The organism is Bradyrhizobium sp. CCGB20, from assembly GCF_024199855.1.
Taxonomy (GTDB): Bacteria; Pseudomonadota; Alphaproteobacteria; order Rhizobiales; family Xanthobacteraceae; genus Bradyrhizobium.
The window spans coordinates 7,694,593-7,751,574 of the sequence record NZ_JANADN010000001.1; the positions used below are offsets into that span (position 1 = coordinate 7,694,593).

The 56,982-nt window shown below is 64.9% G+C and carries 53 protein-coding genes and 1 pseudogene (1 of these 54 only partly in view); 24 read left to right on the plus strand and 30 right to left on the minus strand.

Translation table 11 applies throughout. The annotated features are described in order from the left end of the window. The 3 genes in view from NLM15_RS36150 to NLM15_RS36160 are tightly spaced (at most 60 nt apart) and all read left to right on the plus strand, a layout consistent with a single transcriptional unit that may run on beyond the window. Positions 1–1,651, plus strand: the 3' portion of a protein-coding gene (locus tag NLM15_RS36150) for a hypothetical protein (protein ID WP_254122682.1). Its footprint begins 764 nt before the window's first position; 1,651 of the gene's 2,415 nt are visible here — the last part of the coding sequence; its start codon lies beyond the left edge, outside the window; the stop codon is at positions 1,649–1,651. Positions 1,652–1,711: 60 nt separating this feature from the next. Continuing rightward, positions 1,712–3,031, plus strand: coding sequence for a hypothetical protein (locus tag NLM15_RS36155; RefSeq protein ID WP_254122683.1), 1,320 nt, complete (start codon positions 1,712–1,714; stop codon positions 3,029–3,031). A gap of 12 nt (positions 3,032–3,043) precedes the next feature. After that, positions 3,044–3,580 carry a hypothetical protein gene (locus NLM15_RS36160; protein ID WP_254122684.1) on the plus strand — a complete coding sequence of 179 codons (537 nt, stop codon included), beginning with the start codon at positions 3,044–3,046 and terminating at the stop codon, positions 3,578–3,580. A gap of 1 nt (position 3,581) precedes the next feature. Here NLM15_RS36160 and NLM15_RS36165 read toward each other — a convergent pair whose 3' ends face one another. Genes NLM15_RS36165 through dctP form a run of 6 tightly spaced genes read right to left on the minus strand, consistent with a single transcriptional unit; the run spans position 3,582 to position 10,533 of the window. After that, entirely contained in the window at positions 3,582–4,829 is a 1,248-nt protein-coding gene (locus tag NLM15_RS36165; RefSeq protein WP_254122685.1) for an acetyl-CoA hydrolase/transferase family protein, read from the minus strand. 7 nt (positions 4,830–4,836) lie between these two features. Further along, the gene (locus NLM15_RS36170) at positions 4,837–6,390 is read right to left on the minus strand and encodes a class I adenylate-forming enzyme family protein (protein ID WP_254122686.1); all 1,554 of its coding nucleotides are present in this window, start codon (positions 6,388–6,390) and stop codon (positions 4,837–4,839) included. Between the two features lie 24 nt (positions 6,391–6,414). Continuing rightward, positions 6,415–7,581 carry an acyl-CoA dehydrogenase family protein gene (locus NLM15_RS36175; RefSeq protein WP_254122687.1) on the minus strand — a complete coding sequence of 389 codons (1,167 nt, stop codon included), beginning with the start codon at positions 7,579–7,581 and terminating at the stop codon, positions 6,415–6,417. A 29-nt stretch (positions 7,582–7,610) separates the two neighbouring features. Further along, positions 7,611–8,900: a TRAP transporter large permease gene (locus NLM15_RS36180; protein WP_254122688.1), complete on the minus strand. Its 1,290-nt coding sequence runs from the start codon at positions 8,898–8,900 to the stop codon at positions 7,611–7,613. A 12-nt stretch (positions 8,901–8,912) separates the two neighbouring features. Next, positions 8,913–9,467: a TRAP transporter small permease gene (locus NLM15_RS36185; protein ID WP_254122689.1), complete on the minus strand. Its 555-nt coding sequence runs from the start codon at positions 9,465–9,467 to the stop codon at positions 8,913–8,915. A 40-nt stretch (positions 9,468–9,507) separates the two neighbouring features. Then, positions 9,508–10,533, minus strand: coding sequence for a TRAP transporter substrate-binding protein DctP (gene dctP, locus NLM15_RS36190; RefSeq protein ID WP_254122690.1), 1,026 nt, complete (start codon positions 10,531–10,533; stop codon positions 9,508–9,510). Positions 10,534–10,761: 228 nt separating this feature from the next. On the opposite strand from dctP, the gene NLM15_RS36195 reads away from it, so the two are divergent. From NLM15_RS36195 to NLM15_RS36210, 4 genes and pseudogenes are all read left to right on the plus strand, one after another. After that, positions 10,762–11,964, plus strand: a complete 1,203-nt coding sequence (locus tag NLM15_RS36195) for a CaiB/BaiF CoA-transferase family protein (protein ID WP_254122691.1) — start codon at positions 10,762–10,764, stop codon at positions 11,962–11,964. Positions 11,965–11,993: 29 nt separating this feature from the next. Continuing rightward, a pseudogene (locus NLM15_RS36200) lies at positions 11,994–12,461 on the plus strand (MaoC family dehydratase); the annotation flags it as partial. Next, entirely contained in the window at positions 12,461–13,312 is an 852-nt protein-coding gene (locus tag NLM15_RS36205; protein WP_254122692.1) for a CoA ester lyase, read from the plus strand. The pseudogene NLM15_RS36200 and the gene NLM15_RS36205, both read left to right, overlap by 1 nt. Positions 13,313–13,333: 21 nt before the next feature. Next, complete coding sequence (locus NLM15_RS36210; protein WP_254122693.1) at positions 13,334–14,074, plus strand: IclR family transcriptional regulator; 741 nt, start codon at positions 13,334–13,336, stop codon at positions 14,072–14,074. 7 nt (positions 14,075–14,081) lie between these two features. Here the strand turns inward: NLM15_RS36210 and NLM15_RS36215 are convergent, their stop codons facing one another. The 10 genes from NLM15_RS36215 to NLM15_RS36260 form a co-directional block, all read right to left on the minus strand. After that, a complete protein-coding gene (locus tag NLM15_RS36215; protein ID WP_254122694.1) occupies positions 14,082–14,498 on the minus strand; it encodes a hypothetical protein in 417 nt (138 codons plus the stop codon). A 133-nt stretch (positions 14,499–14,631) separates the two neighbouring features. Continuing rightward, entirely contained in the window at positions 14,632–15,423 is a 792-nt protein-coding gene (locus NLM15_RS36220) for a transporter substrate-binding domain-containing protein (protein ID WP_254122695.1), read from the minus strand. A gap of 90 nt (positions 15,424–15,513) precedes the next feature. Further along, the gene (locus NLM15_RS36225; protein WP_254122696.1) at positions 15,514–16,305 is read right to left on the minus strand and encodes a fumarylacetoacetate hydrolase family protein; all 792 of its coding nucleotides are present in this window, start codon (positions 16,303–16,305) and stop codon (positions 15,514–15,516) included. Between the two features lie 88 nt (positions 16,306–16,393). After that, on the minus strand, positions 16,394–17,212 hold the full coding sequence (locus NLM15_RS36230) for an alpha/beta fold hydrolase (protein WP_254122697.1): 819 nt from the start codon (positions 17,210–17,212) through the stop codon (positions 16,394–16,396). Further along, on the minus strand, positions 17,212–18,000 hold the full coding sequence (locus NLM15_RS36235) for an SDR family NAD(P)-dependent oxidoreductase (RefSeq protein ID WP_254122698.1): 789 nt from the start codon (positions 17,998–18,000) through the stop codon (positions 17,212–17,214). The genes NLM15_RS36230 and NLM15_RS36235 overlap by 1 nt, the downstream gene beginning before the upstream one ends. 17 nt (positions 18,001–18,017) lie before the next feature. Then, positions 18,018–18,989, minus strand: coding sequence for a tripartite tricarboxylate transporter substrate binding protein (locus NLM15_RS36240; protein WP_254122699.1), 972 nt, complete (start codon positions 18,987–18,989; stop codon positions 18,018–18,020). Positions 18,990–19,029: 40 nt separating this feature from the next. Beyond that, complete coding sequence (locus tag NLM15_RS36245; RefSeq protein WP_254122700.1) at positions 19,030–20,466, minus strand: MmgE/PrpD family protein; 1,437 nt, start codon at positions 20,464–20,466, stop codon at positions 19,030–19,032. An 18-nt stretch (positions 20,467–20,484) separates the two neighbouring features. Continuing rightward, on the minus strand, positions 20,485–21,939 hold the full coding sequence (locus NLM15_RS36250) for an MmgE/PrpD family protein (RefSeq protein ID WP_254122701.1): 1,455 nt from the start codon (positions 21,937–21,939) through the stop codon (positions 20,485–20,487). After that, entirely contained in the window at positions 21,929–22,963 is a 1,035-nt protein-coding gene (locus NLM15_RS36255) for a PdxA family protein (protein ID WP_254122702.1), read from the minus strand. Before NLM15_RS36255 ends, NLM15_RS36250 begins: the two co-directional genes overlap by 11 nt. A gap of 18 nt (positions 22,964–22,981) precedes the next feature. Beyond that, positions 22,982–24,295 (minus strand): cation:dicarboxylate symporter family transporter, encoded by a 1,314-nt coding sequence (locus NLM15_RS36260; RefSeq protein ID WP_254122703.1) that lies wholly within the window; start codon positions 24,293–24,295, stop codon positions 22,982–22,984. 134 nt (positions 24,296–24,429) lie between these two features. Between NLM15_RS36260 and NLM15_RS36265 the strand changes: the two genes are divergently transcribed. Then, positions 24,430–25,392: a LysR family transcriptional regulator gene (locus tag NLM15_RS36265; protein ID WP_254122704.1), complete on the plus strand. Its 963-nt coding sequence runs from the start codon at positions 24,430–24,432 to the stop codon at positions 25,390–25,392. Between the two features lie 53 nt (positions 25,393–25,445). Next, positions 25,446–26,930, plus strand: a complete 1,485-nt coding sequence (locus NLM15_RS36270; RefSeq protein ID WP_254122705.1) for a hypothetical protein — start codon at positions 25,446–25,448, stop codon at positions 26,928–26,930. Positions 26,931–26,936: 6 nt separating this feature from the next. Here NLM15_RS36270 and NLM15_RS36275 read toward each other — a convergent pair whose 3' ends face one another. Then, positions 26,937–28,238 (minus strand): MFS transporter, encoded by a 1,302-nt coding sequence (locus tag NLM15_RS36275; RefSeq protein ID WP_254122706.1) that lies wholly within the window; start codon positions 28,236–28,238, stop codon positions 26,937–26,939. 371 nt (positions 28,239–28,609) lie between these two features. Between NLM15_RS36275 and NLM15_RS36280 the strand changes: the two genes are divergently transcribed. From NLM15_RS36280 to NLM15_RS36290, 3 genes are read left to right on the plus strand one after another with little or no spacing between them, the layout of a single operon-like run. Beyond that, entirely contained in the window at positions 28,610–29,824 is a 1,215-nt protein-coding gene (locus tag NLM15_RS36280; protein WP_254122707.1) for an ABC transporter substrate-binding protein, read from the plus strand. Between the two features lie 7 nt (positions 29,825–29,831). Further along, positions 29,832–31,565: an FAD-dependent oxidoreductase gene (locus tag NLM15_RS36285; protein WP_254122708.1), complete on the plus strand. Its 1,734-nt coding sequence runs from the start codon at positions 29,832–29,834 to the stop codon at positions 31,563–31,565. Positions 31,566–31,584: 19 nt separating this feature from the next. Then, on the plus strand, positions 31,585–32,379 hold the full coding sequence (locus tag NLM15_RS36290) for an IclR family transcriptional regulator (protein ID WP_063981360.1): 795 nt from the start codon (positions 31,585–31,587) through the stop codon (positions 32,377–32,379). Positions 32,380–32,386: 7 nt separating this feature from the next. Here the strand turns inward: NLM15_RS36290 and NLM15_RS36295 are convergent, their stop codons facing one another. Then, positions 32,387–34,537, minus strand: coding sequence for an ADP-ribosylglycohydrolase family protein (locus tag NLM15_RS36295; RefSeq protein ID WP_254122709.1), 2,151 nt, complete (start codon positions 34,535–34,537; stop codon positions 32,387–32,389). Positions 34,538–34,570: 33 nt separating this feature from the next. After that, positions 34,571–35,626: a LacI family DNA-binding transcriptional regulator gene (locus NLM15_RS36300; protein WP_256565539.1), complete on the minus strand. Its 1,056-nt coding sequence runs from the start codon at positions 35,624–35,626 to the stop codon at positions 34,571–34,573. Between the two features lie 76 nt (positions 35,627–35,702). Here NLM15_RS36300 and NLM15_RS36305 point away from each other — a divergent pair, with 76 nt between their 5' ends. Genes NLM15_RS36305 through NLM15_RS36315 form a run of 3 tightly spaced genes read left to right on the plus strand, consistent with a single transcriptional unit; the run spans position 35,703 to position 38,723 of the window. After that, a complete protein-coding gene (locus NLM15_RS36305) occupies positions 35,703–37,043 on the plus strand; it encodes an ABC transporter substrate-binding protein (RefSeq protein WP_254122711.1) in 1,341 nt (446 codons plus the stop codon). Positions 37,044–37,050: 7 nt separating this feature from the next. Then, on the plus strand, positions 37,051–37,899 hold the full coding sequence (locus tag NLM15_RS36310) for a carbohydrate ABC transporter permease (protein WP_254122712.1): 849 nt from the start codon (positions 37,051–37,053) through the stop codon (positions 37,897–37,899). Further along, a complete protein-coding gene (locus NLM15_RS36315) occupies positions 37,896–38,723 on the plus strand; it encodes a carbohydrate ABC transporter permease (RefSeq protein WP_085966492.1) in 828 nt (275 codons plus the stop codon). The genes NLM15_RS36310 and NLM15_RS36315 overlap by 4 nt, the downstream gene beginning before the upstream one ends. A 7-nt stretch (positions 38,724–38,730) precedes the next feature. Here NLM15_RS36315 and NLM15_RS36320 read toward each other — a convergent pair whose 3' ends face one another. The 10 genes from NLM15_RS36320 to NLM15_RS36365 form a co-directional block, all read right to left on the minus strand. Continuing rightward, positions 38,731–39,510, minus strand: coding sequence for an SDR family NAD(P)-dependent oxidoreductase (locus NLM15_RS36320; RefSeq protein WP_254122713.1), 780 nt, complete (start codon positions 39,508–39,510; stop codon positions 38,731–38,733). Positions 39,511–39,567: 57 nt separating this feature from the next. Continuing rightward, positions 39,568–40,158, minus strand: a complete 591-nt coding sequence (locus tag NLM15_RS36325; RefSeq protein WP_254122714.1) for a thiamine pyrophosphate-dependent enzyme — start codon at positions 40,156–40,158, stop codon at positions 39,568–39,570. Continuing rightward, entirely contained in the window at positions 40,158–40,718 is a 561-nt protein-coding gene (locus NLM15_RS36330; protein ID WP_375166904.1) for a phosphonopyruvate decarboxylase, read from the minus strand. Before NLM15_RS36330 ends, NLM15_RS36325 begins: the two co-directional genes overlap by 1 nt. Positions 40,719–40,997: 279 nt before the next feature. Next, positions 40,998–41,702 (minus strand): GntR family transcriptional regulator, encoded by a 705-nt coding sequence (locus NLM15_RS36335; protein ID WP_254122716.1) that lies wholly within the window; start codon positions 41,700–41,702, stop codon positions 40,998–41,000. Between the two features lie 109 nt (positions 41,703–41,811). Further along, positions 41,812–42,555 (minus strand): aspartate/glutamate racemase family protein, encoded by a 744-nt coding sequence (locus NLM15_RS36340; RefSeq protein ID WP_254122717.1) that lies wholly within the window; start codon positions 42,553–42,555, stop codon positions 41,812–41,814. Between the two features lie 9 nt (positions 42,556–42,564). After that, positions 42,565–43,830, minus strand: coding sequence for an FAD-binding oxidoreductase (locus NLM15_RS36345; protein WP_254122718.1), 1,266 nt, complete (start codon positions 43,828–43,830; stop codon positions 42,565–42,567). Between the two features lie 3 nt (positions 43,831–43,833). Beyond that, positions 43,834–45,495 carry a thiamine pyrophosphate-binding protein gene (locus NLM15_RS36350; protein ID WP_254122720.1) on the minus strand — a complete coding sequence of 554 codons (1,662 nt, stop codon included), beginning with the start codon at positions 45,493–45,495 and terminating at the stop codon, positions 43,834–43,836. Then, positions 45,492–46,718: a pyridoxal phosphate-dependent aminotransferase gene (locus NLM15_RS36355; protein ID WP_254122722.1), complete on the minus strand. Its 1,227-nt coding sequence runs from the start codon at positions 46,716–46,718 to the stop codon at positions 45,492–45,494. Before NLM15_RS36355 ends, NLM15_RS36350 begins: the two co-directional genes overlap by 4 nt. 10 nt (positions 46,719–46,728) lie before the next feature. Beyond that, a complete protein-coding gene (locus NLM15_RS36360; protein ID WP_028160714.1) occupies positions 46,729–47,082 on the minus strand; it encodes a RidA family protein in 354 nt (117 codons plus the stop codon). Between the two features lie 16 nt (positions 47,083–47,098). After that, the gene (locus tag NLM15_RS36365) at positions 47,099–48,016 is read right to left on the minus strand and encodes an NAD(P)-dependent oxidoreductase (protein WP_254122723.1); all 918 of its coding nucleotides are present in this window, start codon (positions 48,014–48,016) and stop codon (positions 47,099–47,101) included. A gap of 237 nt (positions 48,017–48,253) precedes the next feature. Between NLM15_RS36365 and NLM15_RS36370 the strand changes: the two genes are divergently transcribed. From NLM15_RS36370 to NLM15_RS36410, 9 genes are all read left to right on the plus strand, one after another. Next, positions 48,254–49,090: a transporter substrate-binding domain-containing protein gene (locus tag NLM15_RS36370; RefSeq protein ID WP_254122725.1), complete on the plus strand. Its 837-nt coding sequence runs from the start codon at positions 48,254–48,256 to the stop codon at positions 49,088–49,090. 3 nt (positions 49,091–49,093) lie between these two features. Continuing rightward, the gene (locus NLM15_RS36375) at positions 49,094–49,756 is read left to right on the plus strand and encodes an amino acid ABC transporter permease (protein ID WP_254122726.1); all 663 of its coding nucleotides are present in this window, start codon (positions 49,094–49,096) and stop codon (positions 49,754–49,756) included. Further along, positions 49,753–50,523 (plus strand): amino acid ABC transporter ATP-binding protein, encoded by a 771-nt coding sequence (locus tag NLM15_RS36380; RefSeq protein ID WP_254122727.1) that lies wholly within the window; start codon positions 49,753–49,755, stop codon positions 50,521–50,523. The genes NLM15_RS36375 and NLM15_RS36380 overlap by 4 nt, the downstream gene beginning before the upstream one ends. Positions 50,524–50,563: 40 nt before the next feature. Continuing rightward, entirely contained in the window at positions 50,564–51,292 is a 729-nt protein-coding gene (locus tag NLM15_RS36385; RefSeq protein ID WP_254122728.1) for an aspartate/glutamate racemase family protein, read from the plus strand. A gap of 166 nt (positions 51,293–51,458) precedes the next feature. Next, positions 51,459–51,887, plus strand: a complete 429-nt coding sequence (locus NLM15_RS36390) for a universal stress protein (RefSeq protein ID WP_254122730.1) — start codon at positions 51,459–51,461, stop codon at positions 51,885–51,887. A 76-nt stretch (positions 51,888–51,963) separates the two neighbouring features. Then, on the plus strand, positions 51,964–52,416 hold the full coding sequence (locus tag NLM15_RS36395; RefSeq protein ID WP_254122732.1) for a universal stress protein: 453 nt from the start codon (positions 51,964–51,966) through the stop codon (positions 52,414–52,416). A 282-nt stretch (positions 52,417–52,698) separates the two neighbouring features. Further along, positions 52,699–53,160: a (2Fe-2S)-binding protein gene (locus NLM15_RS36400; RefSeq protein ID WP_254122734.1), complete on the plus strand. Its 462-nt coding sequence runs from the start codon at positions 52,699–52,701 to the stop codon at positions 53,158–53,160. Between the two features lies 1 nt (position 53,161). Next, a complete protein-coding gene (locus tag NLM15_RS36405; RefSeq protein WP_254122736.1) occupies positions 53,162–55,414 on the plus strand; it encodes a xanthine dehydrogenase family protein molybdopterin-binding subunit in 2,253 nt (750 codons plus the stop codon). 8 nt (positions 55,415–55,422) lie between these two features. Continuing rightward, positions 55,423–56,055 carry a hypothetical protein gene (locus NLM15_RS36410; RefSeq protein ID WP_254122738.1) on the plus strand — a complete coding sequence of 211 codons (633 nt, stop codon included), beginning with the start codon at positions 55,423–55,425 and terminating at the stop codon, positions 56,053–56,055. A gap of 8 nt (positions 56,056–56,063) precedes the next feature. Here the strand turns inward: NLM15_RS36410 and NLM15_RS36415 are convergent, their stop codons facing one another. Next, the gene (locus NLM15_RS36415; protein WP_254122740.1) at positions 56,064–56,810 is read right to left on the minus strand and encodes a metallophosphoesterase; all 747 of its coding nucleotides are present in this window, start codon (positions 56,808–56,810) and stop codon (positions 56,064–56,066) included. Between the last annotated feature and the right edge of the window lie 172 nt (positions 56,811–56,982).

A 56,982-nucleotide genomic window follows, 5' to 3' on the forward strand; every position in this document is an offset into this window, starting at 1 on the left:
GCTACGGCGCATGATCGCTGCCCGCAGCGCCGGGAAATCCCCAGCCTTCCACCTGGGACTGACGGTCCTCGGCCCGGTCATGGCCGCCTTCGATGCCTTCATCGCCAGACGTTGCGAAGAAATATCCGGTCCCGGCCGAAAGGTCGCGCTCGGCTTTCTCGGCCGCGATGGTTTTCTGCCGCACCGGATCTGGCAGGATTTGCACGGCATGAGCTCGGCCTATCTCGAGATCAACCGCCGCGTCAGCCTGATCGCCTCCGCCGACACGATGCAGCCACTGGTCGACCTTCTCAGCAAGGTCCTCAAGATCGACGCGCCGACCTTCCACGACATGATGAAGGTGCTGCCACCGAGGGTCGCAACGTTCTTCGCCGGCTTCCCCGGCGGAATTGCCACGGGCGAAGCGCTCGCCGAGGCGCTTCCGGAGCTGATCGACCCGGCCGAAATCGTCGAGCTCGCCGCTGGCCTGCGCGCCCGGCTGCTCGCCTATCTCCGCCACGCCATTCCCGGCTTCGACGACTGCACCGATCTCGTGCTCGCCGATCTCGGCTATTCCGGCAGCGTGCAGAAGGCGCTACGACGTGTGTTCGACATGGAAGGCATCAAGATCCGCCTGCATGGCGCCTATCTGATGTCGCTCGACGACGCCTTCGACGACCTGGCCGCGGAGGATAGTGCGGAAGGCTTCATCTCCGATCTCGTGGTCACCCCTCACGTCAAACGCATGCTGATCCGCAACGTCGCCGTGCTGGAGCAGATCTGCTGTTCGGCCGACGGTTCGGTGCGCGACTATGACGGCGACCGGGTCCTGCGCGAGATCAATCCACGCCCCGCATGCCAGATCGCGCTGGCGGGCGAGATTCAGGCCGGCGCCCTCGCCTTTGCCGCCAGCGCTGAAGACGTGGCGCTTGACTTTGGCCTTACTCCCTATGCGGCGCCCGAAATCGCCGCGCGCTGGTGCGCAGCGACATTGGCGCGTCTCCTGCTACTGCCCGATGACGACGAGCTCGCGCTGCTCGGTACCTTGAAGCATGACGTCAATCTCGGCACGCATGCGCTGGCACCGATGGTCGACGGCGATTTCATCCGCCGGCAGATCACCGCGCGCGGCCTCTCCGCCGCCTGCACATCGGCCGCGCCGCCGATGTGGCTCGCGGGCAGCTTTACCCACCTGTCGCCATCCCACGCCTATCTCTACACGCTGTTCGGCGCCAACCGCCTGCCGGCCGATGTCTTCGAGGAAAGCCCCGGCGGTCCGGTTCAGGTCGGATTGTTCCGCGCCAGTGGCGAAGCCACGCTAGAGACGGTAACCGTCCACCGAACCGGTCTCGGTGAATTGCGCGTACGCATTCCGGTCTCGCGCGCGATGGGCATCGCCATGATCGCGTTGCCGCTGCCGAAATTCGCCGCAGAGGGCCTGCTGCATGGCGTCACCATCCAGACCGCCGACGATGTTCGCGACGCCGCCGAGAGCCAGGACGTGACCGGCATCGCGGCTGAAAGCCTGATTTATGCCGGCATTCAGCGGAACGGCGATCACTATCGCGCCGAGACCGAGGACGGCTGCCTGCTGATCCCGATCGCCTCGATGACGCAGGACATTGCGATCTATTCCGTGGCCATCACCCCGCTCGGCGCCTGCCCCAAATAATGCGCCTGATCGCGCCACTCGGACCGTTGAAGTCAAAGGGCTGGGACTGGGGGTACGGAATTGACGGACGGGACGCACGAAAACCTTGATCGGCTGCTGCAAGCCGGCGATATCAGGCTCGGCCAGGCCCAACGCGATCGCCTCGACTGGCTAACCGGCCAGTACGGCGCGCCGACGTTCGATGATCTGCCAGACGGAAGGCGAAACGGCGTCATCATCCTCAAGGAGCCGCCGAGCGGCGCGGCGGCCGAGCTGTTCTACCGCTCGCTCACGCCTGGCTGCGCCGTCGTCATCCCCAGAAGCGAGAACCCCGGCTTCGACTTTCTCAAGTCCAAGCTGACCGAGTTCGGCACCGTCGGCCCCTGCGGCGCGGACGGCCCGCACGAGATGTGGTGGGGCGGCATCGGCTGGTCGAAATTCCTCACGGCAGCCGATGCGTCCACCGTCCGCCCCCGGATCGTCTCCTGCTATCCCCGCGGCACCGACGCGACCGCGGCCTTCGCGCTCCGGCATTCGCTCGAGCGGTTTGACCTCGCCTGCCATATCGAGCCGATCGAGACGGAGTTCAGCGACCGCCTCCTCTGCTTCGAAAAGGCCGAATTCATGGTGCGGATGTGGAACAAATATCGCGAGCCCCTGCTGTTCGTCGAAGCCGGCGCGACCTTGCGCGAGGCACCGCTGCTGCCGTCCTTCCTCGGCTGCGATGTCGCACTCCACAAGTGGAATCGCTGGGAGATGTCGGCACGCACGCTCTATCTCGGCCGCACCGGGCGCGCCGAAATGCTGTTGCGCACCTGGCAGCAGCTCGCCGCGTCCTACCCTGCGATCTGGGAGGGCTATCTGCTCGACCAGGCCTGGAGCCTGACCTCCTCGCAGGTGCCGCTCGATACGGCGTGGTTGCCGCGGTCCTATCACGCGCTGAAGGGCGATCTCGGCGCGATGCGCGCCGCGGTGCTGCATGACCGGCAGACGACGACGATGGAGCTCGGGCCTGATCCCGCTTTTGCAGGCATCGTGCGCTCCGCCCGCCGCGCCGGCCGCACCGGCGCCCGTGATGCTTTCATGGTGATGACTTCGAAGCCCGAGACCGCCAACGGCATCGCCGTGATCCTGCGCGACATCTCGGCCAGCGATGCCGGCGCGGTGGCAGCAACCGTGGAAGCCGTGACCGGCGCCTACGCCGCCGATAGCGGCGGATACGGCCGGCTCGAGCTGTCGCTCTGTGCCTGGCAGGACGATGTCGGCGCCGCGCGCGATGCCGCAGCACTGGCGCGCTACCGCATCCTGGAGATCGCGCCGGGGCAGCGCATCGCCAACGATTTCTTCGCCCACCACGCGGCCGACGATGCGGTCATGACCGCCCGCCATCTCTTTCCCTGAGGCACGCCACAGATGCTCAAGACCATCATCCTGCTCACCGACACCGTGCAACAGCAGCAGCCGCTGGCCAACCTGCTCCGCGAGCACAATCGCGACCTCGCCTTCTGCTCGGCGCTGCGCGCATCGGACCTCAGCGCGATCGATCCGGACGTGCTGAGCGAAGCGCGGCTCGTCTCGTTTGCCGCCGACATCGCCGTCTCCGAAAAGTTCCTGCTTCAGCTCGGCTACGGCGCCTACAAGTTTTTCGCGGCGCCCGTGCAATATCCCGGCTTATCGCCGGCGCCCGACGAGAATGACGACGATCCGCGCTGCTACTCCGTGATCGCGCAGTCGATGACGATCTGGCCGGATTTCAAGAAGGTGGTCGGCCTCGAGACTGTGACGGTTCCGGACGGCACCATTCCTGCCGAGCGCGAGCGGCTGGTGTTCTCCCGCCTCGCTCATCTGTTCTGGCAGATGTCGGGCATGATCGCCGGCGAGGCGACGGATTTCCCCGGCATCATCGGGTCCGGCGAGAACCATCGTCCGACGCTTGCGATGATGAACTGAGCTAGCGCGCCGCGCGGCGAAGCTGTTCCGACAGCGCGTCGCGGTGCACGGGCGCTGCGATCGCAATCATGCGACGCGCACGCTCGGCGAGGCCGCAGCCACGTAGCTCCGCGACACCCCATTCGGTGACGATGGCATCGACATCGGCGCGGGGTGTCGTCACCGTCTCGACGTCAGCGACGATCCGGCTGGTCCCGTCCGACGCCGTCGCCGGCAGCGCGATGATCGCCCTGCCCCCGGGCGATACATTGGCCCCGCGCACGAAATCGAGCTGCCCCCCGATCGCGCCGATCGTCACGCCATTCAGCGTCTCTGAATTCACGCTGCCGTCGAGCCCGACCTGAAGCGCCGAATTGATCGCGACCAGCCGGTTGATCCGCGTCAGCACGTTCTGACCGTGGGTGTATGACGTCGGCCGCACCGCGACCGCCTCGTTCTCATGCACGAAACGGTAGAGCCGCTGTGTGCCGATCACCTGGTTGGTGACCGTGATCCCGGGATCGATTCCCTTCTCCGCATTCGTCACCGCGCCGCGCTCGGTCAGCTCGACGACGGCGTCATTGATCAGGCCGGAATGGATGCCGAGATTGCGCACATGAGATAGCGAGGACAGGATCGCATCCGGAATCCGTCCTACGCCGAACTGAAGCGTGCTGCCGTCGGCGATCAGGCCCGCCGCATGAGCGGCAATACGCCGCGAGACGTCGTCAAGCGGCGGTGAGGCCAGCTCCACCGGCGGACGTCGGGCCACCACGCGCACGTGGATCGGCACATCCTCAGGCCACTCGGCTCCGAACGTAAAGGGCGCGTCCGCATTTATCTCGGCAATGACCAGGCGCGCGCCGCGCGCGGCGTCGATGACATAGTCGTTGGAGAGGCTGGCGCTCAGCCGTCCTCCTGATTCCGCGAGCTGGACCAGCACAACATCAGCCTTGTGGCGGCGCGCGGCGAAGTCGGCGCAGAAAGCGCTGTAGTTGCTCGGGATCACGTCGAGCCACCCGGCTTTCGCAAGCCGCCGCGCATTGCCGATCACGCCATAGCTCTGGAACGAGATATTCGGCGCACTGGTGGCGGAGAAGGTATCGGAGAAAATCGGCCCGACCATCATGCGGAAGCGCGGCAGATGCACCGCCTGCGCCATCAGCGTCTCGGTCAACGTAACAGGCTCTGCCGTCGCCTGCCCACACACGACGAGATCGCTCTCGCGGAGCAGGCCCGAAAAATCGATCGAAGCGATCTCCGCAGCCATCGCCGCTTCAGTCCATTGGCACGAGGCATGTGGAGGACTCGCCGAGCAGCGTCCGAAGCTCCGTTTTCACGATCTTGCCATAGCTGTTCTTCGGCAGCTCGCCGGTGAGGAAATAATGTTTCGGCCGCTTGAAGCGCGCGATCCAGGCGTTGCACATCTGGTCGAGCTCGTCCCGGGTGACCGCCCTTCCCACGACGGGAACGACGACGGCCACCACTTCCTCGCCCCATTCCGGATGCGGCCGGCCGATCACCGAGACTTCGGCGACGGCTTCGTGCCGCAGCAGCACTTCCTCGACCTCGCGCGGATAGATGTTGGTGCCGCCGGAGATGATGACGTCCTTGGAGCGGTCCTTCAGGGTGAGGAAGCCATCGGCGTCGAAGGCGCCCATGTCGCCGGTGTAGAGCCAGCCGTCGCGCAGCGTGTTCGCGGTGGCGTCCGGGTTCTGCCAATAGCCGGACATGACCGTATCGCCGCGCACGATGATCTCGCCGACCTCGTCGGGTGCAACCTCCTGTCCACCCTCATTCACGGTCCGCACCTGCACGACGCCCTGTGCGATGCCGACCGAAGCGAGGCGCTCTTCATGACGCGGGTGGCCGGCGTCGACATGCATCGACTTCGGTAAATAGGTGATGGTCATCGGCGTCTCGCCCTGACCGTAGATCTGCGCAAGTTTCGGTCCGAACACCGCGCGCGCCGCCGTGCAATCGGCGACATACATGGGGCCGCCACCATAGATGATGGTCTTCAGCCCCGGCGCGCTCGAGCCTGCCGCTTCCGCCGCGACCGTCAGGCGCCGGACCATGGTGGGCGCGGCGAAGAACGAGATGCCGTCGCGCTTGGCCGTCAGCTCCAAAATCTCGTCCGGCTCGAAGCGGCCGCTCTCCGGAATGATCTGCGCGCCCATGGCGAGCACGTGCGGCACCATGTAGAGGCCGGAGCCGTGCGACATTGGGGCTGCGTGCAGCAGCGCCTCGCCGGGGACAACGGGGTTGATCTCGGCCAGATAATTCAGCGACATCGCAAGCAGATTGCGATGACTGAGCACCGCCCCCTTGGGGCGGCCGGTGGTACCGCTGGTGTAGAAGATCCAGGCAGGGTCGGTGATGGCGACATCGGCGATGGCGATACCGTCGGCCTTCTCCAGGCCGCGATGCTCGGCCGAACCGATCTCGACGATGCGCGGCCTGGCGGTGCCGAGCATGAGCGCCTCCGACGCAACGCTCGCCATGTCCTCGGTTACGAACACAAGCGCGGCGCCCGAGTTTTCGAGAATGAACGCAACCTCGCGCGGATGCAGCTTGGCGTTGATGGGAACGGCAACCAGCCCGGCATGCCAGCAGGCATAGAGGCAGGCGACGTAGTCCGGCACGTTCTTCATCAGCAGCGCGACGCGGGCGCCTTTGGCGAGGCCAAAGCGCTGCTGCAGCGATGCCGCCAGCGACGCCACTGTCGTCGCGAGCCGGCCGTAATCGGCAACCGGCGTCAATCCCTTCAGCAGCGCCGGCGCGGACGCGTCGGCCTTGGCGGCCCGCAGCAGATGATGAGCGAGATTCATGGCAGTCCTGCCGAACGCGCGAACTTAGTAAGACTTGGCCAGCCCAAGCACCTTTTCCGCAATGAAACTGAGCGCGAGTTGCGGGCTGACCGGCGCGATGCGCGGGATCAGCACCTCGCGCAGGTATCGCTCGACGTGGAACTCCTTGGCGTAGCCGAAGCCGCCATGGGTCATCACGGCCTGCTCGCAGGCATGGTAGCCGGCTTCGCCTGCGAAATATTTCGCGGCGTTCGCGCCAGCGCCGCAGGGCAAGCCCTTGTCGTATTGCCAGGCCGCCTGCATCACCATCAGCCAGGCCGCCTCGAGCTCGACCCAGTTCACCGCGAGAGGATGCTGGATGCCCTGGTTCTTGCCGATCGGTCGATTGAACACCACGCGCGTCTTGGCGTATTCGGTCGCGCGCGACAGCGCGAGCTTGCCGAGACCGACGGCTTCCGCCGCGATCAGGATACGCTCGGGGTTCATGCCTTCGAGGATGTACTGAAAACCCTTGCCCTCTTCGCCGATGCGATCCTCCATCGGGATCTCGAAATCCTCGAAGAACAGCTCGTTGGAATCGACGATCTTGCGGCCCATCTTCTCGATCTCGTGGACCTTGATCTTCTTGCGGTCGAAGTCCGTGTAGAACAGGCTCAGCCCATGCGTCGGCGAGCGCACCCCCTCCAGCGGCGTGGTGCGCGCCAGCAGCAGGATCTTGTGCGCGACCTGCGCGGTCGAGATCCACACCTTCTGGCCGTTGACGATGTAGCGGTCGTTCTTGGCGACGGCGCGGGTCTTGAGCTGCGTGGTGTTGAGGCCGGTGTTCGGCTCGGTGACGGCGAAGCAGGCCTTCTCGCGGCCCTCGACCATCGGCGGCAGCATGCGCTTGCGCTGCTCCTCGGTGCCGAACACGACGACGGGGTTGAGGCCAAACACGTTGATGTGGACCGCGGAAGCGCCGGACATGCCGGCACCGGATTCCGCAATCGTACGCATCATGATCGCGGCCTCGGTGATGCCGAGCCCGGAGCCGCCATAAGCTTCCGGCACGCAGATGCCGAGCCAGCCGGCATCGGCCAGCGCCTTGTGGAAGTCGTGCGGAAAGCCGCCGTCGTGGTCCTTCTTCAACCAATAGGCATCGGGAAAGCCTTCGCAGATCTTTGCGATGGCGTCGCGAATGGCTTCCTGCTGATCGGTGAGCGCGAAATCCATGATGGTCTCCTTGTGGAGGCTCGTTGTTCCTAGCGCCCCATCTGCGAGGGCAGCCAGAGGATGATAGACGGAAACGCCACCAAAATCGCGATCGCGATCAGGTGCGCGATGAAGTGCGGGAAGGTGCCGTGGAACACCTCCGCGACGGGCCGCTTGGCATAGCGGGCGACGATGAAGCAGTTCAGCCCGACCGGCGGCGTGATCATGCCGACTTCGGCCGTGACGATCTTGATGACGCCGAACCAGATCGGGTCGAAGCCCAGCGTCTTGATCAGCGGCAGCACGATCGGCACCGTCAGCACCAGGATCGCGATCTGGTCCATGAACGAGCCGAGCACGATGTAGCCGCACAGGATCAGCGTGATGATCACCCAGCGCGAGGCCGGCAGCGAACCGATCCAGGCGACGAGGTCCTGCGTCACATGTGTGAGCGTGAAGAAGTAGCCGAAGATCGAGGCGCCGACGAGGATCATGATGATCATGCAGGTGCCATGGCTGGCGCGCAGCAGCGTCGCATAGAGCGAGGCCGGCGTGATCTTGCCCTTGACGATGGCGAGCAGGAAGGCGCCGAACGCGCCGAAAGCGGACGCTTCCGTCGGCGTCGCGACGCCGAGATAGATCGTCCCTGTCACGATCGAGAACAACACAACCATCGGCGAGACCTGCCACAGCAGCGCGAACTTCTCGCGCCACGGCACCGACTTCGCCGCCGGCGCGCGCGAGGGATCCTGCCAGACCAGGAAATAGATCGTGGCCATGATGGTGAACGTCACCAGGATCGCCGGGATGATGCCGCTGATCAGCAGCTTGCCGATGTTGACCTCGGCGAGAAGGCCGAAGATGACGAGCGCAACGCTGGTCGGCAGCAGCATCGACAGCGTGCCGGAGATGGCGACCACGCCGGCGGCCATCTTGGGCTCGTAGCCCTGGCGGATCATCGCCGGCAGGCTGGTCGAGGACAGCGTCGCGGCCGAGGCCGTCGAGGTGCCGCAGATCGCGCCGAAACCGGCACCGGCCAGTGCCGTCGCCATGCCGAGGCCGCCGGGAATGCGGCCGACCCAGGCCGAGGCCGTCTTGAACAGATCGTCCGCGACGCCGGAGAGCAGCACGAGGTCCGCCATCAGCAGGAACATCGGAATGGTGATCAGCTCGTAGGAGGAGACGGTCGAGAGCGGAGCGGTCTGCAGGATACCGAACAGTGTGGACCAGCCGCCGACCATGACAAGGCCGACCGAGCCGGAGAAGGCCATGGCGAAACCGACGGGCGTGCCGAGCGCGAGCAGGCCGAACAGCAGGGCGAGAACGATGAAAGGTGTCATGGATTCCTGCCGTTACTCAAAGCTGCGTGCTTCGCCGACGCCGGTCACCGGCGGCAGCGGATAGAGGTCGCGCCCGCTGACAAGGCTCAGCACATTGCCGACGAGCTGGAGCGCCAGCCGTAACACCAGCACGCCGCAGCCGAACGGCACCAGCGCCGCCGAGATCCAGGTCGGCCAGGGAATGGCGCCCGAGAGGACGTCGTGCTGCTCGTAATTCTCCAGTGCACGCTCGAACCCGACCTTGCAGATCAGGACGAACACGAACAGGCCGGCGAGCGCGGTGACGATCTCGGACAGCCGCCGTCCTGCCGGCGAGAAGCGCGACAAGAGGATGTCAACGCCGACATGCACGTGCTCGCGCAATGCGTCTGACAGCGTGAAGAAAAACACGCCGGCGAGGAGATAGAGGCCGATCAGATCATAGGTAAAAGAGAACGGACTGTTCAGTGCGTAGCGCATGAACACGTCGGTCACGACAAGCAGCATGATCACGAACATGAACACCACCGCGATCACCGTCAGCGCGCGCTCCAGCGCGCCGAGCACATCTCCTGCCCGCTTGATCACCTCTCGCGCCTCCTTCTTCTCTGTCGGTTTACCCGGCGCGTTACTTGGCGCCGCCGGCCAGCAAATCGTCGAACTCCTTCAACGCGGCGGATGCCTGCTTGCCGCGGCTGTCGAGCCCGCTCGCCCACTCCTTGCCAACGCCCTTCAGCTTGTCCTTCATCTCGGCGCGCGTCGCCTCGGGGAGCGGATCGAAGCTGACGCCCTCGTCCTGCATCTGCTTCTTGGTGACTGCGCCTTCCTTGTCGACGTCGGCGCAGGCCTTCGGCGTGATCGCTTCCGAGGCCTCGTTCATCGCCTTCTTCACATCATCGGGCAGCTTGTCCCAGACCGACTGGTTGATGGAATAGGCGACGATGAAGCTGCCGAAGCTGACGCCTTCGGTGGCGTGCTTGACCAGCTTGTCGAGGCCGTAGGACACGACGCTGTCGAGCGGGAACAGCAGGCCGTCCATGGTGCCGCGCGACAGCGACTCATAGGCATCGGGCGCGGCCATGCGCACCGGAACGGCGTTGAGCGCGCGCAGCGTCAGGTCCTGCGCGCCGCCCGTGGTACGCAGTTTCAGGCCATGCATGTCCTTTGTCGTTTCAACCTTCGATTTGATGGTCCACACTTGGTAGGGCGGCAGCACCACGGCCATCAGCAGCTTGATCTTGTTCGGTGCGTATTCCTGCTTGGCCAGAATGCCTTCGCGCGCGGTCTTCCAATAGGCGAGCGTGCCCTGGCAGCTGGTCGCGAACGCGCCCGGCAATTGCGCGACTTCCGACAACGGCATCTTGTCGGAGACATAGGACGGTCCGATGTAGCCGATGTCGACCACGCCGGACTGGGTCAGCCGCAGCATGTCGGCGGCCTTGCCGATCTGCTGGTTCGGATAATAGGTGAAGGTCACCGCGCCATTGGTGCGTTTGGTGACGTCGTCCATCCAGGGCTTGAGCATCAGGCGGACGAGATAGTGCCCGGCGGGGAAGGAGTCCGCGACCTTCAGCTCCAGCGCTTGGACCTGCAGCGTCGAGACTGGCAGCGAGAGTGCAAGCACTGCCGCGGCCCAGACCAGATTTTTCTTCATTTGCTTCTCCTTGACCCGCCCTCACGCCGAACGCGGCAGCCAATTGCTGCCGGACCGTCCAGCCCTCATTCCACTTCTTGCTTGAGGAAAATGTACATATACGTGAATTTATATGTCAAGTATATGAACTATGCATAGGGGTATGCACCGCGGGCGAAAGCGTAGGAATTGACACCGCCAATTTATGAACTCTAACTCCACGTATATGAACTCACCCAACGAGGCCCCATGGGACCGCTCGCCGGCTTCACCATTCTCGATCTGACCTCGGTGCTAATGGGCCCCTACGGCACCCAGGTGCTGGCGGACATGGGCGCCGACGTGATCAAGGTCGAAAGCCCCGAGGGTGACATCGTTCGCCAGATCGGTCCCGGCCGCACGCCCGGCATGGGCGGGATGTTCCACAACGCCAATCGCGGCAAGCGCAGCATCGTCCTCGACCTCAAGAAGAAGGAAGGCCGCGACGCCTTGCTGCGGCTCGCCCAGCGCGCCAACGCGCTCGTCTATAATGTGCGTCCGCAGGCGATGGCGCGGCTCGGCCTCGACTACGAAACGCTTGCCGCGGTCAATCCCGCCCTCGTCTATGTCGGCGCGTTCGGCTATGGCCAGTCCGGCCCCTATGCCGCAAAGCCCGCTTACGACGATTTGATCCAGGGCGCGGCCACCATTCCGACGCTGCTTGCGGCCGCCGGTGACGGCACGCCGCGCTACGTTCCCGTCACCATCGCCGACCGCATCGTCGGCCTGATGATGGTCAATGCGCTTCTAGGCGGACTGATGCACCAGCAGCGTACCGGCGTCGGACAGCGCATCGACGTGCCGATGTTCGAATCGATGGCGGAGTTCGTGCTGGTCGACCATCTCGGCGGCCTCACCTACGATCCGCCGCTCGACCATGGCGGCTATGCGCGATTGCTCTCGCGCTATCGCAAGCCTTACAGGACCAGCGATGGCCATCTCTGCGTCCTGATCTACAACGACAAGCACTGGCGCAGCTTTTTTGAGGCGATCGGACAGACTGAGTTCTTGCAGCAGCCCCGCTTCGCCAACCATGCCTCGCGCACGAAGCACATCGACGAGATCTATGAGGAGATCGGCCACGTCTTCCTGACGCGCACGACGGCGGAATGGCGCGAGCTGCTGGAACGCGCCGACATTCCGGTGATGCCGATGCACACGCTGGAGACGATTCTGGACGATCCGCATCTCAACGCGGTCGACTTCTTCAAAACCGTCGATCATCCCGTCGAAGGCCGCATCCGCCAGATGCGCGTGCCCTCGACCTGGAGCGTGACCCAGCCGGAAGCCGCCGGTCCCGCGCCGACGCTGGGCCAGCACGGCCGCGACATTTTGCGCGAGGCCGGCTTCTCGACGGATGAGATCGATCGGCTCGCAGAGCAAAAGGCAATTCACCTGGCCGCGCCGCCCTAAAGCCAGCGCGGGCCAAATCGCAACGACACAGGGAGGAAACCGCGATGGCCGGACTTTATTTCGAAGATTTTTCCGTAGGTCAGGAGTTCAGGCATCCGCTGACCCGAACGGTCACGGAAATGGACAACACCATGTTCAGCCTGCTGACGCTCAATCCGCAGCCGCTACACATCGACGCCCATTTCTCTGAAAAGACCGAGTTCGGTCAGCGCATTTTCAACAGCCTTTACACCCTTGGCATCATGATCGGCATGACGGTCTATGATACGACCATGGGGACCACCGTCGCCAATCTCGGCATGACCGACGTCACGTTTCCGAAACCGGTCTTCCATGGCGACACGCTGCGGGCGACGACGAAGGTGCTTTCGTTGAGGGAATCCAAATCGCGCCCGAGGGCGGGTATCGTCGAGTTCGAGCACCACGCCTTGAACCAGAACGACGAGATCGTCGGAAAATGCCGCCGCATGGCGATGATGCACAAGAGGCCGGTCTGATGCGTTCGATGCTGTTCGTGCCGGGCGATTCCCCGCGCAAATTCGAGAAGGCGAGCGAAGGCCGGGCCGATGCGCTGATCATCGATCTTGAGGATTCCGTCGTCACCGAGAAGAAGGAAGAGGCGCGCGGATTGACGCTCGCGATGCTGAAGGGCCGTCCCGGCCCGCACCAGCTCTATGTCCGCGTCAACGCGCTCGACACCGGCATGACGCTCGCCGATCTCGCTGCGGTCATGCCCGGCCGGCCGGATGGCATCGTGCTGCCGAAATCGCAAGGCGGCGACGACGTGCGGCAGGTTGCCATCTGGCTCGAAGCCCTGGAAGCTGCATCCGGCATCACGGTCGGCGCGACGCGCATCGTCTGCGTCGCGACGGAGACCGCGAGCTCGATCTTCGGCCTCGGCAGCTACAAGGGCTGCTCCCCCCGCCTCGCCGGCTTGATGTGGGGCGCGGAGGATCTCTCGGCCTCGCTCGGCGCCACCGAGAAGGCCTCGGGCGGCGTATTCCACAGCCCCTATCGCCTGGCGCGCGATCTCTGCCTGATGGCGGCGGCCGCGGCGGAGGTTGCGCCGATCGACACCGTCTATACCGACATCGACAACCTCGCCGGCCTCGAGCAGGAAACGCGCGCGGCACGGCGCGACGGCTTTTCGGCGAAGGCACTGATCCATCCCAAGCACGTCGACGTCGTCAACGCGGCATTCGAGCCGACCGAGGCCGAGCGCACCTGGGCGGAGAAGGTGATCGCGGCGTTCGCGAACAATCCGAACTCCGGAACGCTGCGTCTCGACGGCCAGATGATCGACAAGCCGCATCTTCGCGCCGCGAAGAAGATCCTCGGCCAACCCTAGAGCAGGACGCAAAGCCCCGCCATGATCGTTCGCCAAGCCGCAAACGTCCTGGAGATCATGGAATTCTTCGCGCAAACGAGGAAGCCGGCGACGCTTGCTGAGATCGCCGATCATTTCGGCTGGCCGCGCTCGTCGACCTTCAACCTGCTCGCGACGCTCTCCGAGAAGGGCTATCTCTATGAGCCGCGGCCGCGCGCCGGCTTCTATCCGACGCCGCGGTGGCTGGCGATGGCGCGGATGATCTCCGAGGTCGAGCCGCTGCCGCCATGGACGCACACGCTGATCGCCGATCTCTCCGCCGAAACCGGAGAGACCGCGTCCATCGTCGCGCCCGCGGGCGTCATGGCGGTGTTCATCGATGTCGTCGAGTCCCAGGCCGCGATCCGCTATTTCGCGACCATCGGCCACCGCGTGCCGATCCACGCCACCGCGAGCGGCCGCGCACTGCTGCTGCAATATTCGCAGGAGGAGCGCGACTCCGTCTATCGCAAGATCGAATTCAGGCAATACGGCCCGTCGACGCCGATCAGCATCGAGGCCGTCGAGACCGAGCTGCGCAACTCGATCGCGCGCGGTTATTGCCAGAGTTTTGCGGATTACAGCCGCGATCTCGCCGGCGCTGCGATTCCCTTGCCGATTGGCGACCGGCGTCTCTCCGTCGTCGTCGCCGGTCCGGAGTTTCGCATCGGCCCGAAGGTGCCGGAGGTCGCCGCGCTGATCGCGCGGACCGTCGACCGGCTGCGGCCGAAGACAGCGGCGTAGGATAGCTTCAGTCGAAGCCCTGAACGGGTGGCGCCGAGGTCTGCGCCGGCACTACTGGAGCAGCTTGAACGGGCTGCACCGCAGGGGCGGCCTGAACCGGCGGAGTGCTGGCAGCTCTTATCTGGCCGTTGGCGGCCATCGCCTCGCGTGTGCGCGGCGGGGCGCCATTCGCGGCCGGGCGATACGCCTCGCGGCGCGGCGGCTGCCGATGTCTGGCCGAATGCGAATCTCTCGCGCCCCAGGACCGGGCGATTGCTGGCCCCGCGGTGTAGCCGATCACCGCGCCCGCCACGGCGCCAACCGGACCCAACACGACGGCGCCCGACACGGCTCCCACCGCTGCAGCGCCGGCGCGCTCCTGCGCGACGGCGGTTGCGGGCACCGCAGCCAGCATCAAGACGGCAGTGATCAGAGCTTTCTTCATCGGAACGCCTCCCATACGGGAGATCAGTCTGACTCAAATATGGCCGCACGAGGTTTGTTCGTTGCCCAACACGGGGCAATCGCCGATGGAACTCCGGCAATACGAAGGCGAGTTCCCGGAGGAGACAGACCGGCTACGGCGCGACCTTGTCGCCGATGAATCCGTTGCCGTCGAGCGCGCGCCGCACCGTGCCGTCCGCCTTGGCGTCGTCGAGGAAGTGCGCGGCCCAGACCTTCGCTGCGGCCTTGCCCTTGGGCACAACCACGACGACGCCGGTCGACTGGATCACTTCGTCAAGCACCTTCGTTCCCGGCAGCTTTCGCGAGAGATCTTCCAACGCGCCCATGCCCATCGCGAGCGCATCGAGGTCACCCTTGCCGATCAATTCGGCCGCCTCTTCCGGCTTGACGAACTTCGTCAGCTTGGCCTGCTTGATCGACTTCTCGACCGTCCGCGACGTCGATGTCCCCTCGATGCAGCCGACCCGCACGCCGGCACGATCGACATCCGCAACGGAATGGATGTCCGAGCCGGCGCGCACGAGATAGCCGCTCATATAGGCGACGTAAGCGGGCCCTTGGTCGACGAACTGCTCGCGTTTGACGTCCGCCGGCATGAAGGAGAGATCCCAGACGTCTTTGCTGCTGGCAGCCGCGATCTCGTCGGAGCTCTGGTATTCGACGAGCTGCAGTGGCACGTGCAGCTTGTCGGCGGCGGCCCTGGCGAGCTCGACGGTGACACCGCGCGGTTTGCCGGTCGAAGGATCGCGCGTCGTCCAGAACGCCGACGCAGCGGGGCCGACGGCCACCGCCACGCGGAGCGTTCCCGTCGGCGCGATGTCGGCGGGGCCTTCGGCTTTTGCGTCGGGAATACCGATCGTCGCGACGACCAGGCTCAACGCAGCCATCAAGCTATGCCGCCGCATCGTGCGCCTCCAGGGTTAAACGAGCTCCGACAGAACGGTGGTGCGCTCCCTCGCCCCGTTCTTGCGGGGCGAGGAAGAAAGTTGCCGCCGCTAGACGATCTTGATCGACATGTCCGGCAAGCCCTCGAGCTTGCACAGCAGCACGTCGCCCTTCACCACCGGGCCGACATTCTCCGGCGTACCGGAATAGATGATGTCGCCGGCCTTCAGCTCGAACGCTTCCGACAGTTTTGCGATCTGCTCGGCGACGCTCCAGATCATCTTGCTGAGATCCGAGTTCTGCTTCACGGTACCGTTGATCGCCAGCGAAATCGCGCCCTTCTCGAAATGGCCGGTCTTGCTGGCCGGGTGGATCGGGCCGATCACCGCGGCGTGGTCAAAGCTCTTGCCGATCTCCCAGGGCTTCTTCTCCGCGGCCATGCCGTTCTGGAGGTCGCGCCGGGTCATGTCGAGGCCGAGCGCGTAGCCATAGACATGGTCGAGTGCCTTGTCGGCCGGAATGTTGGTGCCGCCCGATTTCAGCGCGGCGACCAGCTCGACCTCGTGATGATAGTTCTTGGTCAGCGACGGATAGGGATGATCCGCAATCTGGCCGATCGCGACGTTCTGGATCGCGTCCGTCGGCTTCTGGAAGAAGAACGGCGGCTCGCGGTTCGGATCGGAGCCGCGCTCGATCGCGTGCGCGGCGTAGTTGCGCCCGATGCAGTAGATGCGGCGGACCTGGAACACACTCGTTTCGCCGACGATCGGGATCGTCACCATCGGCACCGGGAAGATCGGCTTCGGTCCGGCCTGCGCCGCCGCTGGCGTTGCGTCGGCGATGCCTGCTGCCGTCATCGCTGCTGCGGCCGTGAGCACGCTCCGTCGCGTGGTTTTTGTCATGGCTTCACTCCCTGATTTCGTCGTTTCTTGTCGGACCGCCAGTCATAGAACGAAACGATGGGCGGGCCAACGGCCCGCGCCGTACGCCTTAAGTCGCGACGCGATCGAAGAACTCGCGAACTTTTCGCGCGCAGACATCAGGGTCCGTGGCAGCCACGTGATAGGAATCGCCGGGCAGTACTTCGAGCTTCGAGCCCGGGATCGTCTCCTGCCACGCCTTGACGGAAGCGACGTCGCCGAGCCCGGAGCCGGTCGTGGTGATCACCAGCGCCGGGCGCTTGATCGAGGGCAGCTCGCCGGTCACGTCCACCGTCGGAACCATCTGGAGGAACGCCTCCAGTGTCGAGGCGTTGGTCTTCGACATCAGCTTGATCCACCAGTCGAGCGCCGGCGGCGGCAGCGACGAGCCGAGCCGGCCGGCCGTGGTCTCGCGCACCCAGGCCTCCACGCCCTGCTCGCGAATCTGCTTGCGCCAGGTCGGCGCGCGCTCGTTGAACGAGGTGAGCGAGGCCGGCGCGCCGACTGCGGCGACCGCGATCACACGGTCGGGATGCTTGGCCGTCAGATGCATCGCCAGCGTGCCGCCGATCTTGCCGCCGACCAGGAAGACGCGATCGAGCTTCAGCGCGTCCAGCATCCGGATGATGTCATCGCCGAGGCCGGCGAAGCGATAGATGTAATCGCCCTGCATCGGCGTCGAATCGCCATAGCCGCGCAAGTCAGGGCGCACCACGAGATGATGCGTGGCGAAATACGGCACCCAGCGCCGGAACGCCTCGCCGCTTTCGGCGAGCCCGTGCAGCATCACGACCGGCGGTTTGGTGTCCCAGGGCAGGAGATAGTCGTCGATGCGAACCGCAAGCTCGCAATCCTCGCTGACGCCGATCTTCCGCAGTTCGCTAGCCATCAGATACACCTCGTTCCACCGCCATCGACATTGATGCAGGTACCAGTAATGAAGGACGCGCGGTCTGAACAGAGGAACGCAACGATGCCGGACACCTCGTGCGGCTGTCCGACGCGGCCGAGCGGAACCGAGGCGATGGCGGCGGCATTGGTCGCGCCTTGATCCTGCCCCGAGATCGCGGCTCCTTGCGAGATCAGGCTGTCCCAGCGATCGGTCTGCACCGGTCCGGGATTGACGCCGGTGACCAGCACGTTGTCAGGCGCGCATTCCTCGGCGAGCGCCAGCGTGAAATTCAGCAGCGCCGCGTTGACCGCGCCGCCCGCCATGTAGGCCGCGCGCGGCTGATGACCGCTGCGGCCGATGATGTTGATGACCCGGCCCCAGCGGCGGTCCCGCATCTCCGGCAGAACGTTGCGCGCGCAGCGCATGTAGCCAAGCAACTTCAGCTCGATCGACTTGGCCCAGGTCGCATCCGGCGTCTCTGCGATCCGGCCCATCGGCGAGGCGCCGGCGTTGTTGACGAGAATGTCGACGCGGCCAAACGCTTCACGCGCGGTGTCCATCGCGTGGGCGATGTCCTCCGGCTTAGTCATGTCGCCGGCACAGGCGATCACGCGCCGGCCCGTGTCCCGCGAAATGTCCTGCGCCGAGGCCGCCAGCCGTTCGGCGTCGCGCGCGACGATGACGACATGCGCCTGCTCGCGCGCGAGCTCGGCGGCAATGGCACGGCCGATACCGATGCTGCCGCCGGTGACGACGGCAACCTTGCCGCCCAGATTCAGATCCATGACGCTACCCTCATCCACTAATCGACGGTGGCGCCTGAGGCCTTGACGAGCTTGCCCCACTTGGCGGTTTCGTCCGTCATGAACTGCCCGAACGCGTCGCCGAAAACCGTGCCGGGTTCGGCGCCGAGCTCGGCAAGCCGCTTCTTGACGTCGGGCATCTTCAGAATGGTCTCGAGCTCACCGCTCAGCTTGGCAAGCGCGGGCGCAGGGGTCTTCGCTGGGGCCACCAATCCGAACCAGGACGATGCCTCGAACCCCGAGATGGTCTCGGCGACAACAGGCACATCAGGCAGCGCTTCGGCGCGCTTGGCGCCAGCGACCGCGATCGCGTTGATGGCCTTGCCCTGCACCTGCGGCAGCACCGCCGGCATGTTGTCGAACATGAAGGGAATCTGGCCCGCGAGCAGATCGTTCATCGCCGGCGCTGCCCCACGATAGGGCACGTGCACGATGTCGATGCCGGCCATGCTCTTGAGCAGCTCGCCCGCGAGATGGTTGGTCGAGCCAATGCCCGACGAGCCGAAATTCAGCGAACCGGGCTTGGCCTTGGCCAGCGCAATCAGCTCGCCCACGTTCTTCGCCTGCACCGACGGATTGACGACCAGGACGATCGGCACCGAGGCGATCAGCGCCACCGGCGCAAAGGCTTTCGCCGGATCGAACGGCAACTTCTTGTAGAGGGAGCCGTTGATCGTGAGCGGAGGCGGTGCAGTCAAAAGCAGGGTGTAGCCGTCGGGCTCGGCGCTCGCGACCGTCTCGGCGCCGATATTGCCGCCGGCGCCGCCGCGGTTCTCCACCAGGAAGGTCTGGCCATTCCGCTCGGTCAGCTTCTGCGCGACGATGCGGGCGATGATGTCGTTGGATCCGCCGGCCGGGAACGGCACGATGATCTTGACGGGTCGGGAGGGGTAGTCCTGCGCACCCGCAAAGCCGGAGAACAGAACGGCCGCACAGGCGGCCAGAACGGTGCGTCGCATAACCCCGCGCATGGGCACTTCCTTGATGTTTGTCTTGTTGTTGATTGGTTCATCACGCCGTCAGCAATGGCCTCAACTTGCCGACGTCGTCAAGCCGTTCGAGATTGCCGATCTGATCAATCAGCCTCTCGGCCTTGTCACTGCCCAGAACCGGCGCAATCAGGTCCCGCGTCTTGGCTGCCACGGCCTCCGTACTCAGCGGATTCTCCTTGGTGCCGGGCGGATATTTCGTGAAGTGCTCGACCTTCCTGCCATCGGTCAATGTCACCTCGACGACAGCACCACGCGGTGCGGCCGGGTCCATCAGCCCCTTGTCGCCGGCCAGCGTCACCTTGTCGCGCTGCTCCCGGATTTTTGGATCATGCATCAGCGCGACGTCGTGACTGTCGTTGAACGACACGGCGCCCTTGACCAGCGCGAGAGCCACGAGATGCTGGCAATTGACGTCAGGCATCGCGCTCTCGCCTACAATCCCCATCGCATCGGTCGGCAGCTTGACCAGGATACTACGGACTTTATCTGGCGTGAGGCTGTGTTGCTTGCGCAGCGTCAGCATGGCATCCAACGGCGACTGGATGGGATAGCCGACCGAGAAGGTCTTGATCGCCGTCTCCGTGACATAGAAGCGCTTGCCGAGATCCTTCACCATCTCCTCCGGCTTCGGATCGGTCGACAGCGCGATGAAAAGATTATGCGTGCCGTCGAGCACGTCATCGACGCCGGTCAGGCCCGTCTTGACCATGTCGACCGCCATCACGCCGTTGCGGGCGCCCATGCCGGCGAAGTCGAACGCCTTCTCGATATGGTCGTGATCCTTCACCCAGCTCCACAAGCCGGAGACCTGCTGCGAGGAATAGGAGATCGCGTAGCGCATGCCCTTCTCGTCGAGCCGCGCCAGTGAGGCGGCGGCACCGAGCGCGCCGAAGGTCGATGACGTTCCTTCCGCGCTCCGGTGCGAGCCACGGACGAGATCCGGACCCAGCGCCATCAAGAGACGGCAGGTCAGGTCGTAGCCAAGCGCGACCGCGCGAATGAATTCCTGCCCGCTGCGATGCTCGCGTTCACCGAAGGCGAGTGCGGCCGGCACCACCGAGCATCCCGGATGCGCCTTGGTGACGGGCTCGAAATCATCGGTCTCGTCGGCATGCGCAAACATCGCGTTCGCCAGCGCCGCGTTGACCGCGGTGGTCCGGAAATCGGAGCCGATGACGGACGCCTGCGCATCGCCGCCAAGCGTGCGGACGTATTTCAGCGCCATCTCGCCCGGCTTCATGCGCGAGCCAGACACCATCGCGCCGAGCGTATCGAGAATGCGGTGCTTGCATTCGCGCAGCACCTGCTCCGGCAACTCCTGATCGCGCGCGGCAACCATGTAGCGGGCGAGGCGCTCGGTCACGCCGGGCCCCGCTGCAAGAACCACACGGCCGCCGGTAGCGGCGAGAGCGGCGACCGAGCCGGCGGATTGCAGGAAACGGCGGCGTGACGGCATGCTTCTATCCCCTCGCGGTCAGGACGCGACCGACATCTTTGCGATCTCCGCCGCGTTCGGCAGGGTCTCGACGTTCCAGCAGGCGTCCATCACACGCCGGATCGTCGCCGCAGGAATAATGCCGTCGGCAAGGTCCGAGAACTTGGTCTCGAGCTGCTTGTCGGTCATCGGAACTTCAACGCTGCCGATCGCGTGCTCGATGTGGCGGTTGAGCTTGCGGCCGTCCTTCAGCACGATGGTGAGATCGACCTGCTCCGGCTTGATGCCCGGCGTGATGACCGGGTTCACTTTGCCGCGCAGCGCGACGATGGTCGGATCGGTCACGGCCCGGTCGCTGAACTGCTTCTCGCCGCCGGCGCCCTCGACGATCGCCACCGCAACCGCATGGTAGATGCTGAACTTGCCCTCCAGACCAGCCTTCGGCGTCTTCTTGCCGGTAAGTTCCAACACCAGCGGATGGACCTTGAGATCGACCCGCTCGATCTGATCCGCGGTCACCTTGCTCTCGTTACGCAGCTGGACCGCGGCATCGATCGCCGGATGCATGACGATGCCGCAGGCGAACGGCTTGTAGGTGTTGAGCGCGGCTTCATAGCGCTTGCCGAGGTCGCCCAAGATCTCGTTGTAATCCTGCTTGGTGCTGATGGTGTTGGCCCAGCCGCGCTTGGCCTCGATCATGGCATCGGACGAAGTAAAATTCTTCGAGGCCAGGATCGCCGCGAAGATGCCGCTGGACGCCGCCCGGCCCGGATTGAAGCTCTTGTTCATCGAGCCGAAAGATTCGCGCAGGCCCACCGGCTGCGAGGCGGCAAGGCCGAGCGCCCATGTCATCTGCTGCTCGTTCAGCTTGAGCAGCTTGCCGACAGCCGCGGCCGAGCCGAACACGCCGGCCGTGCCGGTGATGTGCCAGCCGACGTCGTAATGGTTCGGATAGACCGAGTTTCCGATCCGGCACTCGGTCTCGACGCCGAGCACCAGCGCGTTCAGGAATTCCTTGCCCGAGACCGGCTGCATTTCCGAGAATGCGAGGATCGCTGAAGCGACCGGACCGGCGGGATGGATGATCGTCTTCAGATGGGTGTCGTCATAGTCGAAGATGTGGCTCGACACGCCGTTGATGAAGGCCGCGTTCATGATGTCGAACCGCTCGCGCCGCCCGAACAGGGACGCCTGCTGCGGTCCGGAGAAGGGGCCGAGGGCCGCGACGGCGATGTCGACCGTCTCATGGTGCGAGCCGCCGATGGCGACGCCGACCCAGTTCAACAGCGTGCGCACGCCCTCCTTGCGCACATTTGCCGGCAGGTCGTCGTATTTCGCGGTGACCAGATAATGCGCCAGTGCGCGCGTCACCTCCTTGGGTGGCGCGGCCGCGGGCGTTGCGGCCGGAGCTTGGGCGAAGGCGGCATTCGCGCCGACAGTCGCGAGCGGCAGCGCGGCGGCTGCCTGAAGCAGGGTCCTGCGATCAGTGGGCATAGGCGGCCTCCTTGACCTTCATCGATGCCAGTTGTGCTGCGAGCCGGACCGCGCTTTCGAGCGCACCGGTCTTGGCGACGCCCGTGCCGACGATATCGAATGCCGTGCCGTGCGACGGTGTGGTGAAGACGGTCTCGAGGCCGGCCGTGACGGTGACACCGCGGTTGAAGCCGCGCAGCTTGGTCGCGATCTGGCCCTGGTCGTGATACATCGCGACCACGCTGTCGAACTCGCCCGCAAAGGCGCGAATATAGACGGTATCGGCGGGATAAGGCCCGGTGCAGGCGATGCCCGTCTTGGCGGCGGCTTCGACGGTCGGACGGATCATCTCGATCTCGTCGCGGCCGAACAGGCCATTCTCGCCGGCATGCGGATTGAGGGCCGCAACCGCGATGCGCGGCTTGGCAACGCCGGCCTTCTTCATCATCCGGTCGACCAGTTCGATCGCATCGGTGATGCTCGCCGGATTGATACCGTCGAGCGCCTCGCGCAGCGACTGGTGCCCCGTGACGCGCGACATCCACTGACCATCGAGCACGTTCATCTCGGAGAAATAGGTCTTGTGGCCTAGCAGGCTCGCGAACATCTTGTGCTCGTCGGGAAACTTCCAGCCGCCGTCGAACATCGCGCGCTTGTTGAGCGGCGCGAAGGTAATTGCGTCGACCTCGCCCGCCTTGGCGAAGTCGATCGCGCGCGACAGCGTCTCACCGGTCAGCCGGCCGGATTCGGCACTGGCTTTGCCGATCGGGAATTTTGTGGGATCGGTATTGCCCAAGTCGACGAGCTGCACGGTGCCACGGCCCCAGCTCGCGGCCTTCGGCGAGGCAATCCGCTCGACCTTCAGTTTCACGCCGGCATGTTCCATGCCCATCTCCAGCACGCGGGCGTCGCCGACCACGACGAGGCGCGCGGCGTCGGCGAGCCTGTTATCGGAGAGGATGCGCGCGATCTGTTCGGGGCCGATGCCGGTGCAGTCGCCGGGGGTCAGCGCGATGACGGGCAGTTCACTGGTGTTGGTAGCCATATTGGAAGCCTTGGATCCTTATTTCGCGTGTTGGATTTGAACGGCGGACCGGGTCCAGTCCTCGCGGTTGAATTCCCCGTCCCATTTCGCGACCACGATGGCGGCGACCGCGTTGCCGATGGTGTTGGTGATGGCGCGGGCCAGCGACATGAAACGGTCGATGCCGAGCAGCAGCGCCAGGCCCTCAGCCGGCAATCCTGCCGCGATCACCGTCGCAGCCAGCGCGGCGAACGCGCCGCCGGTGACGCCGGCAGCGCCCTTGCTGGTGAACAGCATCACCACGAACAGGCTCAATTGCTGCGCAGCCGTCAGCTCGATGCCGTAGACCTGGGCGACGAACATCGTCGAGAGCGGCAGCGTCAGCGCAACGCCGTCGAGATTGAAGGAATAGCCGGAAGGAATAACGAGGCCGGCGACCGCCCGCCCCACGCCCGCCTTCGGCAACTTCTCCATCATGCCGGGGATCGCCGTCTCCGACGACGAAGTACCGAGCACGACCAGCAGCTCGTTGCGCAGCAGCCGCAGGAGATCCATCAGGCGGATGCCGGCGAGACGGCAGATCGTGCCGAGAATGACGAAGATGAAGAAGGCCATCATCGCCCAGGCGGTGCCGACCAGGAGCGCCAGCGCATAGAGCGTGGCGGCGCCGAATTTTGCGACCGTGAAGGCCATCGCGCCAAAGGCGCCGATCGGCGCCAGCGCGACGACGACATGGACCACGCTGAACACGAGCTCGGTGATCCGTTCCAGCCCTGTCCGCAGTGGCGCAGCCTTGTCGCCGAGCAGCAACAGGCCAATGCCGCACAGAAGCGCGAGCACGAGCACCTGCAGCACGTCACCGGCCGCGAACGCGCCAACAAAGCTCTCCGGGATCATGTGCTGGATGTAGGCCGACAGCGATCCGACGTGGGCCTGCGAATAGCGGGCAACGGTCTCGGCCTGCTGCGCCGTGGCATGCGCCACGCCCGCACCGGGCTGTACCCAGCGCACCACGACGAAGCTGATCAACAGACAGACGGTGGTCACCGCCTCGAAATAGGCAAAGGCCTTGAGCCCGATGCGGCCGACCGCCTTCATGTCGCCGACCTGGGCGATGCCGGTGACCACGACCAGGAAGATCAGCGGCGCGATCGTCATCTTGATCAGGGAAATGAAGCAATCGCCGAGCGGCTTAAGCTCGACCGCAAAGGCCGGAAACAGGGCGCCGAGCAATGCGCCAAGCGCGGCGCCGGCAACCACCAGGACATACTGCTCGCGCCAGAGCGGCTTGCGGCGCCGTTCGGACACCGGGCTGGATATAGGCTCGGACAGCGGAGTTGCGGCGATCTGCAATTGATTTCCTCCAACGCGTCATCGCGCCATGCGGCGTGGCGCCTTGTTCTGGTTTTGTGATGGCATTTACATTGGACCAGCGGCGCCCGAGGCGCTAATGCCGTATCGGTATGATTTGAGGACGAAACCGCATCATGGACCTGGTCTGGCTGGAGGACTTCCTTGCCATCGCCGAGGAAGGCGGGTTCTCACGCGCCGCCCAGCGCCGGCACGTGACCCAGCCGGCGCTGAGCCGCCGCATCAGGTCACTCGAGGAGTGGCTAGGCACGCCACTGTTCGAACGCTCGACACATACAATCACGCTGACGCCGGCCGGTGAGAGCTTTCGGCCCGTTGCCGAAGACGTCCTGCGCAGGGTTCTGGTCGGACGCGAGGAAGCGCTCGAGGCGGCGCGGCTGAAGGCCGAAACCATCACCTTTGCGGCCACGCATGCGCTGTCGCAGGCTTTCTTCCCCGAATGGATCCGCAGTTCCGACAGCGCGCGGGCGGACTCCGCCGTACAGCTGGTCGCCTCCAATTTCGCCGGCTGCGAAAAACTGCTGCTGGATGCGCAAGCCCACTTCCTGCTGGCCCATCATCATCCGTCGCTGGTGACCCGGCTCGACATGGAGCGCTTCCAGCGCTTCGAACTGTCGAACGATCTCCTGATCCCGATCAGCGCGCCGATGACGAAGCCGTCGCGCGGCGCGCGCCGCGGCAACGCCAGGCCGCGCTACGTCCTCCCCGGCACCGCCGATGCGCCGCTGCCCTATCTCGCCTATCACCCGGGCTCGGGCGTGGGGCGGATCGTTACGTCGTTTCTCGCCGTAAAAGAGCCGTCCGCGTTTCTCGTTCCGAGCTTCGCCGCGCCGGTCATGCTGCTGGTCGACATGGCACGCGAAGGACGCGGCATCACTTGGGCTGCGCAGAGCCTGGTTCAGGCCGATCTCGACAGCGGCCGCCTGATGCGCGCCGGCGGGACGGACTGGAGCATTGCCATCACCGTCTCGCTGTTCCGCCCGCGCGCCCGCATGACCCGCGCGGCCGAAAACTTCTGGAATACGGTTCGCAAGGGTCGGCCGGCTGGAAAATCCGCCGCCGCGCCGCGAGCCAGATGACGACGACCAGGCCCGTCCGGTTTCTTTGGCCGCTTTGGCGGCGCACATGGCTGATGGGCATTGCCGCTACCGCGGCGGCGAGCGCCGCATACGCTGGCGACATCTCCTTTGCGCCCGCCGAGCTCAAGGCGATCGGCTCCATCGATCCGCGCTTTCAGTCCTACAATATCGAGATGGTCGAGGTGACCGGCGGGCGGTTCTGGAAGCCCTATCCGCGCGCCGGCCGTGCCTTCGATCAGCGCGATCGCTATAGCTTGAGGGCTCCGATCAATCTTTCCAACCGACATCTGCGCATGCTCGCAGCCGCCCTCGCGCCGGCTTATGTTCGCGTCAGCGGGACCTGGGCCAATGCGACGTTCTTCAACGATGCGGAGACCGTACCGGCCAAGCCGCCGGCCGGCTTCAACTCCGTGCTCAGCCGCGACCAATGGCATCGCGTCATCGACTTTGCGCGCGCGGTCGATGCAGAGATCGTCACCTCCTTCGCCATCAGTCCCGGCAGCCGCGATCGCGACGGCGTGTGGAAGCCGGACCAGGCGCAGCGTCTCCTCGATTTCACGCACTCGCTTGGCAGCCACATCGCCGCCGCCGAGCTGATGAACGAGCCGACGCTCGCTGCCACGAACGGTGCGCCGTCTGGATATGATGCAAAGGCTTATGGCCGCGACTTCGGGGTCTTTCGCGAATGGATGCAGCGTGCCGCGCCACAGACGCTGATCGTCGGTCCCGGCTCGGCTGGCGATGCGCCGTCATCGTCCGGGCCTGGCATCATCACGCGCGATCTGCTCGCGGCATCCGGCCCCGGCGTCGATCGCTTCTCCTATCATCACTACAACACGGTCTCGCCGCGCTGCGGCGGCCGCGATGATCCCGCACAGGCGCTTTCAGAGGAATGGCTGGCTCGCACCGACGTAACGCTCGCGACCTACCGGTCGTTGCGCGACGCATTCGAGCCGGGCAAGCCGATCTGGTTGACGGAAACGGCGGATACGGCCTGCGGCGGCAGCCGTTGGGACAAGTCGTTTCTCGACACGTTCCGCTATGTCGACCAGCTTGGACGCCTGGCGAAGGCCGGCGTCCAGGTGGTGATGCACAACACGCTGGCCGCCAGCGACTACGGCCTGCTCGACGAGGGGACGTTCCGACCGCGACCGAACTACTGGGGCGCGTTGCTCTGGCATCGGCTGATGGGAACGATCGTGCTCGACGCAGGCGCAGCCGCCGCGCCCGGCCTGCATCTCTATGCCCATTGCCATCCGGCGATGCGGGGCGCGGTGTCCGTGCTTGCCGTCAACACGACACGGAGTGTGCCGCAGGTGCTGTCCCTCCCGGACCGCGCGGACCGGTACACGATGCATGCCGCGCGACTTCCAGGCGCGACCACCATACAGCTCAACGGCAAAACGCTCGCGCTAACCGCCGGTGACGAACTGCCTCGGCTCCCACCGCGCACGACACAAGCTGGAATGATCCGGCTTGCGCCGGAGACCATCACCTTCCTGGTGTTTCCGAACGCCGCAAATCCCGCCTGCCGATAGAGTCTCTCACGACCTCAGCGCGTCCCGCGCCGTTTCCGGCGCCATCAGCGTTGCAATGATGGTGATGATCGACAGCGCGATGATGTAGACCGAGACCGCCCAGTACGAGCCGGCCCATGCCAGCAGCGCGGTGGCGATCAGCGGTGAGAAGCCGCCGCTGAGCGCGGCCGCGACGTTGGCGCCGAGCGAAGCACCGCTGTAGCGCACCTGGGTGCGGAACAGCTCCGGCATGAACGCCGCCTTCGGCCCGAACAGCAAGGCGTGCGTCAGCGTCATCGTGACGACGAGCGCGAATGTGATCAGCGCCGGCTCCTTTGTGTCGAGGAACCAGAACAGCGGAAACGCCAGCGCCACCGAGAACACGCCGCCGGCGAGATACAGCGCCTTGCGGCCGAAGATGTCGGAGAGCCAGCCGGCGAGCGGCAGCGTCGCGAACTCGACGATCGCGGCATAGACGACCGCGTTCAGGATCACCTGGCGGGGCAAACCGAGTTTCGTCGTGGCATAGACCACCGTGAAAACGGTGAGGAGATAAGCAAGCCCAACTTCCGACACCGTGATGCCGATCGCGAGCAGGAAGCTCCGCCAGTCGCGGCGCAGCACTTCCAGCACCGGCTGGGCCAGCACCTCCTTGCGCTCCACCACTTCCTTGAAGTGCGGCGTCTCCGCAAGCTTGAGCCGCACAATGAAGCCGACGCCGACGAGCAAAATGCTGATCAGGAACGGCACGCGCCAGCCCCAGCTCAAAAAGTCCGCCTCGGGCAGCTGCGTCATCAGGCCGAAGATGCCGGTGGACGCCGCGACGCCGACGGGAAAACCGATCTGCACCAGGCTGCCGTAGAAGCCGCGGCGGTTACCTGCATGCTCGATCACCATCACGACCGCGCCGCTCCATTCGCCGCCAAGCCCGATGCCCTGGATGAAGCGCAACATGACGAGGAAGATCGGCGCCCAGACGCCGATCTGGCTGTAGGTCGGCAGGCAGCCGATCAGGAAGGTGCCGAGCCCCATCGCGATCATGGTCGCGACCAGCATGGTCTTGCGGCCGAGCCGGTCGCCATAATGCCCGATAATCGCGCCGCCGATCGGCCGCGCCACGAAGCCGACCGCATAGGTCGAGAATGCCGCGAGCGTTCCGACAAAGGGATCGAAGCTCGGGAAGAACAGCTTGTTGAACACGAGCGCGGCGGCTGTGCCGTAGATCAGGAAGTCGTACCACTCGATCGCGGTGCCGAGCGCGCTCGCCCACACCACGTGCGCCGTCGTCGATTTCTCCGCCGAAGCGGAGACCCCCGTTGCTGCCGTCATGCCCTGCGCCCCAAAGATTCCGAAGGGCATCATGGCTAAACGCGCGGAGGGTTGCAACCTGCGGGAGTGATGGCTCTCACAGGATAACTGCACGAGATTCTACGCGCCGCCGCTGCCTCAACACCCGTCATTGCGAGCGTAGCGACGCAATCCAGATTTTTCTCTGCTGGGCAGCCCGGATTGCTTGGTCGCAAGCGCTCCTCGCAATGACGGGTGTTGAGGCGCCTGCGCGCCCGTCTCCCGCAACGTGGTCGCGGAGCAGCCGGAACCCCCTCACCTTTTATTCGCCATTGACAAACTCATTCGCCAATATCTAATCTGCCGCCAGAATAACCAGCCGCGCCAAGCGGCCATTGAGAGAGGGAACGACGATGAGAGGGTTTTTGGCCTGCGCCATGCTCGCGGCCATGACTTCGGCTGCCATGACCACAGTTGCGAACGCGCAAGTCTCCGACGACGCAGTGCGGATCGGCGTACTGACGGATCTGTCGAGCTGGGGTCGCGACAACAGCGGGCCGGGCTCGGTCGAGGCGGCCAGGATGGCGGTGGAGGAATTCGGGCCGACCGTGCTCGGCAAGCCGATCGAGATCATCAGCGCCGACCACCAGATGAAGACCGACGTCGGCGTGCAGATCGTGCGCGGCTGGTTCGACAACGGCAAGGTCGACGCCGTCGTCGACATTCCGAACTCGGGCATCGCAATCGCCGTGCACAACATGGTGCGCGAGCGCAACAAGATCGCGCTGCTCTCCGGCCCCGGCGCAAGCTCGCTGACCGACGAGCTGTGCAGCCCGAACACCGTGCACTTCACCTACGACACCTATGCGCTGTCCAAGGTGACGGCCTCCGCCGTGATCAAGGAAGGCGGAAAGTCCTGGTACTTCATCACCGCGGACTACGCCTTCGGCCAGCAGCTCGAGAAGGATGCAACGCGTTTCATCAACGAGATGGGCGGCAAGGTCCTCGGCGGCGTGAAGCATCCGACCAACACCGCCGACTTCTCCTCCTTTGCGCTCCAGGCGCAGAGTTCGAAATCCGACGTGGTCGCCTTCGCCAACGCCGGCCAGGATACGGATAACGCGATCAAGCAGTCCGGCGAGTTCGGCCTGGTCCAGGGCGGCCAGAAGCTCGTCGGCCTATTGATGTTCGACACCGACGTGCACGCGATCGGCCTGAAGTCCGCACAAGGCACCTACATGACCACGGCGTCGTACTGGAACATGGACGAGGCGACCCGGGCCTGGTCGAAAAAGTTCTACGAGCGCACCAAGGTGATGCCGACCATGATCCAGACCGGCGTCTACGGCTCGGTGCTGCATTATCTGAAAGGCATCAAGGCCGCAGGCACCGACGACCCGGCCAAGGTGATGGCCAAGATGCGCGAGCTGCCGATCGAGGATACTTTCGTCCATGGCGGCAAGTTGCGCGAGGACGGCCGCGTCATCCGCGACATGTACCTCGCCAAGGTGAAGACGCCGGAACAGTCCAAGGAGCCTTGGGACTATCTCGACATCGTCAAGACCGTGAAAGGCGAGGACGCCTTCCGCCCGGCCTCCGAGTCCAAATGTCCGTTGTTGAAGAAATGAGGCCAGCATGACCGGCAACGAGCATAGCGCAATTGAGACTTACGAGTGCGACGTGCTCGTGGCCGGATCGGGCGCCTCCGGCATGTCGGCCGCGATCACGGCGCGCTACCGCGGCCTCGACGTGCTGATCGTCGAGAAGGAGCCGCGCTTCGGCGGCACCACCGCGCGTTCCGGCGGCTGGCTGTGGATTCCCGGCACGTCGCTGGCGAAGGCCTACGGCATCGCCGAGACGCCGGAGCAGGCCCGCACCTATTTGCGGCACGAGGCCGGCAACAATTTTGACGCCGCGCGGGTCGATGCGTTCCTGACCGCGGGCCCGGAAGCTGTCGACTTCTTCACCACGAAGACGGCGCTGCGCTTCGACATGCCGCTGGTGTTTCCGGACTATCACGCCGAAGCGCCCGGCGGCACGCAGGGCGGCCGCTCCATGGTGACGCGCCCGTTCGACGGCCGCGAGCTTGGCGACCAGATCAAGACGCTCGGCATGCCGCTTCCCGAGCTCACCGTGTTCGGCATGATGCTAGGCTCCGGCAAGGAGATCATCCATTTCATGCGCGTGACGAAATCGCTGACCTCGGCGGTGTATGTCGCCAAGCGACTGTCGCGTCACCTGATGGACGTGCTGCGCTATGGCCGCGGCATGACCCTGACCAACGGCAATGCGCTCGCCGGACGGCTCGCGAAATCCGCGCAGGACCTGAAGATTCCGATGTGGCTCTCCTCCCCCGTGCGCGAGCTGACGGTCGAGAACGGCGCTGTGACCGGCGCGATCCTCTCGCGCGAGGGACGCGACGTGCGCGTCCGCGCGCGGCAAGGCGTCGTGCTGGCCTGTGGCGGCTTTCCGCACGATGTCGAGCGGCGCAAGAAGATGTTTCCCCACGCGCCGACCGGCAACGAGCATTTTTCGCCCGGACCGACCGGCAATACCGGCGACGGCCTGCGCCTTGCCGAAAGCGCCGGCGGGCATGTCGAGGACCGCCTGCCGAACGCGGCGGCCTGGGTGCCGGTGTCACTGACGACGCGCAAGGACGGCTCAAAGGGCGTGATGCCGCACTTCATCGACCGCGCCAAACCCGGCGTGATCGCGGTGATGCGCGACGGCAAGCGCTTTGCCAATGAAGGCAACTCCTATCACGACTTCGTCCAGGCCATGATCAAGGCCGCAAAGCCCGGCGAGGAGATTGCGGCCTTCCTCGTCTGCGATCACCCGACCCTGCGCAAATACGGGCTCGGCTGCGTACCGCCCTTCCCGATGCCGCTGGGCCATCACTTGAATACCGGCTACCTCATGCGCGGCGACACGCTGGACGCGCTCGCGGCGAAGGCCGGCATCGATGCGAATGCCTTCGCCGAGACCGTTAAGCAGTTCAATGCGACCGCGCCGCAGGGCCATGACGCCGCCTTCGGCAAAGGCTCGAAGGCCTATAACCGCTACCAGGGCGATGCGCTGCACGGCCCAAACCCCTGCGTCGCGCCGATCGAGAACGGCCCGTTCTACGCCATCAAGATGGTGATCGGCGATCTCGGCACCTATGCCGGCATCGTCACCGACGAGAACGCACGCGCGCTCGATGCGGAAGGACGGGTGATTCCCGGGCTCTATGCCGCCGGCAACGACATGGCGAGCATCATGGGCGGCAACTATCCCGGTGCCGGCATCACGCTTGGGCCGGCGCTGACCTTCGGCTACATTGCCGGCCGTCATCTCGCCGACAGCGCCGCCAGGCGCAACGCGGCGTAAGCCACACGCCAGGAGACGCATGAAGAGAGAAAGCCGCGGCATCCAGTCGATCGAAGTCGGCGGAGAATTGCTCCGCGCGCTGGCGAGATGCGGCGAGCCGATGATGCTGCGGGATCTCGCGCGCGAAGCCGGCATGACGCCGGCCAAGGCGCATCCTTATCTGGCCAGCTTCTCCCGTATCGGGCTGATCGAGCAGGACGAGACCACCGGCCGCTACGAAATCGGCGCGCTGGCTCTGGAACTCGGCCTGATCAGTCTGCGCCGTCTCTCCGGCGTGCGCATCGCACGTCCCAAGATTGCGGCGCTGGCGAGCCAGATCGGGCACGCGGTCTCGCTCGCGGTCTGGGGCACGCACGGCCCGACCGTGGTGCAGTTGGAGGAGCCCGGCCAGCCCGTGCACATCGTGATGCGTGCCGGCTCGGTGATGGCGCTCCTGGAGACGGCGACGGGGCGCGCCTTTGCGGCCTTCCTGCCCGAGAAAACCATCAACGCCGCGCTCGAAAGCGGCCTCGACCGTCACGGCGTCGGCTACAATCCGAAGCGGGCAGTGAAAGGCGCGAAGGTCGCCGAGATGCTCACCGAGGTCCGCAAGCACGGTCTCGCCCGCGCGCTCGGCGATCCCCTGCCCGGCGTGAATGCTTTCTCGGCGCCTGTGTTCGACCATTCCGGCCATGTCGCGCTGGTGATCACCGCGATGGGGCCGGAAGGTACGTTCGACGCGCGCTGGGACAGCCCGATCGCGCATGCGCTGCGAGATTGTGCGGGTGGAATTTCGAAGCGGCTGGGTTATGGGATGACGATCGCGGCGGAGTGAGGCGCCGCTAAAGCGGCGCCACCCTCACCTCTTCCGCGGAGATCGATCCGCTGTCGACGACCAGCGCGACGGCGCCACCCGTCAATGGCAGCTCACGGGCATCCTGCACGCTGAACAGCTTCTTGCCGTCGACATGGGCTTCGATGCCGGTACCGACCACGCGCAGCTCGACCTTGTACTTCTGATCGAGCTGCCAGGCGAACCGCTCGCTCGCGAGCACAACCTCGTCATGCAAGCGCTTGACCAGGCGCACGCGGCCGCCCTCGGCGCGATCGAACATCAGCGCATAGTATCGCTCGCGCCCTTGCACGCGCGCGGCGAGGCCCCAGGCATTCGCCAGCAGCGGCGCGATCTCCGAGGTTACGCGATAATCCTTCCAGTCGCGCGAGCCCTGCGCGATGAAGCCGATCCCGTCGCCATTGGTGACGCGCAGCCCCTCCCAGCGGGTCTGAAACTGGCTGACATTGTTGACCCAAGCGTGCTTCCACATCGTGCTGAGATTGTTGTCCGGCCGCTTCAGCACCGTATCGGCCGCGCCGCCCCAGGTCAGGTAGTCCAGATACAGCGTGCCGTCGACGCCGAGTGGATCGGGCGTCTCGATCTCGATGCCGATCTCGAAGATCGGATAGGAGTGCGTCTCCGGCACCTGCCAGCTCAGAACGGCCTCGCAGCCGCCGGTCAGCTCCTGCGCATCGCCATAGATCTGTACGAGTTCGTCGTGCTCGTCATAGACGCTGGCGAACAGGCGCGCGGTGACCGTGCCGCCGTCCGTTTCCGACTCGAGCCGGCACTCGACGCGCTGCCCGGAATAGAGCGTCGGACAGGTCACGAGCTGATAGGTCGGCATCGTAAACACCTCCTTGTCGAAGAAGGTGGGGCTGGCGATGCGCGCGACGCGCCCGGGCGCAAGACGGCGGAAGTCGATCGCAAGGCTGCGCTCGCCGGTGCGGCTATGGCCGGCGACGTTGCTGAGCTCGACCTCGTGCAGCCGCGCCGGCGATCCGCCCTTGGCATGGAACCCCTGCAAGCTGCCCGGGAAATTGAAGTTGAAACGCGCGCCATTCTTGGCCACGGCGAGCGCCGGTGCGCCCGCGAGCGCAAGGCCCGCCGCGACCAGAGACTGCGTCTCGATCACGGCGTCGGTGATCGCGGCGCCGCCGTCGGCGGTCGAGATGTACATGCGATCGGCAATCGGCGTGCGGAAATCCGGCCCGGCATCGAGGCCGGCAAGGCCGGTACGGATGCCGAACAGGCAGCCGACATTGCCGGCATTGCAGTCGGTGTCCCAGCCGGCCGTATTGGCGATGCGCATCGCCTCCTGAAAACTGTTCTTGCCGTACAGCGTCGCCAGGATGATCAGCGCATGGTTGGGCACGACGTGGCAATTGCCGAGGAATTTATCGTAGCCATAGCGCTCGGCAATCAACGCGCGGGTGCGTTCCCAGTCATTGCTGTTGTCACCGGCGTGCCAGTCGCGGACGTCGTTGACGACGCGCCGGATCAGCGCGTCCTTCGGCACGAAGCCGAGGCCGACATCGATCAGCTTCTGCACGTCGCGCTCGACGAAGGCCTGGGCCTCCATGGCCGCGAGCAGCTTTGCGGCATGCACGGATTCGCCGTCATGGCTGACGCGGCCGGCCTGGTCGGCGAGATAGGCGGCCTGCTCGGGATTGCCCGGGCTCACCATCGCCCAGCCGTCGATGAAGATCTGCGCGCCGATCTGCTCGGCCACAGTCGTGCCGTTCAGCTCGATCGAGCCGCTTTGGGGGGCGGGAATACCGGACTTCAGGCGGAGATAGGCGGTGTGCTCAGTGGAATTGCCGATGCCGCCCCACCACAGCACGGCGCGCTCCTCGACGATGTAGTTCAGCCAGGCCTGGCCGACCTGCTTGGCGGTCAGGCGCTTGGGATAGCCGTTGTCGGCGAGCGCGCGCGGAAAGGCGAAGGTACCGGAGACGTCATCGTCGGTGACGACGAGATGGTGCGAGCGCAGCGCGACATCACGGCGCTCGTTGACGTAATAGTTGATCGGCCCGAGCTCCTGCATGATGCGCTCATAGGTCCAGCCCTCGAAGGGACGGCCGAGATAGACGCCGATGAGCTTGCCGAGCACGCCGGCATAGACGCGCTCCGCGTAATCATGAGGAATAGAGGTCACTTGTTCACTCCCACGTTCAATTGCTTCGCCCGGTCAAACCGACGAGCGTTTCATGATCTCGAATTTCAGCTCGTGGCTCTTGCCCGGCGATCCCAGCCCGCCTGGCAGTAGCCGCTTCACCAGCGTCTTCGCCGCGAGCGCGCCGAGGTCGAACTCCGGCTGCCGCACCGTGGTGAGGCCGAGCAGTTTTGCGACCGGAATGTCGTCGAAGCCGGCGACCGCGATGTCCCCGGGAATCGAGAGCCCGGCGCTGCGCGCCGCTTCCATCGCACCGAGCGCCAGCACGTCGCTCGCGCCGAACACCGCGGTCGGCCGCTCGCCCTTGCGTTCGAGCAAACGCTTCATCGCGCGCGCCCCGGATTCTTCCGAATAGGCGCTGTCGGTGATGAAATCGGGCGACAACCCCGCCTCGCGCATCACCGTGCCATAGCCCTGCGCGCGGCGGTGGCTCGGGCCGAACTCGGCCTGGATCATCGCGATACGCCGGTGCCCGCGCGCGATTAGAAGCCGCGTCATCTCGGCCGCGGCTTCCGCGTTGTCGATATAGACGCTGTCGATCGCGAGCGGTCCGTCTGGCTTGTGCTGGCTCTCCAGCCGCACCAGCGGAATGCCCTTGCTGGCCAGCACCGCAAGCTGCGGCGCGCGCAGATGAAAAAACGTCGCGACCACCCCATCGGCCCGCCCCTGCAGCAGCCAGTCGATCGCGCGCACCTCGCCTTCCGGCCGGCCGTCGGTGTCGTAGATCAGCACGTCATAGCCGGCGGGCGCCGCGACCGTCTGCAAGCCGCGCACGAGGCCGGGATAGAACGGGTTGGTGATGTCGGGAATGACGCAGGCGAAGGTCATGGTCCGCGCGCTGCGCAGCATGCGCGCCGGATGGTTCGGCCGATAGCCCAGCTCCTGCGCGACTTCGAGGATGCGCGTGCGCGTCGCCGGCGGGACGGAGGGCGTCTCCGCCTTGTTCAGGACGAGCGACACCGCGGCCTGCGAAACACCTGCCGCGAGTGCAATATCCTTCTGCGTGGGGCGGGACAGCGCAACTTTGTCGCGCCCTTTCCCCCGCTTCGTTCTCGTTGTTGACGTCGCCATTTGGCTTAGTTATACGTATTACTAAAGCAAAATCAACAATCGTCACAGCTATTCGAGGAAACCGAGGTTTCATCCCATGACCATGACCCGACGCCAGCTTGTTGCCTCCATCCCTGCCGCAGCCCTTGCGGCCGGCCTGCCGCGCGGCGCCACTGCCCAGGACGGACGCAAGGTCGTGACGTTCTGGTTCGGCCAGGCGAATTCGGACGGCCAGGCCGCGCTGCGCAACGATCTGGTCGAGGCCTTCAACGCCTCGCAGGACAAGTATCTGCTCCAGCTCGAGGTGAAGGGTGCGGCAGTCAACAACCTGCTGAAGGTTGCCCTCGTCGCCGGCAACGGCCCCGATATCGTGCAGACCGCAGGGCCCGCTTATCTCACCGCGATCGCGAATGCCGGCCAGGTGGTGCCGCTCGACGATTTCGCCGAGAAGTACAAGTGGAAGGACCGCTTCCTGGCGCCCCTGCTCAACACCAGCGTCTATGGCGGCAAACTCTACGCGCTGCCGCGCGACTACGAGTCGATGCATCTCTTCTACAACAAGGAGCTGTTCAAGCAGAACGGCTGGAAGCTGCCGACCAACCGCAAGGAGATGGAAGAGGTCGCCGACGCCGCACTGGCCAAGGGCATCATCCCCTTCGGCGCCGGCAATGCCGACTGGAAGGGCGTCAACGAGTGGCTGATGACGGTGTTCTTCAACAACGTCGCCGGCCCCGACAACGTCCGCAAGGCGCTCGCAGGCGAGCTTCCCTGGACCGCGCCGCCCTTCGTCGAAGCGGTCGAGCTGTCGAAGGCCTGGTACAACAAGGGCTATTTCGGCAAGAACTACTTCTCGCTGACGATCGAGCAGAGCTTCCTGCAGGTCGTGAACAGCAAGGCGGCGATGGCGTTCAGCGGCACCTGGTCGTTCGGCACCAAGTCCTACGGCATGTCGAAGCCCGACACGGTGATGGACGTGATGCCGACGCCGACGCTCGGCTCCGCCTTCTCGGGATCGCTGGTGCACCTGGCCTGCGGCGCGACGCTGTCGATCGCGAAGACCTCGCAGAACGCCGAAGGCGCGGCCGCCGTGTTCGAGTTCATGCTGACCCGCAAGTTCTACGAGACCATGAACCGCGACTGGCCCGGCAAATGGGCGCTGCCGGTCAAGGACCTGCCGCCGGACATGCTGCAGGGCATCGGCTATCCGCTGTTCGAGAAGACCATCGCGAATTTGCACGAGGCTTTCAGCAAGGGGCAGTACGGCTTCACGACGTGGACGTTCTGGCCGGGCGCGACCAACTCCTATCTGATCGAGGGCATCGAGCAGGTCTGGCTCAACAAGATCACGCCGGATGCATATCTCACCCGCATGCAGACACTGTTCAGCCAGGAAGCCAAGGAAGGCAAGGTTCCGCCGCTGCCGCCGCGGACGGCCTGATCCCACAATGTGGCTGTTCGCGCTCCCGGCGCTGCTGATCAATATCTGCATCATCCTGGTGCCCGCCGTGCTGACATTCACGGCGGCGTTCTTCATCTGGGATGGTGTGGGCACGCCGATGTGGGCGGGACTGGCCAATTTCCAGAACATGGTCGCCGATCCCGTGTTCTGGTCCGCTCTGACCAACAACTTTATCTGGACCGCGATCTTCCTCACCGTGCCGGTGTGCCTCGCGCTCGTGATGGCGGCAGCGCTGCTGATGGCGCCGAAGGCGCGCATCGTGGTGCAGTCCATCATCTTCCTGCCGCGCATCATCGCCGTCGCCGTCACCGGCCGCATCTTCCAGGGCATGATCTTCAGCCCTGCCACAGGCATCGTCGCCTGGCTCAACGAGCACGGCTTTTCGATCTCAGATCCCCTCGCTGATCCTGATCGTTCGCTCTATGCGGTCGCGGCCGTCGACATCTGGCACTGGTGGGGTTTTCTCGCGGTCGTGTTCCTGTCGGCAATGCGGCAGATCTCCGTCGACCAGATCGAGGCGGCGCGGCTCGACGGCGCCGGCTTCTTCGCGCTGTTCCGCTATGTGCTGATTCCGGGCATTCGTCCGACGCTGACGCTCATGCTCATTCTCACCGTGATCTGGTCGTTCCAGGTGTTCGAGTTCATCTTCATCGTCACCCGCGGCGGCCCGGCCTATGGCAGCGAGGTGCTGGCCACCTTCGCCTATCGACACGCCTTCTTCGAGGGCGATGTCGGGCAGGCGGCAGCAGCGGCCTGTGTCATGAGCCTGTTCGGCCTGTGCGCGACCGCCGTCTATCTCTGGCTCCAGATCACCGACGACGCGCAATCGACATGATCGGGGATCGCTGGAGCAGGACGTTTGCCCTGGGGCTGATCGGCGTCGCGTCGTTCAGCTCGCTGCTGCCGATCGTGCTCGCCGTCATGAACGCGCTGAAGACGACGGTCGAGATCGGCAGCAATCCGCTGGCGCTGCCGACCCAGCTTCACTGGGAAAACTTCTCCTCCGCATGGCGCAACGCCCAGCTCGGGCCGAGCCTGTTGCACAGCGCCGAGGTCGCGATCCTCACCATCGTGATGGTCTGTGTCACCGCGACGCCCTGCGCCTATGTGCTGGCGCGGCAGAAGGGCAAGTTCTGGCGCTTCATCACCTTCTACTTCATGGCCACGATCACCGTGCCCGTGCAGCTCTATCTCTATCCGCTGTATTTCATCTTCGCCAAGCTGGGCCTGGTCAATTCGATCCCCGCGGTGGCGTTGATCTACACCGCGATGTTCTCGCCCTTCGCAATCTTCCTGTTGCGCACCTATGCGCTCGCCATTCCCGTCGCGCTGGAGGAAGCCGCCCAGGTCGACGGCGCAAAGCCGTGGCAGACGTTCTTTTACGTGATCCTGCCGATGATGCGGCCGGGATTGCTCACGGTGGCGATCATCGTCGGGCTGAATGCCTGGAACGAGTTCGTCATCGCGGTGACGTTCCTGCAGAACGACAGCAACGTCACCGCGATCGTGCGCTTCTACAATCTCACCGGCCAGTACTCGACCGACTGGGGCGAGATGCTCGCCGCCGCCGTCACCATCGTGTTACCGATCGTCGTGATCTTCGTGCTGCTGCAGCGCCAGTTCATTGACGGCATGACTTCGGGCGCGGTGAAGTCGTAACGCCGCCCTACTTCTCCTTCACCGGCACCGTGTAGTTCAGGATCAGCCGCCCGCCATCGGGATAGATCGTCTGCCCCGTGATATAGGACGCATCATCACTCGCAAGGAACGCCACGACGGACGCAACCTCGCTCGGCTCGCCGCCGCGGCCCGCCGGCGTGCGCGACAGCACGGTCTTGCGCGCGTCCTCGGAGGTGTAGATCGACGACGCCACCATGTCGGTCAGGATCGTCCCCGGGCCAACCGCGACGACGCGGATGTTGTGCGGGGCGAGCGCGACGGCGGCGACCGAGGTGAGCTGCTTCATGCCGCCCTTGGACATCGCGTAGGTCGCCAGCGACGGGATCGCCAGCAGTGCGTTCACCGAGGACATGTTGATGATGACCCCGCCGCCGCCTTGCGCGATCATCTGCTTCGCCGCTGCCTGCACGCCGAAGAACGCACCCTTCAGGTTGATGGCGATGACGTCGTCGAATTCCTCTTCGGAAATCTCCAGGATATCCCGGTTGCGGGCGACGCCGGCATTGTTGACCATGATGTCGAGCCGGCCGAACTCGCGGACCGCGGTCGCCACCGCGCGATCGACATCCGCGCGCCGTGCGACGTGGCACGGCACGGCGTACAGCTCCTTGGGCTTGCCCAGCTCGTTGACCGTCTTCTCGAGCTCATCCGTATCGACGTCAGAGATGACCACCTTGACGCCGTCGTCGAGGAAACGCTTTGCGCAGGCCTTGCCGATACCGCGTGCCGCACCGGTGATGACGGCGACCTTGCCGGATAGTTTCATGGGTCTCACTCCAGAATAGCTGCTTGCGGCAGGCCGGTCCGGAGCGAGAACTCCGGATCAGGCCGCCGCAAAGCCGAGATGAGCACGGAACCGGTTCTTGATAAAGACGGCATCGCGCGAGGGCAGTGAACGCGGCGGATTTTCCGCCAAAACCTTGATGACAAAAAGCCGCGGACCATCGGACGGCCCGGCGATCTCGGCGGCGAGGCGCTGCACCTCCTCCAGCGTCCGCACGGTTGCGGTCGCAGCAAAACCGCAGGCGGCGGCGATTGCCGTGAGATCGACGCCGCGGCCGGTGTGGCTGGCCTGCATCCCGGTCTCGCCAAAATGCTGGTTGTCGATCACGACGATGTCGAGATTGCGCGGACGCGCGACGCCGATGGTGGCGATGCCGCCGAGGCCCATCAGCTGCTCGCCGTCGCCGGTCAAGGCGACGACGCGCTTGCCCGGCTGGGCCTGCGCGAGCCCGAGCCCGATCAGCGCGGCACCACCCATCGCGCCCCAGAGATAGAAATTGCCGTCGTGGTCGCCGACGGAATGCAAATCGTAGGTGGGCGAGCCGAGGCCGGACACGACCAGCGTGTTCTTGCGGTCCTTCAGGAGCGCGGCGACAGCGGCGCGACGATCGAGTTGAGCTTGCATTGCCATCACCATTTCTTCTTGCCGATCAGGCGTTGCCCGATCAGGACCGCGATCTGCTGGTCTGAGTCGTAGGCGAGCGACGCCGCCGATTCGACGGTCTCGACCAGGTCCTCCGGCGTCTCGGCGCGTATCACTTTCAGACCGATCGCCTCCAGCGAAGGCTGCGTCGCCCGGCTCATCGGCACCTGCCACGGATTGAACTCGGCCCATTCGCCGCGCATCGTCACCAGCATCAGAAGCGGAAAACGGCCGATCGCCGAGAGCGACAGCATGTTGATGCAATTGCCGACCCCGCTCGACTGCATCAGCAGCACGCTGCGCTGGCCGCCGAGCCAGGCGCCCGCGGCGATGGCGATGCCCTCCTCTTCCGTCGTCAGCACGTTGGTGGTGACGTCGCGGTCGGCCGAGAACAAGCGGATGAGCTGGCTGTGGCCGGCATCAGGCACGTAGGACATCTGCCTGACGTCGGCGGCTTTCAGGACGCGATAGAGCTCGGACGGCCAGTCGTCGCTGCTGCGCGCTTCGGGACTAGTTTGAGGGCTGTGCACCGCGGGTCTCCGTGACATTCGGGCGGCACGCTAGCGATGTTCGCGCGCGAAAGCTCTGACCGTATGGCACGATCAGGTATCGAAGGATTGTATAGCTGCGAGACGCGAGCGCTGCGCATGGCTGTGCCCTCTCCCCTTGCGGGAGAGGGCAGCACCGAAGGTTGATACGGACTCACTAGGGTGAGGGGTATCTCTCCGAATACTCCGTACGCGCCGAGAGATACCCCTCATCCGGCGCTTCGCGCCACCTTCTCCCGCAAGGGGAGAAGGGAGGGCACCGTCTTTGCAGCAAGCTGATTAGTTCGCCGCGGACCTCGCCGCGGCCGGCATGTAGATCTGCGCGTAGCCTTCCTTGATCGCGGAGGTGATGCGATCGAGGCGGCGGTCGATGTGCTTCTCCAGCACCGAGACGCAAGCCTCCTCGTCGCGCGCCTTCAGGCCTTCGACGACGGCGCGGTGCTCTGCCTGCGTATTGGAGCGGTTGATGCTGTCCATGTCGATCCAGCGAACGAAGCGGATGCGGGCATTGACGTTGCGCAGCACGCGCAACATCTCGGCATTGTTCGACATGCCCATCAGCCGTTCGTGAAAGGTCTCGTCCAGCTCGACGAGCTCCACCGAAGATCGCTGGCCGGGATCGGGGCCGGTGGCTTCGAGGAATTTCAGGAGCGCGTCGATGTCCTCGTCCTTCGCACGCTTGATGGCGAGGCGGATCGAGGCGACCTCGATCGACTTGCGCAGCTCGTAGAGATCGAAGATTTCGTGCGCGTCGAGCTCGCGGCAGAAAAAGCCCTTGCCCGGCGTGAAGCGCAGGAAGCCTTCGGTGTTGAGACGGTTGAGCGCTTCGCGCAGCGGCGTGCGGCTGACGCCGAGGCGCTTGGCCAGCTCGCCCTCGTTGAGCCGTTCGCCCGGCTTGAACTCATAGCTCACGGCCATCGCCTTGAGCTGTTCATAGACGCGATCGACGATACTATCGGAGGCCAGTTCCACGTTGCTCATCATCAGCTGCATTCATGCCCGAACACAGCCCAATATACCGGGGCTGTGTGGACGATTGCAATGCAAACAGCTGCTTAGCACAGCTTGTTCAGAGCTTTGCGACAGCCGGACTTCAGGCGAACGCGCGCGGACGCAACCCAGCATGAAACCAGGTGATCATGGAATAGATGTCGTACACCGGCAAGCCGACCTCGGCCTGCAAGGCTGCCGCATAAGGCGGCATGTTGGTGCATTCGAGCACGATGGCGCCGACATCGGGGTTTTTCGCGACAAGCTGCTTGCCCGCCTCGACCACATCGCGCTCGGCTTGCGCCACGTCCATGTCGTCCTTCTCGGCCTTGATCAGGACGCGGAAAAATTCCTTGCCGTGCTCGGTGCCGACCAAAGGCGTATCGAGCGGCACACCGGCGCCTTCGAGATGGGCCGGCGTCAAGGTCGAGCCTGACACGGTGACAAGGCCGACGCGCTTGCCGGGCGGCAAGGTCGCCTGCACCCACGGCACCTGCATCAGCGATGAGGTTGCCACCGGCACGCCGACGGCGGCTGCGATCTCCTTCTGGAACAGCGAGAGGAAGCCGCAATTGGTGGTGATGGCTTCGGCCCCCAGCCGCACCAGATCCTTCGCGGCATCGATGAAGTCGGGCAGCAGACCGGCCGCACCCTTCAGCACCACTTTCTCCGGAGAAGCGCCGCTCACCACGCGATAGAGCACGGGGAATGGCCAGGTCGTGCCATTGCCCATGTCGCCGGGAATGCGGGGAAAGCGCGCTTCCAGCATCAAGATGCCCAGCGGCGCACCGTAAATGGCCTTGCCGCCACGGGCGATGCGGGAGGATGAGTTGGCTGAAGTGGTCATGGTGCGATCTCAGAGGAAGCGAGTGGGCGCGAACGGTGCGAGCGGAATTTCCGGCTGCTTGCCGCTCAGGAGCTGGGCGACGAGACGGCCGGTGCGGGCCGAGCCGACCAAGCCGACATGGCCGTGGCCAAAGGCATAGACGATGTCGCGCGAGGCGCGCGCGTGGCCGATACAGGGAAGACCATCCGGCATGCTCGGCCGATGCCCGAACCACGTTTTTATGCGCGACGTCGGGATGTCTTTCGGCAGCTTAGGGAACATGCTGAGGAGGTTGTTGCGCAAAATCTCGGCGCGCTTCCAGTTCGGCGCGGCCTCGAGGCCGGCGATCTCGACGGTGCCGGCAGCGCGCAGGCCCTTGTCGGTCCAGTTCACCACCATGCTGACGTCGGACGCCATCATCGAGCTGCGCGGCCCCGATTCCGGGTTCTCGATCATGACGTGATAGCCGCGCTCGGTCTCGAGCGGCAGGGGATCGCCGACCGAAGCGGTGAGCTGCCTGGACCGCGCACCGGCGGCGATCACCGCAGCATCGCAAGCAATCTCCCCAGTCTCGGTGAGAACGGCAACGAGCTTGTTGCCGGAAAGCTTGAGACCGGTTGCCCTGGCACGAACGAGCTTGGCACCGCTCGCGAGCGCATGCTGGGCAAGCGCCGCGACGTAAGCGCCGGGATCGCGGCAACGGCCGGCTTCCTCGACCACCACGCCAAAGGTGTAGCGCGGATGGAGATCCGGCTCGCGCTGACGCATCTCGTCGGCGTTGAGCTCAAGCCATTCGACGCCGACCTTTTTGCGCAGGCGCCAGCCGAGATTGTTGTCGAAATTGCCGCGCGACGGGAACACGTGCATCACGCCGTTGCGCTCGACCAATTCGGGCACGCCCGCTTCTTCCGCGAGCTTCCTGTGCAGCAGCGGCGCGTCCTTCAACAGATCACGCAAAGCAAAGGCGGTCTTCTCGACCCGCGCCTCGGTCCAGCCCGCGAGCAGGTACTTGATCAGCCAGGGCAGTGCCTTCGGCAAGTAAGACCAGCGGATCGCGAGCGGGCCGAGCGGGTCCATCAGATAACCCGGCACCTTCTTCCAGATGCCCGGCTCGGCCGGCGGGATCACCGAATGCGATGAGAGCCAGCCGGCATTGCCGTAGCTCGCCGCCTGCTCGCCACCGGGCTCGCCCGCGTCGATCAGCGTGACGCGATGACCCTCGCGCAGCGCTTCGATGGCGCTGATCACGCCGACCGCGCCGGCTCCGATGATGGCGACGTGGCGGCCTTCCGACATCAGCTACGCCTTGCCCGCCGGCGTGAAATCCTTGCCGACCGAGATCGCGCGCGGATCGATGATGCAGTGAAGGATCGACGGCTTGCCCGAGGCCAGTGCGCGCTCGAAAGCCGGCGCGAACTCCTCAGTGCGCTCGACGCGCTCGCCATGGCCGCCGAACGCCTTCGCGTACATCGCGAAATCAGGGTTCTTGAGCTGGGTACCGACGACGCGACCGGGATAGTCGCGCTCCTGGTGCATGCGGATGGTGCCGTACTGCGAATTGTCGACGACGATGACCACCAGCGGAGCGTCGTATTGCACGGCCGTCGCGAATTCCTGGCCGTTCATCAGGAAGCAGCCGTCACCGGCAAACGCGACGACGACACGATCCGGAAACTGCCGCTTGGCCAGCACTGCGGCCGGTACGCCATAGCCCATCGAACCCGAGGTCGGTGCGAGCTGGGCCGCAAAGCTGTGGAAGCGGTGATGACGATGAATCCAGCCGGCATAGTTGCCGGCGCCGTTGCAGACGATCGCGTCCTTCGGCAGGCGGTCGCGCAGCCAGGTCATGACTTGGCCGTACTGGAACGCGCCCGGCAGCTCGCGCGCCTTGTCGGTCCAGGCGAGATAATCGGCATGCGCCTTGGCGGCCTCGCCCTTCCAGGCAACGGTGCCGGCGGGCTTCAGTGTCTCGACGGCGGCGGCGAACGCGGCGGGCGTCGCCTGGATCGCCAGCGCCGGCTGATAGACGCGGCCGAGCTCCTCGGAGCCCGGATGCACGTGGATCAGCTTCTGCTGCGGGGTCGGAATGTCGAGCAGCGTGTAGGACGACGACGGCATCTCCGACATGCGGCCGCCGATGAGCAGAATGACGTCGGCGTTATCGATGCGCGCCTTCAAGCCCGGGCTCGGCCCGATGCCGAGATCGCCGGCATAATGCGAATGGTCGGCGTCGATCAGCGACGCCCGGCGGAACGAGGTCGCGACCGGCAGGTCGAAGCGCTCGGCGAAACGCGCGATGCTCTTGGTGGCTTCATCGCTCCAGCGCGAGCCGCCGAGGATGACGAGCGGCGCCTTGGCGCTCGCGAGCATCGCGCCGACGCGCTCGATATCTGACGGCGCCGGCCAGCTCACCGCCGGCTCGATACGCATGGCGTCCGCAACGGCGGCGGTCTCGGTCAGCATGTTCTCCGGCAGCGAGATCACCACGGGGCCCGGACGGCCCTGCATCGCGACGCGGAAGGCACGCGCGACCAGCTCCGGAATGCGGTCGGGACGGTCGATCTCGACGGCCCATTTCGCCATGGTGCCGAACACCGCCTTGTAGTCGAGCTCCTGGAACGCCTCGCGCTCGCGCATGCCGGTATCGACCTGGCCGACGAACAGGATCATCGGGGTGGAGTCCTGCATCGCGATGTGGACGCCATGGCTGGCATTGGTGGCGCCGGGGCCGCGGGTGACGAAGCAGATTCCGGGGCGGCCGGTAAGCTTGCCATAGGCCTCCGCCATCATCGCGGCGCCGCCCTCGGCGCGGCAGATCACGACGTCGATCGGGCTGTCATGCAGCGCGTCGAGCGCCGCGAGGTAGCTCTCGCCCGGCACGCAGGTGACGCGGTCGACGCCTTGAGCGACCAGCTGGTCGATCAGGATCTGGCCCCCGGTGCGGGTGTTGCGAATGGTCATGACAGCTCCCTGCAGGCTTTGGCGATGCGCATCATGGCCTCGCGCAAGTTTTGTTCCGAGGTGGCGTAGGACAGCCGGAAATAAGGTGCAAGGCCGAAACAGCTGCCCGGCACCACGGCCACGTCATGCCTCTCCAGCAGATAGCGGCAGAACGCAGCATCGCTGTCGATGATGGTCCCATCTGGCGTGCGGCGGCCGATCAGGCCGGCACAGCTGGCATAGGTGTAGAACGCGCCTTCCGGCCGGCGGCAGGTGACGCCGTCGATGGCGTTGAGCGCATCGACCACGATGTCGCGGCGGCGCTGGAACGCGGCTCGGCGCTCGATCAGCACATCCTGCGGCCCGGTCAGCGCGGCAATCGCGGCGGCCTGGCTCACCGAGGACGGGTTGGTCGTGCTCTGGCTTTGCACCACCGCCATCGCCGCGATCAGCTCGCGCGGGCCGCCGCCATAGCCGACGCGCCAGCCGGTCATGGCATAGGCCTTGGAGACGCCGTTGACCGTCAGCGTGCGCGATTTCAGGCTCGGCTCGAGCGCCGCCGCCGTGACGAACGGCATGCCGTCATAGGTCAGGTGCTCATAGATGTCGTCGGCCATCAGCCAGACATGCGGATGCCGCTTGAGCACGTCCAGGATTGGTCGCAGCTGCGCCGCCGAATAGGCAGCGCCGGTCGGATTGGACGGCGAGTTCAGCAGCAGCCAGCGCGTCCTGGGTGTGATCGCGCGTTCGAGGTCGGCGGCGTCCAGACGAAAGCCATTGTCCTCGCGGCAGAGCACGTCGACCGGCGTGCCGTCGGCGATGCGCACCATGTCGGCATAGCTGGTCCAGTAAGGTGCTGCGAGGATCACCTCGTCACCGGGGCTCAAGGTCGCCATGAAGGCGTTGTGGATCACCTGCTTGGCGCCAGCGCCGGCGGTGATTTCGTCCGCGGCATAGACGAGATCGTTCTCGCGGCGGAATTTCTCGGCGATGGCCGCCTTCAATTCCATCGAACCGTCGAGAATGGTGTATTTGGTCTGCCCAGCGCGGATGGCGCGCTCGGCGGCGTCCTTGGCATGATCTGGCGTGTCGAAGTCAGGCTCGCCGGCGCCCAGCACGATCACCGGCCGCCCCTCGCGCTTCAGCCGCTGCGCGACCGCACCGATCTTGAGGATCTCGGAGACGCCGATCGCGCTGATGCGCTGCGCGGGACGGAAGGTCGATGCGGGTGCCCTGACAGTCACGGCAGAGCCCTCAACTGCGCGCGGCGATCGCGATCACTTCGATGCGGAAGGCGGGATCGGCGAGCTCGACCTTGCCACAGGCGCGGGTCGGCGTATTGCCGGGCACGACCCAGGCATCATAGACCGCGTTCATGGCGTCGAAGTCGTCCATGGTCTTGAGCCAGACCTGCACGCTGAGCAGGCGCGACTTGTCGGTGCCGGCGCGCGCCAGCATGTCATCGACCTTGGCCAAGGCCTCTTTTGTCTGCTGGGTGATGTCGGCGGTCTTGGTGTCCGCGACTTGCCCTGCGAGGAAGACGAGATCGCCAAACACGGAGGCGCGGCTGCGGCGGGCGTTCTGGTCGATGCGGGTGATATCCGACATGGGATGTCCTTATTCCTTACTTGCCGGTGGCGACGATGCGGCGGCAGTGATCGAGCGCCGCGCCAATGAGGTTGTCGCTCGCCTCGGGCGTGCGGAACGCCGAATGCGCCGACAGCGTCACATTCGGCAGCTTTGTCACGGGATGACCTGCGGGCAGCGGCTCGATGGTGAAGACGTCGAGGCCGGCGTGGGCGATGTGGCCCGCACGGAGCGCATCGAGCATCGCGTCCTCGTCGACGACCGCGCCCCGCGCGGTGTTGATCAGAATGCTGCCGGGACGCATCTGGGCGATGCGCTCGCGCGACAGAAAACCCTTGGTCTCGTCGTTGAGCAGAAGATGCAGCGAGATGACATGGCTCTCGGCCAGCAGCTTCTCCAGCGACACGAACTCGACGCCCGGATGCGACTTCGGCGTCCTGTTCCAGGCGATCACCTTCATGCCGCAGCCCGCCGCCATGCGCGCGGCTTCCGCGGCAATGCCGCCGAAGCCGATCAGGCCGAGCGTCTTGCCGGTGAGCTGCATCGCGTCACGACGCAGCCAGTTGCCCTCGCGCATGCCGCGGTCCATCTCGCCGAAGTTTCGCGCGGAGGCCCACATGAGCGCGATCGCGCATTCGGCAACGGCGGTGTCGCCATAACCCTTGATGGTGTGGACGGAGATGCCGTGCTCGCCAAGCTCTTCCGGATTCATGTAGCTGCGCGCGCCGGTGCCGAGGAAGACGACATGCTTCAGCTTCGCGCACTTCCCGGCAACCGCGGTCGGCAGCGCGGTGTGGTCGACGATCATGATCTCGGCATCGCCGAGCAGGCCGGGCAGATCGTCAGGCTTGATCGAGGGATTGCGGTTGATGCTGACCGGCAGGTTCTGCGCGGCCAGCAGCTTGTCGGTCACCGCCGCCAGGGTGTCGTTCGCATCGACGAATAGGGCGCGCACAGGCCTCTCCTTCAGCTTACTTCCATATTGCGTTCAGTCTTGTATTCAGACTTGAATGCGATTTGCAATCCCTGGCTATCAGCAATTTTGCGCAATCCTGCCAAGATATTGGGCTGATTTCTGCCTTGCCGCCCAAATGGCCAGCAAATCGAAATACCGTATTGCATTTTATCCTGAATACAGAAATAGTCCAGCGGCCGGAGACGATCCGACCCAAATTCCAGGGAGACAGAGACCATGAATCGCAGGGACGCTCTCACCAAAGTCGCGCTCGCGGGCGCAGCGATTGCCGCCGTGAGCAGCTCGGCCAAGGCCGACGCGCCGGCCTCCACGCTCGACCGCATCAAGAAGAATGGCGTGCTCCGCGTCGCCGTCATCGTCGGACAGGAGCCCTACTTCCATAAGGACCTCGCCACCAACGAATGGTCGGGCGCCTGCATCGAGATGGCCAAGGACATCGCCGGCAAGCTCGGCGCCAAGCTCGAGACGCTGGAATCGACCTGGGGCAACCAAATCCTCGACCTCCAGGCCGACAAGGTCGACCTCGCCTTCGCCGTGAACCCCACGCCGGAGCGCGCGCTGGTGATCGACTTCTCGACGCCGATCCTGGTGCACTCCTTCACCGTCATCACCAAGAAGGGCTTCGCCAAGCCGCAGACCTGGGCCGAGCTCAACAAGCCCGAGGTCAAGATCGCTGTCGACATCGGCTCGACCCACGAGACGATCGCGCGCCGCTATTGCCCGAAGGCGACCATCCTCGGCTTCAAGAACCGCGACGAGGCGATCCTGGCGGTCGCGACCGGACGCGCCGACTGCAACGTCTCGCTGGCGGTGCTCTCGGTCTCGACGCTGAAGAAGAATCCGAACCTCGGCGATCTCGCGATCCCGCGCCCGCTGCTGACGCTGCCGACCAATATGGGCATCCGCGCCGAGAGCGATCGCCGCTACAAGGACTTCCTCAGCGCCTGGGCCGACTACAACCGCTCGATGGGCCAGACCCGCGAATGGATGCTGAAGGGTTTCGAAGCGGTCGGCCTCACTGCCGACGACCTCCCGAGCGAAGTGCAGTTCTGATCGATGTACGTCTGGGACTTCGCGGCGCTGAAGCCGTATTGGGGCCTGATCTGGCAAGGGCTCCTGGTCACACTGTTCTACACGGTGACCACGGTCGTCGCGGGTCTCGTGATCGGACTGTTCGTCGGCATCCTCAGGACGACGGCACCGCGCTGGGTCACGGTGCCGCTGCGTCTTTATATCGAGGTGTTCCGCTGCACGCCGCTGCTAGTGCAGCTGATCTGGGTCTATTACGCCCTGCCCGTCCTGATCGGCGTCGACATGTCGCCGGCGATGGCCTGCTTCATCGCGCTGTCGCTCTACGCCGGCTCGTTCTATGCGGAAATCTTCCGCGGCGGCATCGAGGCCGTTGACACCGGCCAGTGGGAAGCCGGCCGCGCCATCGGCATGCGCCGCGGCAAGATCTTCCGCCGCATCGTACTGCCGCAGGCGACCCAGGTGATGATCCCCTCCTTCATCAACCAGACCATCATGCAGCTGAAGAACACCTCGCTGGTGTCGGTGGTCGCGGTCGGCGACCTGCTCTACCAGGGCACGGTCATCACCGCGTCGAGCTACAAGCCGCTCGAAGTCTACACCACGATCGCCGTGCTCTATTTCGTCGTGCTGTTCCCGCTGACGCTGGTCGCGGACCGGGTCGAGCTGAAGATGGGAGCGCATCGATGACCACGAACGGCGCGACGCTGGTCGCGAGCAACATCCACAAGGCATTCGGCGACCACGAGGTGCTCAAGGGCGTCTCGCTCTCGGTCGCGCGCGGCGAGGTCGTCACTCTGATCGGCGCCTCCGGCTCCGGCAAGTCGACCTTCCTGCGCTGCCTGAACCTGCTCGAAATGCCGCAGCAGGGCGAGCTCGCGATCGGCACGCACACATTCGCCTTCGGCAAGGGCATGCGCGCCGCGAGCGATGCGCAGCTCGCACTGCTCCGCCGCAGCGTCGGCATGGTGTTCCAGCATTTTAATCTGTTCCCGCACATGTCGGTGCTCGCCAACGTCACCGAGGGCCCGGTGCAGGTGAAGGGCATGGCGCAGGCAGAAGCGAACGAACTCGGCCGCGACCTGCTCGCAAAAGTCGGCCTCGCCGACAAGGCCGACGCGTTTCCGAGCCGCCTGTCCGGCGGCCAGAAACAGCGCGTCGCCATCGCCCGTGCGCTCGCGATGAAGCCCGACGTGATGTTGTTCGACGAGCCGACTTCCGCGCTTGACCCCGAGCTCGTCGGCGAGGTGCTCTCCGTGATCCGCAGCCTGGCTGCCGAAGGCATGACCATGGTGCTGGTCACGCACGAGATGGCCTTCGCCGCCGACGTCTCCACCCGCGTCGGCTTCATGAACGACGGCATCATGGCCGAGATCGGCACACCGGAAGAAACCATCCGCCAGCCACGCAGCGAGCGGCTGAAGGCGTTCTTGAGCCGGTTCCACGAGACGCACTAAACTGCCGGCCACGACCATCCCGAAGCGGTAGAGAGACCTGATGAAACTCCGTGGCGGCTTCACGAACTACGGCGAGACGATCGGCATCCTGATGCTCGACACGAAGTTTCCGCGTCCGCGCGGCGACATCGGCAATGCGCTCTCCTATGATTTTCCCGTACGCTACAAGATCGTGCGCGGCGCGCACGCAACCAAGATCATGGGCGATCACCCCGACCCGGCCCTGCTCGATCCGTTCATCGCGGCAGCGCGCGAGCTGGAGTCCGAGGGCGTCAAGGCGATCACGACGAGTTGCGGTTTCCTCGCCCCATTCCAGAAGCAGCTCGCCGCTGCGGTGAACATCCCGGTCTTCACCTCGAGCCTGATCCAGGCCCCGCTGATCCACGCCATGCTGCCGCCGGGCAAGGTCATCGGCGTCTTCACCGAGCGCGGCCATCACATGAATGACGGCCATTTCCGCGGCGTCGGCTGGTCGCAGGACGACATCCCCGTCCAGGTCCAGGGCATGAAGCCCGATGCGCAATTCCCGGCGACCTACATCCTCGGACGCGAGGAACTGGACACCGACGTGCTGCGCGCGGAGATGATCGAGATGACGGAAGCCTTCATGGCTTCATGCAAAAATCCCGGCGCGATCCTGTTCGAGTGCACCAACATGTGCCCGTTCTCGAAAGACGTCGCCGAGGTCTCGAACCTGCCGGTGTTCGACATCAACACCCTGATCAACTTCTTCTATCGCGCGGCCCATCCGGTGCCGTTCCTGAGCTGAGCACGACCTCGGTCCAGACCCGCGTGGTACGGAACTTGTTGAAGGTCCAGGCTGGGCCGACTGCCTACATCTGTGTAGATTGATTTATCTCAAGACTACATCCGAAAGGCGAGCCCAGCTTACCTATGCAAGGCAGCGATACGTCCAGACAATCGGGAGGTAAAGCATGTACCGGCATATTCTCATTCCGACAGACGGGTCTGAGCTAGCAGAGCGTGGAGTAGCGCAGGGGTTGGCGCTGGCGAAATCCCTTGGAGCCACGGCAACCATCATCTTCGTTGTGGAACCATTCTCTGAAGTGTCGAGCCGGTTCCTTGAGGCCGTCGTAGCCTATGTCGAGTTCCGCAAGCAGCAGGCCACGAGCGTGCTCGATAGTACGGCAAATGCCGCCAGGACGGCCGGAGTCTCGTGCCAGACGCTTCAAGTGGAGAGCGGGCAGCCCCATCAAGCCATCATCGCTGCAGCCGCGGACAAGGGATGCGATCTCATCGTCATGTCGTCGCACGGGCGCAGCGGAGTTGCCGCGCTTCTCATCGGTAGCGTGACGAGCAAGGTGCTGACGCACGCGAAGATACCCGTGCTGGTCTGTCCATGAACATCCAGGCCCGCGTTGAGGCCAAATCAGCGCACCGCGAAATAGAGACCTTGTCGTCGAGAAAGGGAGCTCGCAAATGTACGCCCATATTCTCTTGAGCACGGATGGATCGGATGTCGCGCGGCACGGCCTCGAGCATGGAATTGCATTGGCCAAGGCACTGAAGGCCAAAGTGACGGTCATCGCCGTAACGGAACCGCTGCCGATCGACTACGGAAGCGGACATGCCTCAGGCTGGATACCCTCCCAGCGGGAAATTGATGCCTTCGACGCGGCCTCCAAACAGCGTGCGGACAAATTCCTCGGTGAAGCGCGCGCCATGGCGGAGCAGGCCGGAATATCAGCAGAGCTCTTGCATGTTCCAAACGCGCACCCGGCCACCACGATTATCGCAACGGCAAAGTCCGCAGGTTGCGACTTGATCGTCATGGGCTCACATGGGCGTCGGGGTCTCAAGAAGTTATTCCTCGGGAGTCAAACATCGGAGGTCCTGGCGGACGGAAGCGTGCCGGTGCTGGTCGTCCACTGATCCCGGGAAACACCGACGTTGCTGCCTGACACGCAGGCACGACGGTAGCGAGGTCGACCCTGCTTCAAGCCGATAGCCTCGAGCGACACCGATCGCTCTGAAGGCGCGGCAAAAACCCACACCATGGTCTTCGTGCGAATTTGCAAATGCCGCGGGCGCGACGTTTGACAGCATCGGCGGTTGAGCGGCACGCTGAACTTGCCGGCTAAAAGTTCGACGACGCTCGCTGGAGCGTGCTTGTTCGACCTCACGTCCCGCAAGGACGCGCGAAAGGATACCGATATGATCGAGCTCACGGTCAATGGGATCAAGCGCGAGGTCGACGTTGTACCCGAGATGCCCCTGCTCTGGGTGCTCCGCGACGAGCTCGGTATCACCAGTCCGAAATACGGGTGCGGGGTCGCGCAATGCGGCGCCTGCACCGTGCAGATCGACGGAGCGGCGGTGCGATCCTGTCAGGCGCGCATCGGTGATCTCGCCGGCAGGGCCGTCGTCACGCTCGAAGGGCTGGACAATCGAGACCAGCACCCGGTGCTCCAGGCCTGGATCGAACATCAGGTCCCGCAGTGCGGCTACTGCCAGACCGGCCAGATCATGCAGGCCATTTCGCTGCTTGGATTGATCGAGAAGCCGACGGACGAGGACATCAACGAGGTGATGTCGGGTAATCTCTGCCGCTGCGGGACCTATCCCCGCATCCGCACCGCGATCCATGCGGCCGCTGCAAAGATGGCGGAGAAGTGAAATGGGCGAGATCCAAAGGCTGTCCCGCCGCGCTTTCGTTTTCGGCTCCGCCGCCATCGCCGGCGGCATCGCATTCGGCGCCTTTGGCGATGCCGCGCAAGCCGCGACGGCCAGCGACAATCCTCTGGCCGTCGGACTTGGGCCTGACGCCGTGACCTTCAATCCCTGGGTCGAGATCAGTCCCGAAAAAATCACGCTCATCGCGCAGCACGCCGATATCGGCCAGGGCGTCGGCTCGGTGCAGCCGATCATGATCGCCGAAGAGATGGACCTCGATCCCGGCCAGTTCGAGATCCGCTTCGCAGGGCCGAGCCCCGCCTACTTCAACACCGGCTTCGCAGACGAGTTCGCGCCGTTCGTGGCCGCGGACCAGAGTCCGGCCGCCGAGGAAGCGCGCGCCGCCACGCTCGAATGGCTGAGGAAGGCCGGCCTGCAAATGACGGGCGGGTCGAGCACGATCCCCGACACCTATGAAAAGCTTCGCGTTGCCGGCGCAGTCGCGCGCGAGACGCTGAAGGCGGCCGCCGCCAAACGATCGGGCGTTGCTGTGACCGACCTCCGCACCCAATCCGGCCATGTGATCCTGCCCGACGGGAAGAAAATTGCCTATGTCGAGCTTGCGGCGGAAGCTTCAAGGATTCCGCCGGTGCTCGACGCGAAGCCGCGCGACCCGTCGAAATGGCGCATGCTGGGCAAGCCGATGACGCGGCTCGACGTTCGCGCCAAGGTCATGGGCGAGCTGAAATTCGGCATCGATATGAAGATGGACGGCATGCTCTACGCCTCCGTCAAGCTGAACCCCAACAAGGGGCAGCCGCTGAAATCGTACGACGCGAGCAAGGCGCAGGCGATGCCGGGGGTCAAGAAGATCCTCGAAATCAAGAACGGCGTCGCGGTGATCGCGACGAACAGCTGGTACGCGATCAAGGCGGCCGACGCCATCATATGCGAATGGGCGCCCTCGGTGTATCCTGCCGAGCAGGCCGACCATTGGAAGGTTCTGGAATCCTCGTTCAAGCCGGAATTTCTCGGCAAGGAGTGGCGGAAGATCGGCGATATCGAAGCTGGCCTGAAGACCGGCAAACTCGTCGAGGCCGAGTATCGCGCACCCTACGTGGCGCATCAGCCGCTCGAGCCGCTGAACGGCATCGGCCTCGTCACCGACAAGGGGATGGAGATCTGGGTCAGCCATCAGAGCCCCCGCTTCGTGCAGTCCGTCGCGGCGACCGCAATCGGCCTTGCGCCGGAACAGGTCACCTTCCACAATCAGTGGGCTGGTGGAAGTTTTGGTCACCGTCTCGAGTACGAGAACGTCCGCGTTCTCGCCGAGATCGCAAACCAGATGAAGGGAACACCGATCAAGCTGGTGTTCTCGCGCGAGGAGGATTTCCTCCAGGACATTCCGCGGCAGATTGCGATCGCCCGGCATCGCGGCAGCATCGACAAGGGCAAGATCGTCGCAGCCGATCTGCAACTGGCTTCGACTGCCCCGCTCAAGGGGCTGCTCGAGCGTTCGGGCACCCCCTCGAAGGATCCCGACGGGCAATTGGCCGCCGGCCTGTGGAACGTCTACTACGACATCCCCAATTTCCGGGCGACGAGCTACGAGGCGCAAGGATTATCGCCGAGCACGACTTGGCGGTCGGTCGGCGCCTCGACATCGGGTTTCTTCACCGAGAGCTTCATCGACGAGCTGATCCATGCGGCGGGCCTCGATCCCATGAAGGCCCGCATCGCGATGTGCACCGTGCCAACCTACCGCAAGGTGCTGGAGACCGTCGCGGAGATGTCGGACTGGAACGGACCGCTCGGCAACGGCAGGGGCCGCGGCGTGGCGTTCGTTGAGTCCTTCGGCACACCGACAGCCGAGGTCGTCGAGGTCACGAAGACGGAGCGCGGCATCAGGATCGACAAGGTCTGGATCGCGGTCGATGTCGGCAAGGTCGTCGATCCCGTCAACTTCGAGAACCAGGTTCAGGGCGGCGTCATCTGGGGGCTCGGCCACGCCATCAACTGCGAGCTCACTTACGCCAAGGGCGCGGTGCAACAGACCAATTACAATCACCACGAAGCGATGCGGATCTACCAATGTCCCGTCATCGAAGTGCGCGGGCTTGAGAACGACCCCAAGGTGAGAGGTGTTGGAGAGCCGCCCGTTCCGCCGGCCGCGCCCGCACTTGCGAATGCGATCTTCGCGGCGACCGGGCAGCGCATCCGCGAAATGCCCTTCAACAAGTTCATCGATTTCGTGTGAGGCGGGCCATGAAGAGATCTCTGATCGCGCTCGCCCTCGCCGCTTCCGCGATTGCGGGCCTCACCGGACTTGTCGCGGCCAAGGACGAGACCACCAGGGATGCGCTGCCCCCGGGTAGCGTCAGCCGCGCCGAGGGGCTGGAGGCGTGGAAGCGGATCGAAGCCGTGGTGACGCATCCGCGCTGCGCCAACTGCCATGTCGACGCCAGGGCGATCCCGATTTGGACGCCGGCGGGCGAAACCAGGCCGCGCGTGCATGGCATGAACGTCCACGGTGGTGACAGCCGCATCGGGGCCGAGAAGATTGCCTGCTCGACCTGTCACATGACCTCGACGCAGGCGAACGATCCGGCACCATCGCCGCCGCGCGCCGGCATCGACTGGCAGCTCGCCCCGGTCGAGTTCATCTGGTTCGGCAAGAGCGGCGCCGAGATCTGTGCGCAGATGAAGGATCCCAAGCGCAATGGCGGTCGCGACGCCGTTGGTCTCCTGGCGCATTTGCGGCATGACGCATCGTTGAACGGCTTCATCCCGCGCGGATGGGCACCCGGAGCCGGCCGCACGACGCCACCGGGCACCTTCGAGGATCACGTCAAGGACATGGCAATGTGGGGCGCTGCCGGCCAACCCTGTCCGAACTGACAGCAGGGCTATCTGTCTCCGCCTCGCACCCACCCCGTCGCGATCGCGCTCGCCCAAACGAGCATGCCCTTGCTGCGTGCCAGTGCGGCCATGGCCGTGGTGTCATAGGGCACATAGCGGATGGTCGCGAGCCAGCCTCCTCGGGCATACTCCAGAATTGCGTAGCACGCATGCGGCGTGCCGACCTCGACGACGTAGGGAACGGGCAATTTCCCGTCATAGCCGGGCAATCCAACGCTGCCGGGATTGACAACCAGCCGGCCATCTCTCAGACGCAGCACCCTCGGAATGTGCGTGTGTGCGCACAGGATCATCTCGGCGTCGATCCCCTCGGCTTCGGCCTCGATAGCGTCAATCCCGCTCGGACGCGCACAGCCGTCGCCGGCGATGTGGTCGAGCCAGAAAGCAGCGTCATCCCTTGGCGATCCATGGCACAGGAAGACCCGTTCCTGGTACGTGAGCGTGGATGGCATGCTGGCCATCCACTCGAAATGCTTGCGCTCGAGCTCACGAAAATCGCTGCGCGCCGAAGTGCCGGCCTGCCGGAGCTCCAGCAGGATTCGATCCTGATCACCTTGTATGGACGGAAAGCCCCGCTCCATCAGCAAATCTGCGGTTCGGGCCGCTTCCAGCGGACCGCTGACATGGTCGCCGAGGTTCACGACCTCGTCGATGCCGAGCGTGGCGATGTCCGCAAGGACGGCTTCAAGTGCAGGTCGATTCCCGTGTACATCCGCGATGGCAGCAAACTTCATGTGACCCTCCCGTTCGAGATGGCCGACGATTCACGCGATGCGGGATAATGCAGGACTGGCGGTTCTCTTTAGCTGCATTTATAGAAGCGCCCGCAAGCTGAGGATCAAATCGGCGCTGACGGAAGAATTACACACTCAAGGTGGCCGGGCAAGCGATGCGAGTTGCGAACTG

What these genes read in the sequence shown, in the direction of transcription:
- NLM15_RS36320 (WP_254122713.1), bottom strand. Translation starts at nt 39,510, where the DNA reads ATGAAACTATCCGGCAAGGTCGCCGTCATCACCGGTGCGGCACGCGGT.
- NLM15_RS36380 (WP_254122727.1), top strand. Translation starts at nt 49,753, where the DNA reads ATGACCACGAACGGCGCGACGCTGGTCGCGAGCAACATCCACAAGGCA.
- NLM15_RS36335 (WP_254122716.1), bottom strand. Translation starts at nt 41,702, where the DNA reads ATGATGAGCAACGTGGAACTGGCCTCCGATAGTATCGTCGATCGCGTC.
- NLM15_RS36345 (WP_254122718.1), bottom strand. Translation starts at nt 43,830, where the DNA reads ATGTCGGAAGGCCGCCACGTCGCCATCATCGGAGCCGGCGCGGTCGGC.
- NLM15_RS36340 (WP_254122717.1), bottom strand. Translation starts at nt 42,555, where the DNA reads ATGACCACTTCAGCCAACTCATCCTCCCGCATCGCCCGTGGCGGCAAG.
- NLM15_RS36305 (WP_254122711.1), top strand. Translation starts at nt 35,703, where the DNA reads ATGACCATGACCCGACGCCAGCTTGTTGCCTCCATCCCTGCCGCAGCC.
- NLM15_RS36410 (WP_254122738.1), top strand. Translation starts at nt 55,423, where the DNA reads ATGAAGAGATCTCTGATCGCGCTCGCCCTCGCCGCTTCCGCGATTGCG.
- NLM15_RS36285 (WP_254122708.1), top strand. Translation starts at nt 29,832, where the DNA reads ATGACCGGCAACGAGCATAGCGCAATTGAGACTTACGAGTGCGACGTG.
- dctP (WP_254122690.1), bottom strand. Translation starts at nt 10,533, where the DNA reads ATGAAGAAAAATCTGGTCTGGGCCGCGGCAGTGCTTGCACTCTCGCTG.
- NLM15_RS36315 (WP_085966492.1), top strand. Translation starts at nt 37,896, where the DNA reads ATGATCGGGGATCGCTGGAGCAGGACGTTTGCCCTGGGGCTGATCGGC.
- NLM15_RS36170 (WP_254122686.1), bottom strand. Translation starts at nt 6,390, where the DNA reads ATGAATCTCGCTCATCATCTGCTGCGGGCCGCCAAGGCCGACGCGTCC.
- NLM15_RS36375 (WP_254122726.1), top strand. Translation starts at nt 49,094, where the DNA reads ATGTACGTCTGGGACTTCGCGGCGCTGAAGCCGTATTGGGGCCTGATC.
- NLM15_RS36225 (WP_254122696.1), bottom strand. Translation starts at nt 16,305, where the DNA reads ATGACAAAAACCACGCGACGGAGCGTGCTCACGGCCGCAGCAGCGATG.
- NLM15_RS36310 (WP_254122712.1), top strand. Translation starts at nt 37,051, where the DNA reads ATGTGGCTGTTCGCGCTCCCGGCGCTGCTGATCAATATCTGCATCATC.
- NLM15_RS36290 (WP_063981360.1), top strand. Translation starts at nt 31,585, where the DNA reads ATGAAGAGAGAAAGCCGCGGCATCCAGTCGATCGAAGTCGGCGGAGAA.
- NLM15_RS36230 (WP_254122697.1), bottom strand. Translation starts at nt 17,212, where the DNA reads ATGGCTAGCGAACTGCGGAAGATCGGCGTCAGCGAGGATTGCGAGCTT.
- NLM15_RS36255 (WP_254122702.1), bottom strand. Translation starts at nt 22,963, where the DNA reads ATGGCTACCAACACCAGTGAACTGCCCGTCATCGCGCTGACCCCCGGC.
- NLM15_RS36250 (WP_254122701.1), bottom strand. Translation starts at nt 21,939, where the DNA reads ATGCCCACTGATCGCAGGACCCTGCTTCAGGCAGCCGCCGCGCTGCCG.
- NLM15_RS36210 (WP_254122693.1), top strand. Translation starts at nt 13,334, where the DNA reads ATGATCGTTCGCCAAGCCGCAAACGTCCTGGAGATCATGGAATTCTTC.
- NLM15_RS36215 (WP_254122694.1), bottom strand. Translation starts at nt 14,498, where the DNA reads ATGAAGAAAGCTCTGATCACTGCCGTCTTGATGCTGGCTGCGGTGCCC.
- NLM15_RS36325 (WP_254122714.1), bottom strand. Translation starts at nt 40,158, where the DNA reads ATGGCAATGCAAGCTCAACTCGATCGTCGCGCCGCTGTCGCCGCGCTC.
- NLM15_RS36175 (WP_254122687.1), bottom strand. Translation starts at nt 7,581, where the DNA reads ATGGATTTCGCGCTCACCGATCAGCAGGAAGCCATTCGCGACGCCATC.
- NLM15_RS36240 (WP_254122699.1), bottom strand. Translation starts at nt 18,989, where the DNA reads ATGCGCGGGGTTATGCGACGCACCGTTCTGGCCGCCTGTGCGGCCGTT.
- NLM15_RS36205 (WP_254122692.1), top strand. Translation starts at nt 12,461, where the DNA reads ATGCGTTCGATGCTGTTCGTGCCGGGCGATTCCCCGCGCAAATTCGAG.
- NLM15_RS36280 (WP_254122707.1), top strand. Translation starts at nt 28,610, where the DNA reads ATGAGAGGGTTTTTGGCCTGCGCCATGCTCGCGGCCATGACTTCGGCT.
- NLM15_RS36270 (WP_254122705.1), top strand. Translation starts at nt 25,446, where the DNA reads ATGGGCATTGCCGCTACCGCGGCGGCGAGCGCCGCATACGCTGGCGAC.
- NLM15_RS36160 (WP_254122684.1), top strand. Translation starts at nt 3,044, where the DNA reads ATGCTCAAGACCATCATCCTGCTCACCGACACCGTGCAACAGCAGCAG.
- NLM15_RS36385 (WP_254122728.1), top strand. Translation starts at nt 50,564, where the DNA reads ATGAAACTCCGTGGCGGCTTCACGAACTACGGCGAGACGATCGGCATC.
- NLM15_RS36180 (WP_254122688.1), bottom strand. Translation starts at nt 8,900, where the DNA reads ATGACACCTTTCATCGTTCTCGCCCTGCTGTTCGGCCTGCTCGCGCTC.
- NLM15_RS36350 (WP_254122720.1), bottom strand. Translation starts at nt 45,495, where the DNA reads ATGACCATTCGCAACACCCGCACCGGGGGCCAGATCCTGATCGACCAG.
- NLM15_RS36195 (WP_254122691.1), top strand. Translation starts at nt 10,762, where the DNA reads ATGGGACCGCTCGCCGGCTTCACCATTCTCGATCTGACCTCGGTGCTA.
- NLM15_RS36390 (WP_254122730.1), top strand. Translation starts at nt 51,459, where the DNA reads ATGTACCGGCATATTCTCATTCCGACAGACGGGTCTGAGCTAGCAGAG.
- NLM15_RS36400 (WP_254122734.1), top strand. Translation starts at nt 52,699, where the DNA reads ATGATCGAGCTCACGGTCAATGGGATCAAGCGCGAGGTCGACGTTGTA.
- NLM15_RS36405 (WP_254122736.1), top strand. Translation starts at nt 53,162, where the DNA reads ATGGGCGAGATCCAAAGGCTGTCCCGCCGCGCTTTCGTTTTCGGCTCC.
- NLM15_RS36330 (WP_375166904.1), bottom strand. Translation starts at nt 40,718, where the DNA reads ATGTCACGGAGACCCGCGGTGCACAGCCCTCAAACTAGTCCCGAAGCG.
- NLM15_RS36265 (WP_254122704.1), top strand. Translation starts at nt 24,430, where the DNA reads ATGGACCTGGTCTGGCTGGAGGACTTCCTTGCCATCGCCGAGGAAGGC.
- NLM15_RS36165 (WP_254122685.1), bottom strand. Translation starts at nt 4,829, where the DNA reads ATGGCTGCGGAGATCGCTTCGATCGATTTTTCGGGCCTGCTCCGCGAG.
- NLM15_RS36235 (WP_254122698.1), bottom strand. Translation starts at nt 18,000, where the DNA reads ATGGATCTGAATCTGGGCGGCAAGGTTGCCGTCGTCACCGGCGGCAGC.
- NLM15_RS36245 (WP_254122700.1), bottom strand. Translation starts at nt 20,466, where the DNA reads ATGCCGTCACGCCGCCGTTTCCTGCAATCCGCCGGCTCGGTCGCCGCT.
- NLM15_RS36395 (WP_254122732.1), top strand. Translation starts at nt 51,964, where the DNA reads ATGTACGCCCATATTCTCTTGAGCACGGATGGATCGGATGTCGCGCGG.
- NLM15_RS36220 (WP_254122695.1), bottom strand. Translation starts at nt 15,423, where the DNA reads ATGCGGCGGCATAGCTTGATGGCTGCGTTGAGCCTGGTCGTCGCGACG.
- NLM15_RS36370 (WP_254122725.1), top strand. Translation starts at nt 48,254, where the DNA reads ATGAATCGCAGGGACGCTCTCACCAAAGTCGCGCTCGCGGGCGCAGCG.
- NLM15_RS36300 (WP_256565539.1), bottom strand. Translation starts at nt 35,626, where the DNA reads ATGGCGACGTCAACAACGAGAACGAAGCGGGGGAAAGGGCGCGACAAA.
- NLM15_RS36415 (WP_254122740.1), bottom strand. Translation starts at nt 56,810, where the DNA reads ATGAAGTTTGCTGCCATCGCGGATGTACACGGGAATCGACCTGCACTT.
- NLM15_RS36275 (WP_254122706.1), bottom strand. Translation starts at nt 28,238, where the DNA reads ATGACGGCAGCAACGGGGGTCTCCGCTTCGGCGGAGAAATCGACGACG.
- NLM15_RS36360 (WP_028160714.1), bottom strand. Translation starts at nt 47,082, where the DNA reads ATGTCGGATATCACCCGCATCGACCAGAACGCCCGCCGCAGCCGCGCC.